The 57671-nt window shown below is 56.5% G+C and carries 52 protein-coding genes and 1 pseudogene (2 of these 53 only partly in view); 41 read left to right on the forward strand and 12 right to left on the reverse strand.

Annotated elements, in window-relative coordinates; genetic code table 11:
• From ACFSW5_RS05955 to ACFSW5_RS05965, 3 genes are all read left to right on the forward strand, one after another.
• A protein-coding gene (locus tag ACFSW5_RS05955) for a carbohydrate ABC transporter permease (RefSeq protein WP_379270491.1) crosses the window boundary here: on the forward strand, nt 1-572 show its 3' portion. 259 nt of this gene lie to the left of the window's left edge; 572 of the gene's 831 nt are visible here — the last part of the coding sequence; its start codon lies beyond the left edge, outside the window; it ends in the stop codon at nt 570-572.
• A 32-nt stretch (nt 573-604) separates the two neighbouring features.
• Entirely contained in the window at nt 605-1897 is a 1293-nt protein-coding gene (locus ACFSW5_RS05960) for an ABC transporter substrate-binding protein (protein ID WP_379270492.1), read from the forward strand.
• A gap of 63 nt (nt 1898-1960) precedes the next feature.
• Nucleotides 1961-2941: a mannonate dehydratase gene (locus ACFSW5_RS05965; protein WP_379271036.1), complete on the forward strand. Its 981-nt coding sequence runs from the start codon at nt 1961-1963 to the stop codon at nt 2939-2941.
• A 283-nt stretch (nt 2942-3224) separates the two neighbouring features.
• Here the strand turns inward: ACFSW5_RS05965 and ACFSW5_RS05970 are convergent, their stop codons facing one another.
• A complete protein-coding gene (locus ACFSW5_RS05970) occupies nt 3225-6530 on the reverse strand; it encodes an SNF2 helicase associated domain-containing protein (protein ID WP_379270493.1) in 3306 nt (1101 codons plus the stop codon).
• A gap of 101 nt (nt 6531-6631) precedes the next feature.
• Between ACFSW5_RS05970 and ACFSW5_RS05975 the strand changes: the two genes are divergently transcribed.
• Complete coding sequence (locus ACFSW5_RS05975; RefSeq protein ID WP_379270494.1) at nt 6632-6940, forward strand: DUF3889 domain-containing protein; 309 nt, start codon at nt 6632-6634, stop codon at nt 6938-6940.
• 146 nt (nt 6941-7086) lie between these two features.
• Here the strand turns inward: ACFSW5_RS05975 and ACFSW5_RS05980 are convergent, their stop codons facing one another.
• Genes ACFSW5_RS05980 through ACFSW5_RS05990 form a run of 3 tightly spaced genes read right to left on the reverse strand, consistent with a single transcriptional unit; the run spans nt 7087 to nt 10064 of the window.
• Nucleotides 7087-8475 carry a mandelate racemase/muconate lactonizing enzyme family protein gene (locus tag ACFSW5_RS05980; protein WP_379270495.1) on the reverse strand — a complete coding sequence of 463 codons (1389 nt, stop codon included), beginning with the start codon at nt 8473-8475 and terminating at the stop codon, nt 7087-7089.
• A 27-nt stretch (nt 8476-8502) separates the two neighbouring features.
• Nucleotides 8503-9270: an SDR family NAD(P)-dependent oxidoreductase gene (locus ACFSW5_RS05985; RefSeq protein ID WP_379270496.1), complete on the reverse strand. Its 768-nt coding sequence runs from the start codon at nt 9268-9270 to the stop codon at nt 8503-8505.
• The gene (locus ACFSW5_RS05990) at nt 9267-10064 is read right to left on the reverse strand and encodes an SDR family NAD(P)-dependent oxidoreductase (RefSeq protein ID WP_379270497.1); all 798 of its coding nucleotides are present in this window, start codon (nt 10062-10064) and stop codon (nt 9267-9269) included. The genes ACFSW5_RS05985 and ACFSW5_RS05990 overlap by 4 nt, the downstream gene beginning before the upstream one ends.
• Nucleotides 10065-10220: 156 nt before the next feature.
• On the opposite strand from ACFSW5_RS05990, the gene ACFSW5_RS05995 reads away from it, so the two are divergent.
• Both ACFSW5_RS05995 and ACFSW5_RS06000 read left to right on the forward strand, forming a co-directional pair.
• Nucleotides 10221-10538, forward strand: coding sequence for a hypothetical protein (locus tag ACFSW5_RS05995; RefSeq protein ID WP_379270498.1), 318 nt, complete (start codon nt 10221-10223; stop codon nt 10536-10538).
• Nucleotides 10539-10651: 113 nt separating this feature from the next.
• Nucleotides 10652-11659: a GNAT family N-acetyltransferase gene (locus ACFSW5_RS06000; RefSeq protein WP_379270499.1), complete on the forward strand. Its 1008-nt coding sequence runs from the start codon at nt 10652-10654 to the stop codon at nt 11657-11659.
• Nucleotides 11660-11684: 25 nt separating this feature from the next.
• On the opposite strand, the gene ACFSW5_RS06005 is transcribed toward ACFSW5_RS06000, so the two are convergent.
• The gene (locus ACFSW5_RS06005) at nt 11685-12506 is read right to left on the reverse strand and encodes a helix-turn-helix transcriptional regulator (RefSeq protein ID WP_379270500.1); all 822 of its coding nucleotides are present in this window, start codon (nt 12504-12506) and stop codon (nt 11685-11687) included.
• Between the two features lie 162 nt (nt 12507-12668).
• Between ACFSW5_RS06005 and ACFSW5_RS06010 the strand changes: the two genes are divergently transcribed.
• Nucleotides 12669-13511 (forward strand): SDR family oxidoreductase, encoded by an 843-nt coding sequence (locus tag ACFSW5_RS06010; RefSeq protein WP_379270501.1) that lies wholly within the window; start codon nt 12669-12671, stop codon nt 13509-13511.
• 45 nt (nt 13512-13556) lie between these two features.
• Nucleotides 13557-14411: an SDR family NAD(P)-dependent oxidoreductase gene (locus ACFSW5_RS06015; protein WP_379270502.1), complete on the forward strand. Its 855-nt coding sequence runs from the start codon at nt 13557-13559 to the stop codon at nt 14409-14411.
• 47 nt (nt 14412-14458) lie between these two features.
• Here ACFSW5_RS06015 and ACFSW5_RS06020 read toward each other — a convergent pair whose 3' ends face one another.
• The gene (locus ACFSW5_RS06020; protein ID WP_379270503.1) at nt 14459-15304 is read right to left on the reverse strand and encodes a sugar phosphate isomerase/epimerase family protein; all 846 of its coding nucleotides are present in this window, start codon (nt 15302-15304) and stop codon (nt 14459-14461) included.
• 600 nt (nt 15305-15904) lie between these two features.
• On the opposite strand from ACFSW5_RS06020, the gene ACFSW5_RS06025 reads away from it, so the two are divergent.
• From ACFSW5_RS06025 to ACFSW5_RS06050, 6 genes are all read left to right on the forward strand, one after another.
• Nucleotides 15905-16477 carry a DUF1273 domain-containing protein gene (locus ACFSW5_RS06025; RefSeq protein WP_379270504.1) on the forward strand — a complete coding sequence of 191 codons (573 nt, stop codon included), beginning with the start codon at nt 15905-15907 and terminating at the stop codon, nt 16475-16477.
• A gap of 110 nt (nt 16478-16587) precedes the next feature.
• Nucleotides 16588-18204, forward strand: a complete 1617-nt coding sequence (locus ACFSW5_RS06030) for a sensor domain-containing diguanylate cyclase (protein WP_379270505.1) — start codon at nt 16588-16590, stop codon at nt 18202-18204.
• A 30-nt stretch (nt 18205-18234) separates the two neighbouring features.
• The gene (locus tag ACFSW5_RS06035) at nt 18235-18603 is read left to right on the forward strand and encodes a DUF4180 domain-containing protein (RefSeq protein ID WP_379270506.1); all 369 of its coding nucleotides are present in this window, start codon (nt 18235-18237) and stop codon (nt 18601-18603) included.
• A gap of 164 nt (nt 18604-18767) precedes the next feature.
• A complete protein-coding gene (locus ACFSW5_RS06040) occupies nt 18768-20495 on the forward strand; it encodes an RNA polymerase sigma factor (RefSeq protein ID WP_379270507.1) in 1728 nt (575 codons plus the stop codon).
• A gap of 106 nt (nt 20496-20601) precedes the next feature.
• Nucleotides 20602-21147: an isochorismatase family protein gene (locus tag ACFSW5_RS06045; protein WP_379270508.1), complete on the forward strand. Its 546-nt coding sequence runs from the start codon at nt 20602-20604 to the stop codon at nt 21145-21147.
• 163 nt (nt 21148-21310) lie between these two features.
• Entirely contained in the window at nt 21311-21904 is a 594-nt protein-coding gene (locus tag ACFSW5_RS06050; RefSeq protein WP_379270509.1) for a YitT family protein, read from the forward strand.
• Between the two features lie 290 nt (nt 21905-22194).
• On the opposite strand, the gene shc is transcribed toward ACFSW5_RS06050, so the two are convergent.
• Nucleotides 22195-24111 (reverse strand): squalene--hopene cyclase, encoded by a 1917-nt coding sequence (shc, locus tag ACFSW5_RS06055; protein WP_379270510.1) that lies wholly within the window; start codon nt 24109-24111, stop codon nt 22195-22197.
• Nucleotides 24112-24324: 213 nt separating this feature from the next.
• Here shc and ACFSW5_RS06060 point away from each other — a divergent pair, with 213 nt between their 5' ends.
• From ACFSW5_RS06060 to ACFSW5_RS06095, 8 genes are all read left to right on the forward strand, one after another.
• Complete coding sequence (locus ACFSW5_RS06060) at nt 24325-24540, forward strand: hypothetical protein (RefSeq protein WP_379270511.1); 216 nt, start codon at nt 24325-24327, stop codon at nt 24538-24540.
• 19 nt (nt 24541-24559) lie between these two features.
• A complete protein-coding gene (locus ACFSW5_RS06065; RefSeq protein WP_379270512.1) occupies nt 24560-25267 on the forward strand; it encodes a hypothetical protein in 708 nt (235 codons plus the stop codon).
• Nucleotides 25264-26463 (forward strand): glutathionylspermidine synthase family protein, encoded by a 1200-nt coding sequence (locus ACFSW5_RS06070; protein ID WP_379270513.1) that lies wholly within the window; start codon nt 25264-25266, stop codon nt 26461-26463. Before ACFSW5_RS06065 ends, ACFSW5_RS06070 begins: the two co-directional genes overlap by 4 nt.
• The gene (locus ACFSW5_RS06075; protein WP_379270514.1) at nt 26463-27161 is read left to right on the forward strand and encodes a signal peptide protein; all 699 of its coding nucleotides are present in this window, start codon (nt 26463-26465) and stop codon (nt 27159-27161) included. The genes ACFSW5_RS06070 and ACFSW5_RS06075 overlap by 1 nt, the downstream gene beginning before the upstream one ends.
• Nucleotides 27158-27556 carry a DUF350 domain-containing protein gene (locus tag ACFSW5_RS06080; protein WP_379270515.1) on the forward strand — a complete coding sequence of 133 codons (399 nt, stop codon included), beginning with the start codon at nt 27158-27160 and terminating at the stop codon, nt 27554-27556. Before ACFSW5_RS06075 ends, ACFSW5_RS06080 begins: the two co-directional genes overlap by 4 nt.
• A 282-nt stretch (nt 27557-27838) precedes the next feature.
• The gene (locus ACFSW5_RS06085) at nt 27839-28141 is read left to right on the forward strand and encodes a DivIVA domain-containing protein (protein WP_379270516.1); all 303 of its coding nucleotides are present in this window, start codon (nt 27839-27841) and stop codon (nt 28139-28141) included.
• 138 nt (nt 28142-28279) lie between these two features.
• Nucleotides 28280-29098: a squalene/phytoene synthase family protein gene (locus ACFSW5_RS06090; protein ID WP_379270517.1), complete on the forward strand. Its 819-nt coding sequence runs from the start codon at nt 28280-28282 to the stop codon at nt 29096-29098.
• 351 nt (nt 29099-29449) lie between these two features.
• Nucleotides 29450-30535, forward strand: a complete 1086-nt coding sequence (locus tag ACFSW5_RS06095) for a glucosaminidase domain-containing protein (RefSeq protein ID WP_379270518.1) — start codon at nt 29450-29452, stop codon at nt 30533-30535.
• Nucleotides 30536-30640: 105 nt separating this feature from the next.
• Here ACFSW5_RS06095 and ACFSW5_RS06100 read toward each other — a convergent pair whose 3' ends face one another.
• Nucleotides 30641-31126: a hypothetical protein gene (locus ACFSW5_RS06100; protein ID WP_379270519.1), complete on the reverse strand. Its 486-nt coding sequence runs from the start codon at nt 31124-31126 to the stop codon at nt 30641-30643.
• 469 nt (nt 31127-31595) lie between these two features.
• On the opposite strand from ACFSW5_RS06100, the gene ACFSW5_RS06105 reads away from it, so the two are divergent.
• The 11 genes from ACFSW5_RS06105 (at nt 31596) to ACFSW5_RS06155 (ending at nt 44036) form a co-directional block, all read left to right on the forward strand.
• Nucleotides 31596-32636, forward strand: coding sequence for a sugar phosphate nucleotidyltransferase (locus tag ACFSW5_RS06105; protein WP_379270520.1), 1041 nt, complete (start codon nt 31596-31598; stop codon nt 32634-32636).
• Nucleotides 32633-33787, forward strand: a complete 1155-nt coding sequence (locus ACFSW5_RS06110) for a glycosyltransferase (protein WP_379270521.1) — start codon at nt 32633-32635, stop codon at nt 33785-33787. Before ACFSW5_RS06105 ends, ACFSW5_RS06110 begins: the two co-directional genes overlap by 4 nt.
• The gene (locus ACFSW5_RS06115; RefSeq protein ID WP_379270522.1) at nt 33768-34823 is read left to right on the forward strand and encodes a glycosyl transferase; all 1056 of its coding nucleotides are present in this window, start codon (nt 33768-33770) and stop codon (nt 34821-34823) included. Before ACFSW5_RS06110 ends, ACFSW5_RS06115 begins: the two co-directional genes overlap by 20 nt.
• A gap of 253 nt (nt 34824-35076) precedes the next feature.
• A complete protein-coding gene (locus tag ACFSW5_RS06120; protein ID WP_379270523.1) occupies nt 35077-36228 on the forward strand; it encodes an acyl-CoA dehydrogenase family protein in 1152 nt (383 codons plus the stop codon).
• Complete coding sequence (locus tag ACFSW5_RS06125; protein WP_379270524.1) at nt 36221-37390, forward strand: acetyl-CoA C-acetyltransferase; 1170 nt, start codon at nt 36221-36223, stop codon at nt 37388-37390. The genes ACFSW5_RS06120 and ACFSW5_RS06125 overlap by 8 nt, the downstream gene beginning before the upstream one ends.
• A gap of 37 nt (nt 37391-37427) precedes the next feature.
• Nucleotides 37428-38282 (forward strand): 3-hydroxybutyryl-CoA dehydrogenase, encoded by an 855-nt coding sequence (locus ACFSW5_RS06130; protein ID WP_379270525.1) that lies wholly within the window; start codon nt 37428-37430, stop codon nt 38280-38282.
• A gap of 45 nt (nt 38283-38327) precedes the next feature.
• Nucleotides 38328-39485 carry an acyl-CoA dehydrogenase family protein gene (locus tag ACFSW5_RS06135; RefSeq protein WP_379270526.1) on the forward strand — a complete coding sequence of 386 codons (1158 nt, stop codon included), beginning with the start codon at nt 38328-38330 and terminating at the stop codon, nt 39483-39485.
• On the forward strand, nt 39486-40379 hold the full coding sequence (gene prpB, locus ACFSW5_RS06140; protein ID WP_379270527.1) for a methylisocitrate lyase: 894 nt from the start codon (nt 39486-39488) through the stop codon (nt 40377-40379).
• Nucleotides 40376-41515, forward strand: coding sequence for a bifunctional 2-methylcitrate synthase/citrate synthase (gene prpC / locus ACFSW5_RS06145; protein ID WP_379270528.1), 1140 nt, complete (start codon nt 40376-40378; stop codon nt 41513-41515). Before prpB ends, prpC begins: the two co-directional genes overlap by 4 nt.
• A 195-nt stretch (nt 41516-41710) precedes the next feature.
• Nucleotides 41711-43159 (forward strand): bifunctional 2-methylcitrate dehydratase/aconitate hydratase, encoded by a 1449-nt coding sequence (locus tag ACFSW5_RS06150; RefSeq protein WP_379270529.1) that lies wholly within the window; start codon nt 41711-41713, stop codon nt 43157-43159.
• Nucleotides 43160-43268: 109 nt separating this feature from the next.
• Nucleotides 43269-44036 carry a YhcN/YlaJ family sporulation lipoprotein gene (locus ACFSW5_RS06155; RefSeq protein WP_379270530.1) on the forward strand — a complete coding sequence of 256 codons (768 nt, stop codon included), beginning with the start codon at nt 43269-43271 and terminating at the stop codon, nt 44034-44036.
• Between the two features lie 74 nt (nt 44037-44110).
• Here ACFSW5_RS06155 and ACFSW5_RS06160 read toward each other — a convergent pair whose 3' ends face one another.
• Nucleotides 44111-44326 (reverse strand): small, acid-soluble spore protein, alpha/beta type, encoded by a 216-nt coding sequence (locus ACFSW5_RS06160; protein WP_379270531.1) that lies wholly within the window; start codon nt 44324-44326, stop codon nt 44111-44113.
• Nucleotides 44327-44459: 133 nt separating this feature from the next.
• Between ACFSW5_RS06160 and ACFSW5_RS06165 the strand changes: the two genes are divergently transcribed.
• The 3 genes from ACFSW5_RS06165 to ACFSW5_RS06175 all read left to right on the forward strand — a co-directional run bounded on the left by ACFSW5_RS06165 (nt 44460) and on the right by ACFSW5_RS06175 (nt 47042).
• On the forward strand, nt 44460-45326 hold the full coding sequence (locus ACFSW5_RS06165) for an ATP-dependent DNA ligase (RefSeq protein WP_379270532.1): 867 nt from the start codon (nt 44460-44462) through the stop codon (nt 45324-45326).
• A gap of 115 nt (nt 45327-45441) precedes the next feature.
• Nucleotides 45442-45993, forward strand: coding sequence for a DUF402 domain-containing protein (locus ACFSW5_RS06170; protein WP_379270533.1), 552 nt, complete (start codon nt 45442-45444; stop codon nt 45991-45993).
• A gap of 110 nt (nt 45994-46103) precedes the next feature.
• Complete coding sequence (locus tag ACFSW5_RS06175; RefSeq protein ID WP_379270534.1) at nt 46104-47042, forward strand: methylenetetrahydrofolate reductase; 939 nt, start codon at nt 46104-46106, stop codon at nt 47040-47042.
• Nucleotides 47043-47112: 70 nt separating this feature from the next.
• Here ACFSW5_RS06175 and ACFSW5_RS06180 read toward each other — a convergent pair whose 3' ends face one another.
• Nucleotides 47113-48702, reverse strand: coding sequence for an acyl-CoA synthetase (locus ACFSW5_RS06180; protein ID WP_379270535.1), 1590 nt, complete (start codon nt 48700-48702; stop codon nt 47113-47115).
• Between the two features lie 160 nt (nt 48703-48862).
• Here ACFSW5_RS06180 and ACFSW5_RS06185 point away from each other — a divergent pair, with 160 nt between their 5' ends.
• Nucleotides 48863-49990: a DNA alkylation repair protein gene (locus tag ACFSW5_RS06185; RefSeq protein ID WP_379270536.1), complete on the forward strand. Its 1128-nt coding sequence runs from the start codon at nt 48863-48865 to the stop codon at nt 49988-49990.
• Nucleotides 49991-50106: 116 nt separating this feature from the next.
• Here the strand turns inward: ACFSW5_RS06185 and ACFSW5_RS06190 are convergent, their stop codons facing one another.
• Nucleotides 50107-50982, reverse strand: a complete 876-nt coding sequence (locus ACFSW5_RS06190) for a LysR family transcriptional regulator (protein WP_379270537.1) — start codon at nt 50980-50982, stop codon at nt 50107-50109.
• Between the two features lie 97 nt (nt 50983-51079).
• Between ACFSW5_RS06190 and ACFSW5_RS06195 the strand changes: the two genes are divergently transcribed.
• Both ACFSW5_RS06195 and ACFSW5_RS06200 read left to right on the forward strand, forming a co-directional pair.
• Nucleotides 51080-51973, forward strand: a complete 894-nt coding sequence (locus ACFSW5_RS06195) for a DMT family transporter (RefSeq protein ID WP_379270538.1) — start codon at nt 51080-51082, stop codon at nt 51971-51973.
• A gap of 407 nt (nt 51974-52380) precedes the next feature.
• Complete coding sequence (locus ACFSW5_RS06200; protein ID WP_379270539.1) at nt 52381-53937, forward strand: ABC-F family ATP-binding cassette domain-containing protein; 1557 nt, start codon at nt 52381-52383, stop codon at nt 53935-53937.
• 82 nt (nt 53938-54019) lie between these two features.
• On the opposite strand, the gene ACFSW5_RS06205 is transcribed toward ACFSW5_RS06200, so the two are convergent.
• Nucleotides 54020-54715, reverse strand: a complete 696-nt coding sequence (locus tag ACFSW5_RS06205; protein ID WP_379270540.1) for a hypothetical protein — start codon at nt 54713-54715, stop codon at nt 54020-54022.
• Nucleotides 54716-55220: 505 nt separating this feature from the next.
• On the opposite strand from ACFSW5_RS06205, the gene ACFSW5_RS06210 reads away from it, so the two are divergent.
• Entirely contained in the window at nt 55221-56162 is a 942-nt protein-coding gene (locus ACFSW5_RS06210; RefSeq protein ID WP_379270541.1) for an aldo/keto reductase, read from the forward strand.
• Nucleotides 56163-56497: 335 nt separating this feature from the next.
• A pseudogene (locus ACFSW5_RS06215) lies at nt 56498-57671 on the forward strand (glycine--tRNA ligase) (it continues 202 nt past the right edge of the window).

The following is a 57671-nucleotide window of genomic DNA, read 5'->3' on the forward strand; positions in this document are numbered from 1 at the left end:
CGGCGGCGATCGTCGCTTACGGCTTCGGCCGGCTTGAATTCAAGCTGCGCGGGTTCTGGTTTTCGATCCTGCTGCTGACGATGATGCTGCCGGGTCAAGTGACGGTCGTACCCCAATATATTTTGTTTAACAGTCTCGGCTTCGTCGACAGCTACGTGCCGCTCGTTCTGCCGCATTTTTTCGGGGGAGGCGCATTCTTTATCTTCCTGCTCGTGCAGTTCATTCGCGGCATCCCGCGCGATCTGGACGAAGCGGCGAAGATCGACGGAGCGTCGGTGTACGGCATCTTTGTTCGGATCGTCTTTCCGCTTATCAAGCCGGCTCTCGTCACGGTGGCGATCTTTACGTTCATTTGGAGCTGGGACGACTTTTTCGCCCAGGTGCTGTACATTAGCTCCATCGACAAATTTACGGTCGGGCTGGCGCTTCGGATGTTCATCGACCAGTTCGACATCGCCTGGGGGCAGCTGCTCGCCATGTCGCTCCTGTCCGTTATGCCTTCGGTGCTCATTTTTCTGTTCGCGCAAAAACATTTCGTGGAGGGGATCGCGACAACCGGCTTAAAAGGCTAAAGCAGTAAAAAACGATGAAAGGGGAGCTAGGTATGAAAAAAAGAGGTATCGTCGCTGTTGCGGCGGCATGGATGGCGTTAATGCTTGCTTTGACCGCCTGCAGCGGCGGCGGCAGCGGCGGAGGAGATCAGGGAGGAGGAAGCGGGACGACGCTCAGCATCATGTGGTGGGGGCCGGACGAACGGCATGAGGCGACGAAAAAAGCGCTCGACATTTACTCGCAGCAAAACCCCGGCGTCAAATTCAAGCCGGAGTATATGGCTTGGGAAGCGTATTGGCAGAAGCTGCCGACGCTTGCGGCGTCGAAAACGATAACGGACGTTCTGCAGATGGACGCCGCTTATATTCAGGAATACGTGTCCCGCGGCCAGCTGGAGGATCTGTCGGACATCGATCTGACGGGCATCGTCGATCCGAAGGTGATCGACAACCTGAAGATCGGCGGCAAGCTGTACGGCATTCCGCTCAGCCAGAACGCGCAAGGGATGGCCTATAACAAAGCCGAGCTGGAGCAGTACGGCATTCCGCTGCCGCACAAGGACTGGACATACGACGAATATTTCCAATGGGCTCGCGACGCGAAAGCGAAGCTTCCGGAAGGCAAATATCCGATCGGCGACACGACGACTTGGGATTTCTACAATTATTATCAGACGTCCATGGGCAAGCCTCCGATTATGGCCGACGGCGGCAAGACGTTTACGCTCGACAAGGAGTTGTTCATGAAATTCTACGGGATTTACGAAGAGTTCCGCAAAGAGGGGATCGTTCCGCCCGCCGAGAAAGCGGCGGCGTTTCTCGAGAACGACCCGCAGGCCGATCCGATGGCTTCCGGGACGGTTATGACCAGAGGAGCGACGACCGGCTCGGTCAGCGCGCTGGAGCAGCTGATGCCGGGCAAGGTCGGCGTCGTCAACATGCCGACGGGACCTGCCGGCGGCGGCTGGGCGCAGTCGACGATTTTCTTGAGCGTCAGCGCGAACTCCAAAAACAAGGAGGAAGCGAAAAAGTTCGTCAAATGGTTCATTACCGACAAGGAAGCGGGCAAAGCGCTTGGCTTGACGCGCGGCATTCCGATCAACCCCGAAATATACGCCGAGCTGGAGCCGACGCTGGAAGCCAAGGATAAGCTGGGCAAAGAGATTTACGACCAATCCGTCGACAAAGCGCTGCCGTTCTATTCGCCGGCGGCCGGATTCTCCGAGTGGGTGGACACGTACAAGAAGGAAATGGACGCGGTAACGTTCGGGCAGCAATCGATCGAGGACGCCTTCGAGAAAATCGACAAGCTGGGCAAGGAGCTGGCCGCGAAAGCGGGAGGCTGAGCGCCCCGGATTGCGGCAAGGAATATCGAAGCGATGATCAAACAAGGCGAAGGGTGATGGATGATGCAATTGGCGGAATTTTTTTCTTCGCGGCCGGACCGGCTGTGGGCGCTTGCGAAGCAAATGAATATCGGGCACGCGGTCTGCGGTCTGCCTTGGGAGGAAAAAAACGAAAAGCCGTGGGATCTAATGCCGCTCATTCGGATGAAGCAGCGGTTCGCGGACGCGGGGCTTACGCTGACCGTTATCGAATCGATGCCTCCCAGCAACCATATAAAGCTGGGCACGGAAGGGCGCGACGAGGAGATTGAAATTTTCAAGCAGTTCGTAACGAATACGGGCGCTGCCGGAATTCCGGTGCTATGTTACAACTTTATGGCCCAGTTCAACTGGTTCCGCACGTCCACGACGACGAGGACGCGCGGCGGCGCGCTCGTTTCGAGCTACGACCATAGTCTGATGAAAAACGCCCCCCTCACCGAAGCCGGCATCGTGACGGAGGAACGACTGTGGGAGAACCTGCAATATTTCATGGAGAGAATCGTTCCGGTCGCCGAGGCGGCGGGCGTCAAGCTGGCGCTTCACCCGGACGATCCGCCCATCACGCCGATCCGCGGCGTCTCCCGGATATTGCGCAGCGCGGCCGACCTGCAGCGCGCGATCGACTTGGTGCCGAGTCCCAACAACGGCATAACGTTATGCCAAGGAACGCTCGCGACGGCAGGCGAGGATATTCCGTCCGTCATCCGCGCGTTCGCGAAGCAGCGGAAGCTGTTCTTCGTCCACTTCCGCGACGTGAAAGGAACGCCGGAGAAATTCGAGGAAACGTTCCACGACGACGGCCAGACGGATATGCTCGAGGCGATGAAGACGTATTACGAGATGGGCTACGACGGACCGGCTCGACCGGACCACGTGCCCACGATGGAAGACGAGGACAATGCGAATCCCGGCTACGAGCTGCTCGGGCGATTGTTCGGCGTCGGGTACATTACCGGTCTGATGGAAGCGGCCCAAGCGGCGAAACGATCCGTACCGGTATAACAGGATGAGCGGCCGAGGGGCTAACGGCGGATCGCGTGTATTAACGGAGGGAGTGTAACGGCCCGTGGCACGACGGCCGTTCTTCCGGTGAACGTACGGCGGTCGTATTGCAGCCATCGTAACCGTTAGACCCGAGCGTTTGCTTCCGGGTACCCGCGCCATTGCCTGTTAGCCTAAGATCTGCCCGCCTATACAATTAACGAGAGTTCTCCGGACCGGAATGATTCCGATCGGAGAGCTCTCGTCATGATAGCGGCTCGAAGCCTTGCGGATCCTCTATGTGCTAGATTTGAAGAAGCTCGAGGATGTCCCGCTCCGTCCAGTTCTCCAGCTCCTCCCGGCCCGGTTTAATGACTTCCTCCACGAGATTTTTTTTCCTTTCCTGCAGCTCGATCATTTTATCCTCGACCGTTCCTTGGCTGACGAGCCGGATGACGTGCACGGCCTTGTTCTGGCCGATCCGGTGCGCGCGGTCGGCAGCCTGCTGCTCGACGGCCGGGTTCCACCACAGATCGTACAAGATGACCGTGTCCGCTCCCGTCAGATTAAGGCCCGTCCCGCCTGCCTTCGTCGAAGCGAGGAACAGGTCCCGCTCGCCCTCGTTGAACCGGGCGCACAACTCGACCCGCTCCGCCGGCGGCGTGCTTCCGTCCAAATAAAAGAAGGATTGCTCCCGTTCCGCCAGCGTCCGGCTGATCAATCCGAGCATCTTCGTAAATTGCGAGAAGACGATCATTCTTCTTCCGGCGGCAAGGCATTCCTCGATCAGCTCCAAGAGCTGCTCGAATTTCGCCGAGCTTCCGCCATAATCCTCGACGAACAGGCCGGGGTGGCAGCAAATTTGCCGGAGTCTCGTAATGCCGGCCAATATGCGGATTTTGTTCTTGTCGAACGTATCCTCGTCGAGATGCTTTAACGTCTCGTGCTTCAGCTTGGCCAAATACGCGGCGTACAGCTTGCGCTGCTCCGGAAGCAGATCGGACGAACGAACCGATTCGATCTTGTCCGGCAGTTCCCGAAGCACGTCCCCTTTGACGCGGCGGAGCAGGAAAGGGCGGCTTCGACGCGCGACGATGTCGCGCGGCAAATCGTTGAAAGCATCCCGCTTCGGGAAGAGCGCGGGGAATACGGCGCCGAATATCGACCAAAGCTCCTCAAGACGGTTTTCGACCGGCGTGCCGGTTAAGGCGAACCGGTATTTCGCTTGCAGCCGTTTGACGGCCCGGGCGGTTTGCGTCGCGTAATTTTTAATATATTGCGCCTCGTCCAAAAAAAGCGTATGAAAGCCGCGCTCCGAGTACCGCTCGATATCCCGCCTGAGCAGCGGATAAGAGGTAATGACGACGTCCGCCTCGTCCATCCGCTCCCAGGCTGCAGCCCGTTCCTCCGCGGTGCCGTCGGCGACGACGGCTTTCAGCTCCGGAGCGAACCTCGCGAACTCGCGGCTCCAGTTATACAGTAGAGACGCCGGCGCAACGACGAGCGCGGGCTGCCGATGCTCCCGGATTTCGGACACGACGGACGCCAGGAACGCGATCGCTTGCACCGTTTTGCCAAGACCCATATCGTCCGCCAAAATGCCTCCGAACCGGTAATGGGCCAGCGTCTTCATCCAATAAAAGCCGTCTTTCTGATAGTCGCGCAGCACAGGCGCCAAGCTGTCCGGCAGCCGGAAATCGAGATTGTCCGGATTGCGCAGATTGGCGAGCAGCTGTCGGAACGATCTTCCGAGCTTTAACGTCTTGTCGCCGTCGCCGGTTTCCATTAATGATAATCCGCGCAGAACGGGCACCCGGAAGCCTTCGTCGTGCAAGTCGCGCTTGACGATGCCAAGCTCGTTCATGACGCGGATGATTGTCCGCATCTCCTCGGTTTCAAGCGGCAGCAGCGCGCCGTCCGGCAGCCGGTGATACGTTCGCTTCTCTTCCAACGATTGCAGCAGCTTTCGGATTTCCGATTCGGGGATGCCGTCCATGCTGAATTTGAATTCCAGCCAATCGGTCCGTTCGTCCGTGTCTGCTTTCAGAATCGGCGTTCCTCCCGTAAAGATGCGCAGCTTAACCGCCGACGTCGCATAGATCTGCGCAAGCTTCTCGAGTTCGGGCAGCACATGGTACAGGAACCGGTACTCCTCGTCTTCTTCGCTCATGAAATAGCCGCCCTCGGTCTTGGCGAAGGAAACCTGATCCATCAGCTGCAAGATCCGGCGTTCCGCGTCTCCGTCGCGCATGACGATTTGGTTCGAATTGTGCGGCTTCACCGGATCGAGAGGATTAATGACAAGTTCGCCGTAATGAAATTCCAGGCTGGCGAGCAGCCGATCCCTGACCCGGTCCAAATACAGCTTCGCCTTAAACGGCTTATGGACGATTCGGTCCTGAACGTCCTGCGCAATCCGCACCTTACCGAGCTTCATCAGGCCGGGGACGACTTTGTCCATAAACGGCTCCATCTGCTCCTGCCGGATCGGAATAAGCGGCTCCTCCTGCCGCTCCAGCAGCCGCTGCAAGCCGGCAAGGCGCCCGCATTCCTCGCGGGGGAGCCGCACCAGCTTGCCTTCCAGCATCGCCATGCCGTATTCCTCCAGCACGGTAACGCCGGCAAGCCCTTCGATACGCAGCGAATAGCCGGCGGCCCTGCTGTTATCGAATTCGAAGCGGAGCGGGAGCGGACCGTTTACGACATGCAAGCCGTCGTTGCTTTCCCGGTCATGTTCAAGCTTCACGTTCGGGGCGGCTTCCAGAAGCGGCTGAAGGCGCGCCCATGACTCGGGCGGCAGCAGGAGGGTCCGGTCGTTCAGGCCGCCGATCGAACCGGACCGCCGCATGGCGCCCGCTTCCCGGTACAGCTCCTCGTTCCGCTGGACGCGAATCAACGCTTGGATGACGGCGTCGTCCTCTGCACGGAAGCAATGAAGCTCCGGCTCGTAAGTAAAATGCTTGGAGAACGTGTAAGGCTTGCGCGCGTCGATATGAGGCAGCAGATCGTGGATGCGCTGTACGACGTACAGGCGTTTCGGACCAAGCCGCATGGAGATGCCGAGCATTTGCTTGCCGATGCCGCAATCGACGGGGGCGCATGTAAATTCGACGTCAAGCGCGGTACGCGTCTCGAACAGCTCGCCTTGTCCCGTCCGGCGTTGCGGTTTGTAGCTGAACAGCTTCAGCATACGGTCGGCAGCCGCGCCTGCAGCGCCTTCGTCTGCCTGCGGGGGGAGGGGAGCCCGCCGCTCAACAAGACCGGCCGGCTCGGCGGCGGCAAGCAGCGGGGAATAGGAGCGGACGGGGGCTTGTCCGCCGTTCGACAGCTCATGAATGTTCAGCAGCAGCGCCGCGATATGCCGGCAATAGCTCTCTTTTCCCGGAGCGAAGAGGCAGCTGCAGCCGGCTTCCACGTCGCCGTTTCCGTCGATATGCGCTTTGGCGATATAATGCCGGCGTCCTTCGCCGATTGCCGCTTCGTACGATTGCGCTTCGGCGTCTTCGGCCGTTATCCGGACTCGTCCCTCGCGCAAGTCAGCTTCGCCTTGGGCAAAGGCTTCGGGTCCGCACAGCAGTTTAATGACTCTGCGGGTCAATTGGAAGCTCATGGTTAAATCCTTTCTCTCTTTCAGTACATACGTTCGATTCGATTCTAGTGTCTATGATAACAGAACGGGGAAAAAATAAAAACGAGGAGGTGAGCATTCGAATGTTCAAGAAGACGCTCCTTATGTTGGCGCTGCTGCTCGCCGTTACGGCGGCTTCGGCCGCCCCCGCTCCGAGCTACGCCAAGTGGGGAGCGATCGCGGTCAAAGAGACGATGAAAAAATACGGGGCCGAAATCGTGGATTATAAGCATATCGGCCGGAGGACCGTATCGGCCGATACGGCCGAGGAGCAGTTCAAGCTATGGATTCGTGCCCAAGGGGGCCGGGAGTTCGGCGTCTACGTTTATGTACGGTTCGATCCGAACAGCGAAACGTTACGGTCGGTGCGGTTCCGGGAGTCGGACCGGTAGCGCTTCTTGAAACGATGGAAACGGAATAGGGGCGGCAAGTCATCGCGGATGACTTGCCGCCCCTTCTGCCATAACTTTATTGAACGGTTCCGCGTCCGATCACGTCCAAGGGAGCGGGGGCGTCCCGTCCATGCGTTTCATCCGGTTCAGCTCCACAACCGGTCGTTGGAGTAATAATGGTTCCAGTTGTCCGTCGGCTCCCATAAGCCTTTAATTTGAGGGTGCATATGCTCCGCAAGCACTTCGTCGTTCAAGTCGTCGATACCGAGTCCCGGAGCGTCCGCGATCGCGATAAAGCCGTTTTGCACGAGCTTTTTCGGCAGCTTGCCCGCCACGATGATGTCATCCCACCAATCGACTTCGCAGGAGTGGTATTCGAGCGCCAGGAAATTCTCGGTCGCCGCCGCCACATGTGCGGCCGCCAGGCAGGCGATGGGGCTTTCCGCCATATGGATGGCCATCGCCACGCCGTAGTCCTGGGCCATGTCTCCGATTTTTTTCGTCTCCAATATGCCTCCAGCCGTGAGCACGTCAGGATGAATAACCGATACGCCCCCGGCCTCGAGCAGGGGCTTGAAGTTTTCTTTCAAATAGATGTCTTCGCCCGTGCAGATCGGCGTCGTTACCGAGCGGGAGAGCCGCGCGTATTGTTCGGTATATTGCCAAGGGATCATGTCTTCCATCCAGGCGAGATTGTATTTATCGACCCGGCGGCCGAGCTTGATGCAGTCTTCCAAGCCGATATGGCCGAAGTGGTCGATGGCAAGCGGCACCTGGTAGCCGATAACCGAACGGACGTCGGCCACATATTGCTCCAGCATGTCGAGACCCTTTTCCGTGACGTGAATGCCGGTGAACGGGTGGGGGATATTGTTGATGTCGTAATGGCGGTTGCGAATGTCCCGGATTTGATCCTCGGTCAGGTCGTCCGCCTGCCGGGCGTAACGCTGTCTGGACAGCTCCCGCATCTCTTCAAGGAAACCTAAAGGAGCGCTCAGCGTCCCGGGTTCGCCGATAATTTGTCCGATGCCGAGATCCATCTTCAGAAACGTAAAGCCGGCATCCATCCGCTTCTTCAGCGCTTCGCCCATCGCTTTGCCCGTATCTTTGCCGACGACTTCCGTATCGCAATACATGCGGATGCGGTCGCGGAATTTGCCGCCCAGCATCTGGTAGACCGGAATGCCGTACGCTTTGCCCGCAATATCCCATAGCGCGATCTCGATACCGCTGACGCCGCCGCCTTGCCGGGCGTGTCCGCCGAATTGCTTGATGCGCCGGAACAGCTTGTCGATCTGGCAAGGATTCTCGCCGATGAGCCGTCCTTTCAGCATCTGAGCATACACTTTGTCCGCGCCGTCGCGCACTTCGCCGAAGCCGACGATTCCCTGGTTCGTGTATACCTTGATCAAGCTGCTGTGGAACGGTCCGCCGACGATGTCGGCGAAACGAATGTCGGTAATGCGAAGCTGGGAAGGGCTCGAATGGGTCGATACGTGCGCCAATGTCTCTTCATACGTTTCTTTGTTCACCATGTGCAACGCTCCTCTAATCGGAATTTACTACAAGTGCATGCTGCCCCCGTCAAGCCGGATTGCGGCGCCGTTCAAATAGCCGTTCTCCTCCTCGGCGATAAAGCAAGCGAGCCGGGCCACGTCGTAGGGCTTTCCGACTCGTCCCGCGCGAAACTTGATGCGAAGCCTCCGCTCGCGGGCTTCCCGTTCTTCGGGCGACAGACGGTCCGGCTTCGGTCCTTTGCCGACGTCGACCGCGCCCGGCTCGATCGTATTGACGGTAATGCCGTAAGGCGCAAGCTCGATCGCAGCTTCCCGTCCAAGCATGCGGATGGCTCCTTTGGTCATCGCATACACCGGATCGAAATCGGTGGGGCGTTTGGCATGCACCGAGGAAATGTTGACGATACGGCCGTAACGGTTTTTTTTCATATAAGGGACGACAGCTTGAATGCATTGCCAATAACCTTTTACATTAATGGCCATCATGCGGTCGTAAGACAAATCGTCATATTGAAAAAAATCGTAATTCAACTGGAGCGCGGCATTATTGACGAGGATGTCGATCGTCCCGTAACGCTCGGCCACTTGTTCCGTCATCCGGTCGATATCCGCTTTCGCCGCGACGTCGGCCTGCACGACGAACGCTTCGCCTCCGGCCGCTTCAATGGCTTGCTTGGTGGCGAGAGCGCCCGCGGCGCTTTGATTGTAATGAACGGCGACCTTCGCGCCGCGGCGGGCGAGCTCGATGGCGACGCCTTGGCCGATGCCCGTGCCGGCTCCCGTTACCAATGCCGTTTTACCCGTTAGGGTCATGTTCCGTCACCCGACCTTGGACGTTTCATTTTATGATCCATGTAATGAAGCAGGAAGCCTCCGTCCAGCCGAATGTCCGCCCCGTTCAAGTATCGGGCTTCCTCCGAGACGAGGAAGCGGGCAATGGCCGCAGCGTCCCGGTAGCTGCCCAACTCGCCGGAAGGCACCTTATACCTGTAGTTGTCGTACAGGGTGGAGAACGGACTGCGGAAGCGGTCCGGGTCGCCTTCGACGGGGCCCATCTCGATCGTATTGACGCGGATGCCGAAGCGGCCGAGATATAAAGCGGCTTCCTTCGCCAGCATTTTGACGGCGCCTTTCGAGGCGCTGTAAGCAAAGGACGAGCCGGTCGGCTTCTCGGCATGGACGGATGTAAGAAAAACGATTGAACCGTGCTCAAGCTCGGCCATTTGCTTGCCGACGGCCTGCGCGCACAGAAACGCCGTTTTGGCGTTCGCTTCCATGACCGCGGCGAAATCCCGTTCTTCGCAGTCTTCCGTGAGCGCAGGGATGTAATGGTCGTTGTTATGAATCAGCACGTCGACCGGGCCGAGCTGGTGCCGGGCTTGTTCCAGCAGCAAGGCCACTTCCTCGCGCGACGTCAGGTCGGCGTTTGCTACCAGCGCTTTGGCCCCGGCCGCATCTACGATACGAAGTTCGGCTTCGATCTCCGAGCCGCCGGAAGGGCTGCCAAGCACCAATCCTGCACCGCTTCCGGCAAATTCCCGAATGAACGCTTTGCCGGAAGGGCTGTCGGCATCCGTGATCATCACGACAGAAGCGCAACGTTCCATAAATCACCTCCAGCACAAGTATCGAAAGCGTTTGAATCGTCCCCTTTATCATAAGGATTGCGGACGCCCAGGGGCGAGGCGTTAAACTTATGATTTTGTTTGTTTTTTCAAGACGGTCTGCTATCGCCCGAATCAACTTAAACAGGTATAATTCAGATGAATTTGCAAATGGAGGGTGAAGCGGTGCGGGCGGAAGAATATCAAATTTTATCTTTATTGAAACAAATAACGAGGGAGGAACAAGCCTGGGTGAAGGCCGTTTTCGAGCGGCGTTGCGGGAAGCCCGTCGGCTTCACGCCGGAGGAACTGTCAACCATGAGCTTGGAGCTGCTTATCCCGCTTCGCGATACGTTAAACGGATTCGTCCTGACTAAGCAGGCGGCTCCCACAATAAAAGAGGCGTACGAGCGGTTAAACACTAAAAAGCTGCCAAGAAAAGTGAGCTTTGGCAGAGCGGAGCGGCTCGAGGATTAATGCCGTCCGGATAAAACGGATTAAAGCCAATTTTCCCTATCCATAATAACGATTCACCGGAGATAATGGCGGTATGAGCAATGATTATGCTTACGAATGGGGGAGAAACGACGATGGCTATTTCCGTAAGGCCGTTAAAGCTGCCGGAAGATTACGAAGGAATCGCTGCCTTGCTCAACGCGTTATGGTCCAATCCGGTAACGGCGAAGAAGCTGGAAGAAGACGACAGGAAGCTGTACGAAACGGGGCGCACGTATTTCGACGATAACGGCCTGTTGGCAGGCTATGACCGATTGCGGCTTGTTGCCGTTACGGACGAAGATCGGGAACGGATTGTCGGTTATGTTTGGATATGGCGGGCGCCGTGGACGGAGCCGGGGCAGCTCAATCTGACCCTTACCGTGGAGGAGAAGCATCGCTCGCAAGGGGCGGGCCAACTGCTGCTGAACGAGGCGGTCGGCTGGGCGTTACAACGGGGAGCTTCCCGCATCGTGACCGAAATATGGGACGATGACGAGAGCTCGCTGCTTTTTGCCAAAAACAGAGGTTTTGTCGTCGAACGGCACGCCTATCAGTCGGAGCTTAAACTTGCGGATACGGGGCAAGCCGGCGTCATGGACGACACCTTGCTTCTTGATCTGGAGAAGCAAGGCATCGGCTTTAAGACGCTCTCGGAGCTGCCCGGCGAACAAAACGAGAGAAAGCTGTACGAGATTTACAAAGAAACGTTGGCCGATATACCCGGTTTTACGGGAGAAGTGCCCGGTATCGACGACTGGCGGCAATGGTATTTGAAAGTCGAAGGATACGATCCGGAATGCGTGCTGATTGCTGTCGATGGCGAACGGTTCGTCGGGGTGACCAACGTGTTGCATCATCCCGCTACAAACGGCATGTATCACGAGTATACCGCCGTAAGCGGGTCGTACCGGGGGCGGAAAATCGCTACCGGGCTCAAAATCAAGGCGATCCGTCTCGCGGCAAGCCGGGGGGCGGCTTACATTCGAACGGATAACGATTCGATGAACGAGCCCATATTGCGGATCAACCGAAGTCTTGGTTATAAGCCGCTGAGAGGATTGTACCGCGTGTACCGGGAATTGCCTCCAGCCGGCGATTGATACCGGAGAAGTCTGCACCGATTCCTTACTCCGATCCGACCGAGGGATGCGGCGTGAAGACGGTGAGCATCGAATACGGGTCTTCAGCCAGCACAAGGCAGTTATAATCGTACGGGACGATGCCTTCCGTCGGGTGCAGCACCCGCTTGAATCCTTCGGTCAGCCGGTATACGTTATGCTCGGGCCACCAGGCGGCGAACTCTTCGCTTTCCGAGCATAAGCGGGCAACCAGCCTCCGGTACCACGTGTAGTCCGAATGTTTGCCGTAGTAAGACCTGAACTGGGCCAGCAGCGCCCTGGCGACCGACGGCCAATCCGGAAAGAGCCGCCGGTATTTCGGGTTCACGAACATGCGCCAAAGCAGGTTCAGCTCGTATTCGTCCTCCGAATGCTCGAAGCCGAACAGATCCCCCGCAGCGCGGTTCCAATCGATAACGCTCCACTTTTTCCCCGTTATATAAGCCGGATAGCGCTCAATTTCATGCAAAATAAGCCGCACCGCAGGCGAAACCCGCTGTTCGTCCTCCGCCGCCGATTCCAGCGAGGCATCGTCTGGCAGCCATTGCCCTGCCAGTTCGTAAAGATAGGCTCGCTCGTCCTTATCGAGCTTTAACGTCCGGGCCAAGCTTTCCAGCACTTGATCGGAAACGCGAATGGGACGTCCTTGCTCCATATACGTATACCATGCGAGCGATACGCCGGATAAGGCGGCGACTTCCTCGCGGCGCAAGCCGGAAATCCGCCTATGGGTTGAGTCCGCAGGCAGCCCCGCTTCGAGAGGCGTCAGACGCTGCCGTCTTGTTTTCAGGAAATCGCCGAGTTCTTTATGCCTGGAATTTGAATTCAACGGATGCACACTCCCTTCTTTCAGCTTGACTGGTATTTATTATCCCACAATCGAGAGTGTCCCTGCTATCTCTACTAGCATGAACGATATACTTCCCCGCCTCCTCCGAACGGAATTAAACTGAAAGCGAATCGGCCGACTGGATGGAGGGAGGATGAATAGATGGAGCATGAATATAAGGTGTACATGGTCACCGGAGCGACAGACGGCATAGGGAAAGCGACTGCAGAGCTGCTGGCCCGAACGGGAGCCGCCGTACTGCTGCATGGAAGAGACCGGAATAAATGCGAAGCTGTCGCGCGCGAGCTGAGCAGACGGACAGGTAATCGGAAGCTCCGCTGCTACGTGGCCGATTACCGCTCCCTCGCGGAGGTAGAACGAGCGGCCGAGTCGATTGCTTCGTGCGAGCCTAGACTTGACGTGCTGATCAATAACGCCGGAATCGGCTCGGGCAAGCTTAGCGACAAGGTGCGGAAATTGAGCGGCGACGGTCATGAGCTCCGGCTGGCAGTCAATTATTTAGCGCCTTACTTGCTGACGCGCCGTCTTGTGCCGCTGCTGCGAAGCTCCGCGCCCGCCCGCATCGTCAACGTCGCTTCGGTAGGCCAGAAGCAGATCGCATTGGACAATCTTATGCTCGAGAACAAATATGATCCGTTCGAAGCCTACAAGCAGAGCAAGCTGGCTCTTATTTTGTTTACTTTCGAGCTTGCGGAACGTTTAAAGCCGGCTGGCGTCACGGTTAATTGTCTTCATCCGGGCTCATTGCTCAATGCGAAGATGGTTCGCGAGAGCTTGCCCTTCGCATTCGGCAGCGCCAAATCGGGGGCCGAATGCGTTGCCCATCTTGCGCTCTCCCCGGGACTGAGCGGGGTGACGGGCCGCTATTACGATCAGAAAACCGAAGCGAGGGCCCACCCCCAAGCGTACGACCGCCGGTTTCGCCAGCTGCTGTGGAGCGTTACGGCGAAGCTGACCGGGTTATCCGACGACGATGAAGCTTGAAGGTTAAGGTTTAAAATCTTTAAAAGAGAACGGGAGAGTGGAAGGATGAAGCAAAGCTATCGAGGCTCGGTGCTTATTACCGGTGCTGCGGGAGGGATCGGCCGTGCGGCCGTACAGCGATTGGCGAGCATGAACTACCGGGTTTTCGCCGGGGTAAGGGAGGTCGGGCAAGCGAAGCGGTTATCCGCAATCGGCAGTAACGTCGTTCCCGTCGTACTCGATATCACCGATTCGGGTTCGGTTGAGTCAGCGGCGTCTGCCGTAAAGGATGCGCTGGGTACAGAAGGATTGGACGGCCTCGTAAACAACGCCGGCAAGATCGTGCAGGGACCGCTCGAACTGCTTTCCATGGAGGAAATCAAACGGCAGTTTGACGTCAACGTCTTCGGCCAGATCGCCGTCACGCAAGCCTTTCTTCCGCTGCTTCGCAAGTCGGGCGGACGAATTGTGAACATCGGCGCGGTCACGGGCAAGACGGCAATGCCTTATATCGGCGCGTTGTCTGCATCGAAGCACGCGCTCGAAGCGGTGAGCGACGCGCTCCGCGTCGAACTGGAGCCGTGGCGCATCCATGTGTCGCACATCGATCCGGCGGCGCTCGGAACCGACATTTTCGCCAAAGCGGGGGCGGAGGCGCGGCATTCGCTGAACCGGGTGCCGGAAGAAAAGCGCAAGCTGTACGAGAAGGCGATTGCCGCGGTCAACGCTTCCTTCGCCAAGCAGCCCGTGTCATCGGCGGACGTTGCGGCGGTCGCGATCGTTCACGCGCTTTCATCCCCGCGTCCGCGGACTCGTTATGCGGTAGGCAAGGGTGCTCGCTTGGTCGTTATGCTTAGCCATTTGCCCGACCGGCTGAAGGACCGTCTGCTTAAGGGCTCGCTTGGATTAGCCAAGCTATAAGGAAGGCGCCCCGTTGTCAAAGGCGCCACATTCTTAGAAAGAGGCGATCAATGGGAAGTGCAATGGTTAATGTATGGATGAACCAGGCGTTTAACCCGCTCCAAGCCTTCCCACATATCGCCGGGGCCGTCATAGATCAGCACGAAGGATCCGTCGTATCCCTCCGCTTGCACGGCATCCAGACATCGTTTCAGCTCCCGCTCGTCCGGAATGCCGTTTGCGTCATATTGCGGTTTAACGTGGACGGAAGAGCTGAAAGGAACCGTCCGGGAGATTTCTTCGTATTTGGCCGATCCGGAGAAATTGCCGAAGTCGGTAATGAACCCGACTTTGCCGCCTGTCCGATCGAGCAGCTTCAAGCTGCTTGCTCCCGTTGACGTAAGAGGCTTGAAGTTTTCCGTAACGACGCGCACGCCTAACCCTTCCGCATATTCCGACAGTGCGGCAAGCGCATGTGCGGAGCGGTCGATAGCCTCGTTGTCGGAAGGCGGGGCTTCTCCCGCCACGAGCCGAATCCGCTTGGCCCCGCATCGGGAAGCGATGCCGATCCACCGGGCCATGAACGAACGGTCGGCTTCCGCCCTGTCGCGATTCTCCGCGGTTAGATCGCCGTAATCGAGCAGCAGCGTATCGAAGGAGACGCCGGCTTCCCGAAAGGCGAGATTAAGCCGTTCCAAATAGGCTTCGTCCGTGGAAGGGAAGTGGAAATGGCAGATTTCGACCGCTTGGTATCCCCGTTTGGCCGCTTCGGCCGGCAAGTCTAGCAGCTTCAGAAGCTCCGGCTGGTCTTCAATTTGCGTCTCGTGGGATAACGTCGCCGGATTCCAGCCCGTCCAGCGAAGCGGCCCGAGGATACGGTGCAAGCTCCAGGTGCTTAAGGATAAAGTTGGCATAAGATTCCGCCTTTCCTATAAAGAAAGTGTTTTCATCATCATACCAGCGGAATCGGTATTTGAAATTGTCGGGGTTTGCGTTCTTTTTCATCCGATTTGGTATCTGCGATTGGTCATCGCAGTATGCAGCAGCTTTCCGTTCCTAGCAAAAAGCAGGCGTGAAAGTTTAACTTTCAGCCTGCTCGTGTTCTTGCTTCGTATCGTTTTTTAGAATCTCTTGTTCCGGCTCGTCGAAAGGAACGCGGTCCTCGTCGTAGTACATCATACTGCCTCCTTCGTCTACTATTTTTTCAATTAGTATAAAATACCCGATTCAACTTATGATTAACTATATGTCAAAGCACGGTAAACGTTCGTGCCATTGCCCATCCCGATTGGCTGCTTTCATGCCGCATGCTACTATAAAGGAATAACAAAAAACATTATGGTCTTTAATGGATACTTTATTCGACACGCCCGGCGATTATGCCGGCTGGACAGCGCTTGGTGCGGCGAACTTAACCGGCCGGCTTGTCCAATCCAGGCTCGACGATGATTTGATCCGCATGAAGGGTCGCGTAAGACGCGCAACCGCATGAGACAGACAGGAGATCGACCGCAATGAAAAATTTGCTCGTCACGGGCTACAGAGCACATGAGCTCGGCATTTTCGACCAAAAGCACAAAGGTATTCCGATCATCAAGCAAGCCATCGAGGCGCGGCTCGTTCCGCTCGTCGAGGAAGGGCTGGAATGGGTCATTACGATGGGCCAATACGGCGTGGACTTATGGGCATGCGAGGTCGTAATAGAGCTGAAAAAGCGTTATCCGAACCTCAAGCTTTCGATATTGTCCGCCTACTTGAACCCAACCGCCAATTGGAAGGAAGAGAAGCAGCAATATTTCCGCGAGATATTGCAGCGCGTGGACTACTATGGCGTAGTCAGCAACCAGCCGTATAGCGGCGTATGGCAGCTAAGAGCAAGGGAGGAGCTGCTTTTTCGCAAGACGGACGGCATTTTGCTTTTTTACGACGAAGACTCCGGCGAAGCAAGTCCGAAGTTCTTGAAGGAGAAAGCGTGGAAGAAGCATGTGGAAGAAGGATACGGCTATATCGGCATATCGGCTCAGGATGTGCAGGATCTGGCGGACGAGATGCAATGGAATTACGGGGAGGACCCCGAGCTGCCGTAACAAATGTCGAATGATGAAGGGCGCGTCTTGTCTGAGCTCGCTATAAAAGGTATAGTAAGCAAGTAAGTTTTAACTGCTCTATATTTCCAACAAGCGAGTGATGAAAGTTCATGAAAGTGATTAGGCGTCGCGGGCAGGGCGTGAAGCTTTCCGTGACGATTTCGACGGCCGTTCTGCTTTCCGTGCTCCTTACGCTTCTTATTAACATGGCGCTTGGTTACCGCGCTCAACAAAATTCGCTTTACGAGACGACGCTGGAGTCGAACGCGATGAATGCGCGCGTCATGAGCCGGACCGCCAATTCGCTGCTTCTCTCTATGGCTAATAGTATCGAGACGATGGCGGAATTTATTACGTCCAATAGCTTTACTGAACAGTCGCTTCAGGACTATTTGGATTACAGCTTGAATGCCGGGTATTTTTTCAATTCGCTTATTCTCGTCAACAGCGACGGAGTCGTCGAAGCGACGTCTCCCGGCTCCTTGCATCTCAGCGGCCGAGTTTTGAAGCAGGGTGCGGCGAAGGAAGCTCTTGAATCGCGGCAGCCTTCGATCTCGAAGCCTTACACCGCGTCTACGGGAAGAATGATCGTATTCGTCAGCCATCCGATCTTCGGGGCTTCCGGCCAATATAAAGGGATGATAGCCGGCACGATCTATTTGCAGGAAGACAATCTGTTCAACAGCATACTCGGACAGCAGCTGAACAATGCGAACGGGACTTATTTCTATGTCGTCGACTCGTCCGGTTATTTGATCTACCACCCGAATAAGGACCGTATCGGAGAGAGCGTCGCCGGCAACTCCGTCGTAAAAAAGCTGCTTCGCGGCGAAAGCGGCTCGGAGGAAGTGATCAATACGAGCGGGAAACGGTATTTAAGCGGTTATGCCTCCATTCCGGCAACCGGCTGGGGCATCGTCACGCAGACGCCGGTTGCGGTCATTTCCGAAGCGGCAGGAACGTTGATGAAACAGATGCTGCTGTATTCGTCGCCGTTTATTTTGCTTCTCGTTTTGTTGACGTTTTTTCTGTTCAGGAAGTTTACCGACCCGCTCCGCCAATTGGCTCATTATGCGGGAAGCATGACGAATTCGGACCAAATGGCCGTCATGCCGCCTTCGATCAAGAAATGGAACTATGAAGCGAACGAACTCAGCAAGACGATAACGTTTGCCATTGAAGTGCTGAAGGAACGTTCCGACAAGCTGCATTACGAGGCGCATACCGATGCGTTAACCGGTCTGATGAACCGGCGAACGATCGACGAAATGATGGGCAGGTGGATGCGGGAGCGGCGGCCGTTTTCGCTTATTCTGATCGATATGGACCGTTTTAAGTCGGTCAATGACACCTACGGTCACCGGATGGGGGACGAAGTGATCAAATTTCTCGCCTCCGTGCTTGTCGATATGAAAGGAAAAGACGACTTATGCTGCCGATACGGCGGAGAAGAATTCGTTCTGCTGCTGCCGCTCGCCGATACCCGCCAGGCGTTCGCCAAGGCCGAGCGGATACGGATGCGCATGGAATCCGAGAACAGCCCGACCGGCATGCCGGTAACGTTGTCGCTGGGCGTTTCCTCCTATCCGTGCCAAGCGAGCAAGGCGGAGGAGTTGTTCCATCAGGCGGATGAAGCGCTATACCAAGCGAAGCGCCATGGCCGCAACCGGACGGTCGTCTACGGGGAAGCCGCTGTTGACGATAGCCGTTACGCAATCCCGAATTAACCGGAAACGGAATGGAAAGGAAGAGGGATCGTGAATATCGTAATCGATCAAAAGGGGAATTCGAAAATGGCGATTGTCGAAAGCCCGGACATCGTTATTCGCGATGTTCAGGACGCTCTTGATTTAATGGCTTCCGTGAACTATAACCACGACGTTTATAAAATGATCCTGCATCAATCGAATTTGACGGAACAATTTTTTGAGCTTAGAACCGGACTGGCCGGAGAAATATTGCAGAAATACGTCAACTACAGCATGAAGCTGGCTATCGTCGGAGATTTTGACGCGTATGACAGCAACAGCCTGAAGGATTTTATCTATGAATGCAATAAAGGCAAGCAGGCGTTTTTCTTGAAAGACAGAGAGGATGCGCTTCGCGCCCTGCATAGCATTAATTAAAATACGTATAGTCGATATTTCAAGCATCGGGTACAAACAATTGCCAACCGTCCTATGAACAGGGCGGTTTTTGCTATTAAACCAAAAAGCCGTGTTCGTTTGTCAGAAACGACGCTCGTTTAGAGTCTATAGATCAGGCCGACAAAACGCGAGGTGCTATACAAATGACGGAACGATGGGAAACGCCCCTGGAAAAAGCGGAAGAAACGGAGCTGGTCCGGCAAGCGAAAGCCGGAAGCCGCGAAGCGTTCGGCGAGCTGGTGCGCCGTCACCGGGCGAAGGTTTACGGATACGCCAAATCGATTGTCCAAGAGCCTGCCGCAGCGGAGGATATCGTGCAGGATGCGCTCATTCGCGCGTTTCTGCATGTCGGCAAGCTGGCGGATATCCGCCGTTTTTTGCCATGGCTGCATCGAATCGTCCGCAACCGGGCTTATTCCGCGCTGCAGAGCAAGCATTACGTCCGCGAACGGAATTTCGGACAGATTTCTTCGTCCGGCGGGAATGATTCGAACGGCACGGATTGGAGTTCTCTGGAGCATATTATGCAAAAGTTCGGCAGCCGAAGCGCGATAAACGAGCACGGAAGAACGCCCGAGGATGAACTGGTACGCGCGGAGCTTCTTGCAATGATCGATAAGCTGCTGGGATGCTTGAACGAGAGGGAGAGGCTCGTATTCGAAGCCCATTTCTTCGAGCAGCTGCCGCCGCAGGAAATCGCCAGGCTTACGGCGATGTCGTCCGCCAACGTCTATCAGCTCATTTCCCGTTCCCGCAAAAAGCTAGCCGCCGAAAGAGCCCGCGTCATGGTCGACCAATACTTGAAAACGAGAAAGGATTTGATCGGCTTGAAAAAGAAAGTTTTGGAGCAACCGGAAAAGCTGGCGGGAACCGCATGGTCGTCGGCCGGCGCATCGCTGCACGGCATCATCAATTATGACGAAGAACGGTACAGCTTGCCTAAGGTGATGGGCTTTACAGGGCTTGCTTTCCGCATCGGCATCGGAGAAGGAGACGTGCATATCGCGGGGCCTACAGGTTTCGACTTCAAATCGATATTACAAAGGGGAGCGGCGAACATGGGGCTGCATGCCGTCGCCGTATCCGAAATGAGCCCGGATATCGGCCCGAACTCCAATCTGATCGATCCGTATTTGCTGACGAGCGAGGCGAAAAACAAACGCCCGATCTCGGATGCGCTGCCCAAAGCGCTCGAGCTTATTCAACAATCGATCGATCGCGGAAAACCGGTTATGGCATGGGATCTGTTTATTCCGGAGTTCGGCATCGTCTACGGCTACGACGACGAATCCCAAACGTTAAGCGCAGTCGAATGCGGCCGGTTCGGCGAGCTTCCATACGATCGTTTGGGACGCGGCTATTTGAAGGACTTGTTCGTGCTTGCGATCGCCGATGAGCGGGAACTCGGGCAACGCGACAGGCTTCGCGGCGCGTTGGAAACGATTATCGACCATTATGACGGACGGGAACAACGCGTCGGCAATATCGTGACGGGGCTTGAGGCTTATGACGCATGGATGGAAGCGTTCAGCGGCGGAAACATCGAACCTAACGGCAACGCTTATAACGCCGCTGTCGTGCACGAAGCGCGGCAATTCGCCGCCGCGTTCCTTGAAGAGCTAGCCGCAAGCTGGCAGGGGACGGATGAGGCCGACGTCCGCATACGCCGCTTGTGCACAGGAGCTTCCGCTTTGTACCGGCAGTTGGCGGAACCGCTGCGAGAGCTTACGTCGATGTTTCCGTTTCCCGAAGGCGGACAACCGAACGACAAAGCGAACGCTTTGGCAGCCGACCGGATTTTGGAGCAAGCGAAGGCTCTTGAGCTGCAAGCAGTCGGCTTGTTGAGACAGATCTACAAAGAACTGAATTAATGGCTATTGACCGAGCGCCCCTAGGGGCGTTTTTTTTAGTGCGGGCAGGCGAGAGCGGGGGCGGCGTTGAATTGTTATACCTATATGGGAAAAAGGAGTGCTGCCGATGAAGGCGTTATTAGTAATCGATGTGCAGAACGGTATCGTGGACCTTGGGGATTTCAACAAAGAGCTTTCTTTGACCGAAAGCGTGATTAAAGATTTTAAACGAAGCGGAAGTCCCGTCATCTTTATGAGGCATTTCGACGATAGGGAAGAAAGCCCGCTGCACGAAAGCTCGGCCGGCTCGGAACTGCACGGTTCGTTAAAGGATTACGCCGACTATGTGCTGGCGAAGCGAACGCCGAATTCCTTTTACAATACGGAGCTGTCCGCTACGTTGGAACGATTGGGCGCCGCTCACCTGTTCGTCGCCGGCTTCGAGACGGAGTTTTGCTGCCTGTTTACCGCGATCGCGGCATTTGACAGAGGGTATAAAGTTACTTTTATCAAGGACGCGACCGGAACCGGCAACACGGGCGAAACATACGGAATGCAAGGATTGGACATTCGAAATTTTGTAGGAAAAGTGCTGGATTGGTCGAATGTCATCGAAGTGCTGGACTATGAGCAATACGACGAGAAGTACAATTCCGAAACGTTTCCGGGATGAACCGCAAGCGGGTAGAGGCATATGCCATCGGCCGGAGAGCCCCGGACAACAACCGGATTGGGCAATAGCGCCGGACAGCGTAATCATCGCTTGCGGCCGCAGGACAAGTTTGGACTCCGGCTGCATATATATGGGAACATATCCGTGCCAGGAGGCATCCTTTATGTTCTCGGTTCGCAAAGTGATAGCTGTCGTCATAGGGAGCGTGTTATGCTCCGTGGGAATCAATTTTTTTCTGACGCCGCTGCGCGTGCTTGACGGCGGGCTTATCGGCATCGCGCTAATATGCAATTATCTGTTCAAAATGAAGGTCGGACTGGTCATGCTGCTGTGCAGCCTGCCGATTTTCGTCCTCGCCTGGCGCAGAAGCAAGGATCTCGTGCTTAACAGCATTAACGGATTGCTGCTGTCCAGTTATGCGATCGATATTTTGGCCCCTTACCAATATCATTTTCTTTATTACATCGAATGGACGCCTTATACAAGAGCGGTGCTGGGCGGCGCGATCATCGGGACCGGAATCGGCATTATGGCCAGGTACGGAACTTCAACCGGCGGCACCGACCTGCTGGCGCATATCATCGCCCGATACGTGCCGCTCAATATCGGCGTCATTATTCTTCTTACGGATGCCTTCGTCGTAGGAATCGGCAGCTTATTGCTGGAGGAGGAAACCTTGCTGATGTCGATGCTGACCATTACGGCTGGCGGCGTGGCGACGAGCTTATGCACGCTATCGTCCGGAAACCGGCATTAAAGCAAGCTTCTCGCCGCAGCCGCAGGGCAAAAAAAATAGCCCGTCGCCGCGGGCAAAATAGGATAGGTGTTCAATGTCGAATAAGAACGATTCTATTATGCGGCAATAACCTTAAAATGAAATGAATAGAAGCTTAAAGACTAGAATTTTTTACTTAAGTTTCTACTATTCGAAGGCCAATTCCATGAAAAAAACTTAAAACCAGATGTCTGAAGCTTCAAGGGAATCCCTTTCGGAATGAAATGGCCGTCAAAGTTTAGTTCAGCTTATACAGCACCCCTCAGAGGACTTCAGCGGAAAAACTTCTCGTAATGGGCGAGAGTAAGCAGCGGCCATATCGTTTTGTAGCTGTAATAATCGGAATAGAACAGGCCGGGCAGCCCGGCTCCCGTCGGATAATGATGCGTCCAATTCGGTTCGGCTTGCAATTGGTCCAATAGCGACCTTATGCCCCGGTCGATTTCGGCGGAAGGCTTCGCATGCGCCGCGATAAGCGCATCCAGCGCCCACGCGGTTTGCGAAGGCGTGCCGGCTCTCAGAGGCACATATTCCCCGGCCACGTCGCTTCTGCACGATTCCCCCCACCCTCCGTCCGCGTTCTGGACGTTCAATAGAAAGCGAACGCCCCGCCGCACGGCGCCGTTATCCGTTCCCGTACCGGTTGCCAGAAGCCCCGTTAACGCGGACCAAGTCCCGTACAGGTAACAGATCCCCCATCTTCCGTACCAGGAACCGTCCTTCTCCTGATGCTGGAACAGCCACTCGGAACCGTGAAGGATGTAGTCCAACCGGACATCCAAGCCGGCCGAGCCCAAAAACTCCAGCGTTCTTCCGGTCAAGTCCGCCGTAGACGGGTCAATCGCAACCGATTTGGCTCCGTCGACCGGCAGCCAGGTAAGCCATTCTTTGTCCGTATCCTTCTCGAAAGCCGCCCAACCCCCGTCCCGGTTCTGCATCGACAATACCCAGTTCAAGCCGCGGTTCCATGCGTCCAGATGCCTCTCGTCCTTTGTTCGGAGCCGGGCGATTGCGCGCAGGGCCGCCGTCGTGTCGTCGACGTCCGGGTTGATCGCGTTCGAATCGGAGAAGCCCCAGCCGCCGGGCACCGGGTTCGGATTGCGAAGGCTCCAATCCGCAAGGCTGCGATGCTGCTTGCCGAGCAAATAATTTGCGGCGCGTCCGATAGCCGGATGACGGGCGGGCAGCCCCGCTTCCTGAAGCGCGTGGGACAGCAGCGCCGTATCCCAGACGGCGGAAGGGGTATTCTGGAGAAAAACATGCTTGCCGTCCTCGGTTTGACCAAGCATCGAGGCAAGCCCTTCGATCGCCCGGACGATGACCGGATGGCGTTTGCCGTACCCTAACGACAGCAGCGCCATAATCATCAGCAGCGTGCTTGTGCCGTAGCTGTACAGCGTCCCGTCGGCTTCGATCCGATCGAGCATAAACCGCTCCGCCTTGCGCCGGGCTTGCTCCCGCAGCTCGGCCGGAAAGCCGGCCAGCTTGGAGACGGCCTGTTTGACGGCATCGAGCATCGCGTCAAGTCCACGGTTCGTTCCGGACGGGCCGGGTTCCGTCTCATCCGGAGCATCGCCGTCGCCGTCGCGGTTGCCGATCAGCATAAACAAGTCCGGCGAAACGGGCGTCTTTATCGCATACCGCCGGTCGGCAAGCAGCATGATCGGGACGAAATGAACGCGGCCGTAAGCGGAGAAATCGAACAGGTTGACGGGAAAATGGGGAGGAAACAGCAGAAGCTCGATGGGCAATATGAGCTTTGTCGGCCAAGGGTACTGCCCCGTTGCGGCCAGAAACGTTTTGGTCAAGACGCTGTTCACCTTGCGCAAGCCGCCCCGAGAGGCAATAAACCGGCGGGCGAGCTGCATGGACTCGTCCGCCTCGCTGCTGTAGCCGCTGTAAAGCAGCGCGTAATACGCGTCCACGGAAGCGGACAGATTGCCTTTCGGCTCGTCCTTGTATACTTTCCAGGAGCCGTCCGGCTGCTGAACCGACTTGATGCGGTCGTGCAGCTTGCGGATCAGCTCTTCGTCCGGATGCTCCAACGTCCGGAGCACGATAATGAAATAGGCGTCCGGCGATGTGCCTCCGTCGAACGGGAAGCGCCAGCTTCCGTCCGGCTGCTGCCTCTGCAGCAGCTCGCCGCTTATTTGACGGATCGCTTCCGTAACGTCCAGGTTGAGCGTCATTGCGGTTCTCCTTCCTATACGGGCAAAAATAAGCTATTGTATAGCCTATGAGCGAAAAGAAGTGAGATGAACCTTAAAACCTTTCTTTAAAGCGGTATCCCGTTTTCCAAGATTATTCGACAGGATTTTTTTTAATTGCAGTATGAAACAAAATCGCGGGTGAACGCGTATGTATTACGTCTCCCGTTTTTTTCCGGGAAAGGAGTGATATAGGTGGATACGGCAATCAAGGTTAACGTTATGGAAAAATTGGCAAGCGGAGAATTGCGCGAAATTGACGAGCGAGAGTGGACGGCGGCGATGATCGAAAGCCTGAACCATGTCAATTACATCATGATCGGCGGAGTCGAATACGAAACGATCGAAGGCCGGTTAAACGTCGACACGGGTGCGCTCGAGCTGCTTGTCGCGAAAGTGATGCATCGATAACGGACGGAGGGGTTCATGGATGACAGAGAAAGACAAGCGGCAGAAGGAATTGCATCTTCGTTTTTTTACGAAGGACGGAATGCCGCTGAAGGTATTGTCGACATCGCTTGGAATCGCGCTCATTGCGCATGCGATGGGTTCCGCGGCGCCTGCCGGCAACGTTTATGCCGAGGCTGCGGGAGAGGCGGCGGCGTCGCCTGACGGGGCGCCGAAGCTCGTCGAATGGTCGACGGAGGAAGTAAAAGCGTATTACGACGCTTATCTCGATTGGAACATTCCGATGCTGCAGGAGGAGGAAGAAGAAGGGCAAACGACGGGCTCCGGCTCCGCGTCTGGCGGCGGAACAGCTCTCGGAGGCGGAACGGCCACCGGAGGCGGAACGACGGTCATCCATTCCGGCTTCGGATGGGATGACTTGATGCTGTACCATCTTATCTTTAATCAAGGCAACGCTTATTCGTCTTCGGCTTGGCACGGGTCGCATACGGCTTACGACTATCGGACGGGGAAAGTCTACAAGCCGGCGACTTACAGCTCGGGAACGTTCCAGAACAAGCCGGTCACAGGCTCGGCCGTCAAGCCTAAGACGTCGAACACGACCGGCTCCATTACGCGCCGCTCAACCTCGTCCTCCCCTGGCGGCATCGGCGGCAACTCCAGCGGCTACACCTCTTCGAGCTCCGGCTCAAGCTCGTCGAAGTCGACCGGATCGAGTTTCGGCGGATGACGCGCGTATTCGAAACGGTCGGCAAGCCGCATCCCGACCGGGCGGAGCAGGTAAGGCTGCTGAGCGAGCTTGGGTTCGGCTGGGCGGATCTGGACGACGAGCCGTATTGGATCGACCAGGCGATCGCAATGCGGGAAGACGTTTACCGCGAACTTATGGATGCTTCGGCCACGTTATGGAGTCTGTTCGACCGGACGGTCAGGCACTTCGTGATCGGCCGGCGCGAATTGTACGCGATGCTGGGGGTTCCTCCCGTCTTATGGGAAGCGCTGGATAAGCTCCCGATCAACGGAAAGGGGCTCATCAGCCGGTATGCGAGATTCGATTTCGCCATATCCGACGAAGGCGACATTAAGCTGCTCGAGTTGAACGCGGATACGCCGACCGGGTATGTGGAGGCTGCGGAGGCTACGCCTTGGGTATGCGCAAAGCACGGGATTGGCACGCGGAACGGCCGGATGAAGGAGCTTATCGCGCAAGCTTGGGCGGAAGAGCGGCCGGATACGGCGGCGTGCGTGGCTTACGGCTCGCATGCGGAAGATTCTGGCACGATCGATATGCTGATCAAGCATAGCGGACTTGGCGTCAAAGCGGCGGATTGTCTCGAGCTGTGGGTGGACAACGGAGTGCTGAAGGACGGCAGGGGAGAGCCGATCCGCCGGATGTTCGCGTTGTATCCGAAGGAGTGGATGCATGTCGACGACGGAGGCGATGCGCTCGCTTACGCTCTGGAGACCGGCAATTTGACCTTGTTTAATCCGGTTCACGCAATCTTGCTCCAGTCCAAGGGACTGCAGGCGCTCATCTGGGGATTGTACGAGCTTGGCATGTTCTATGACGAGGAGGAGCGGGAAACGATATCCCGATATATGCTGCCGACTTACAATAAAGCCGTCTTCGACGGAAGCTATGTGTCCAAGTCGATGTTCGGCAGAGAGGGCGGCTCCGTCACGATTTACAATGAAGCCGGAGAGCTGGAAGCGAAGGATACGGACGGCTTCGACACGAGCAGCCTGTTCCCGCGCGTTTACCAGAAAAGAGCCGAGCTTGCGAGCGTGCGTCTCGAAGCGGGCGGCTTCCGTCTGCTCACCGGCGTGTTCGTCCTTAACGGCGAGCCGTGCGGCTTGCTCGGAAGAGCCGGCGGTTTGATTACCGGCAATACCAGCCATTTTGTCGCGATAGGAGTGGGGGATTGATGAATCATTACGGTTACAGGAAGCCGGACGGGCCTAGCGGCTCGGGCCGCTTTCTTTCGCTCGCGTTTGGCGCCATCGTGTTCATTATTATCATGAGCGTCCTGTTTAACGCTTGCTCCAGCAGCAACTACGGCGGTTCGTCCGTATCGTGGTCGTCGTCGGATAACGCCGGCACGGCCGGGCAGGCGAAGCAGGAGACGACGGTTCCGTGGGATTACCGGATTGCGGAAGCGGAAGTCGGCGATTTGATCGGCCAGGACATGACCGTCCTGCCGGACAACGAGCTGATGCCGAACGACGGGAATTACGGCACCGGGGACAAAATTTGGGCGCTGCAGTATATGGATGCGGAAATGACGACGGACAGCGACGGGAAAAACGAGATTAAGCTTAGCGCCTGGAGAACGATCAAAACGTTCAAGACGAAGGAAGAAGCCGAAGCGGATATGAACAAGCTGAAGGTCCGGATCAAAACGGAAACGAAGCTCGTCGGCGTTTACAAAACGGAATACAACGGCGAAACCCGGCAATTCGCCGTGCTGGAGCTTCCTTCCGGCAACCGGGTGAAGCAGCCGATCGACGCGGAGCGTTACGGCGCGCTGAAGTCGGCGGACAAAGCGAATATTATTTTGGAAGAAGTGCACGATTTTGCGGATTATGATTTGACGTATGCCAAATTTCGGGGGTGGGCTTCGTGAGTTTTGCGGACTTGATCGATTTGATCGTAGGAATAGCCGTTATTATTGTTCTTCAATTGCTTGGTATGCTGGTGTTCAGCTGGATGACGCCGTATAACGATCTGGAGGAGCTGAAGCGGGGCAATACCGCCGCCGGTCTCGCGATGGGAGGCAAGTTTCTCGGAACGGCTATCGTGCTGGGCGTCTCGGCCTATACGAATACTTCGATCTGGCATATGGCGCTTTGGTTCGCCATCGGCTACGTTTGCCTCGTTCTCGTATATTGGGTATTCGAATGGGTAACGCCGGGCATCAAGCTGTCCGAGCATCTGAAGAACGGCAACGTTGCCATCGGTACGCTGCTATGCCTCGTATACGTCGGAATGAGCTTTGCGATCAGCAGCTTGATCGTTTGAACGGACGTTCGGGCAGGCTTATCCTGCCCGCATGTGGAAGCAATGGTAAAGTCACAGGAGCTCTTCGAGCCTCTGTGACTTTTTGCTGCTTCGCGGCGTTCGGCCCGTTCCAAGCGGTTCCGTCCGGGACGGCTTTAATTAACGCCGGAACGGTTCGTTCTTTGACGGGGACAGAAGAAAAGTTTCGGCTTGTTTTGCAGAAAGTCGAAATAAGTCGTATATTATAGGGTAGGTAATGGGATTACGGCCCATTTATCGATCTGGTTCGAGGGGAGTTTGAAGATGGGGAACATGGCTCAATACGGCATCCAGCTGGATGCGCAGTCCGTTCACGACAAGCAGTTCAAAAGAAAAACAAGAGGATACAGCATGGAGGAGGTTGACGAATACCTCGATGAAATTATAAAAGACTACACGAGAATGCAGGAGATTATCGCACGCTTCGAAGCGGATCTTGCGGACATCCATGCCGAGTTGATGAAAAACAAAGAGTCCTACGATCAGTTTATGATCAAAAGAAGGCTCGAAGACCTTGAAATCAAGGTGTTCGGCGAAAGAAGAGAGTATTTGCGTCCTCGCGTTTAACGCGAAGGGGATAGCGGCCCGGAAAGGCTTGGCGGCGCGGACAATCGCGTCTCGCCGGGCCTTTTTTTGCGGCGCCGGTCCGAAATTTGGTCTGCCTTTGAACGTATGGTATCATAGTAGTACAAGATGCTGATTGATTTGGAGGGACCACCGATTACGAACTTCGTTACGAATGACGCAATGACCATGCTGCAGCAAACGAGCCGCACCTTCTTCATTCCGATCAGCCGCCTGGAACAGGGGCTTAAAGAAGCTGTAAGCGCTGCCTACCTATGCATGCGGGCGATTGACGAAATCGAAGACCATGAACAGTTGCCCGATTCCTTGAAAACAAGCCTGCTGCACGGCGTTCACGATGCGGTAAAGAAGCCTTACTTATTGGATGAAGTCCGCAAGCTGCTGGGGCCTCATCAAGACGTTTTGCCCGCGGTAAGCTTCCGCCTTCCCGATTGGGTTCAGCTTTGCCCTCCATCAATCGTCGGCACCGTTCTGGAGTATACGTCCCGAATGGCCAAGCAAATGGCGGAATGGGTGGAGAACAAGTGGCAAATCCATACCGAAGACGATTTGGACCGGTATACATACAGCGTCGCCGGCATGGTGGGCGAGATGCTATCGGATTTGTGGCGGTGGTATGACGACACCGATTCGGACCGCGCGAAAGCCGTTGCGTTCGGCCGGGGACTGCAGGCGGTTAACATCATGCGCAACCGGAAAGAAGATCTGGAACGTGGCGTCGATTTCTACCCGACGGGATGGGGAAACAAAGAAATGTTGGCGTATACGCGCCGCAATTTGCGGCTTGCCGACGAGTACACGAAGGAGCTTAAGAAAGGGCCGGCCAAAGAATTTTGCAAAATTCCGCTGGCGCTGGCTCATGCGACGGCAAACCTGATTGCGGTAGGCGGCAATAAGCTGACGCGCGAGATGGTCCATAAAATCGTCGGCAAAGCGTAACCGAAACGAATAGTATGGCACGACCGGCCGGATTCATGGAGAATCCGGCTTTTTGGCGTTGCATGGCTGCACGTTAAGACGAGCTGCCGACAGGTTCCGGGGATGTTGGTCCCAAAGCGGGGATGAAGCGTTTACATCGAATGCGGCCTATGCGGCGAACAGCCCGTCTAGAACTACCCGCCGGCATAAAATTATTCGGCTCCGTTCGCCCCTTTTTCCGTAACCTGTAAGAGGTCGACAAAGAAACAGGAAAAACACGCTCATCGTTTGACACGTTTTTCCTTGCCGCGTGTGTACAATCTAACCTATATCGTGACGAGTTACCTTATCAAAATGGGAAGAGGTGTAGTCATGCGAAAAGGGAACAAGCAATTATGGATCTATCTGCTGAGCATGGTTTTGCTTGTCATCGTTGAGGTGCGTTTCCAGACGACGATCAAAGCGGCTATGGTGAAAGCCCATGAGCCGAACATAGCGATATTGAACGGTATACATAACTGGCATGCGATTGGATTGGAGAAGCCGGTGCTGCTCGAATGGTCCGGGAAGCGTCCGGCCGCGGCCGCGTTATCAGAGCCGGCGAGTCAACCGTCCGCGGAACGATCGGCCGGCGAGCAGGCGACGGCGGCAAAACAGCTGTCGGGCGCCGCAGCCAGCGTTACCAAAGCATCCGGCCAGGAACCCGCAAAGCTCTATCAGGTTACCGCTTATCACTTGAACGTACGGTCCGGTCCCGATGCGGAAACGAAGATCGTAAAAGTCGTCGACCGCGGGATGGAGCTTGCAGTCAAGCAGCAGCTGCCAAGCGGCTGGCTGGAACTGCAGGACGGAGGTTATGTTAACGGCAAATACGCAAAGGCCGTCTCCGCGATCGAGCTTGCCGCGGTTAAGCAAACAACGCCGCCTCTTCATCTGCAGACGTTAGCGGGCGATGCGCAGCCGGGGCAGGAAGCGGCGAAGCTGACGCTTCAGCAGGACGATACCGAGCGGCAGCCGGCCAAGCCGGCCAAACCGACATCAAAGGTCGAAACGGCGTCGGATCTTACCGAAGCGGATATTTCGGAGCTGTTTGAAGGGACGGAGCTGGAAGGACACGGCATCGAAGAGGTTGTATTGGAAGTCGAAGAGGAATACGGCATTAATGCGCTGTTTACGATCGCCGTCATGAAGCTGGAAAGCGGAAACGGCAAAAGCAAGCTCGCCAAAAACAAAAACAATTTGTTCGGACTGAATGCGACGGGCGGAGGAAATCATAAGGCGTTTAGTTTTGAGACCAAAGGGGACAGCGTCCGAAAATTCGGCCAGCTGCTGTCGAAGCATTATGTAGGCAAAGGGCTTACGACGATCGAAAAGATCGCCAAAAAATATTGTCCGGCCAACCCGAAATGGGCAAGCCTCGTCATGAATATTATGAAAAGGGATTATAAAAAACTTTGACCATAGATCGAAGACCGTCTTCGATTTGCCATAGATAAACGTGAAAGGTCTGGATCGGACGATAATGTCCGTCCAGACCTTTTAGCCTTATAGCGGGCCTTCGTCTCAGGAAGAACGAGAGGGGCCGAAGCCTTCCTCCTCCAAATATTGTACGGCCTCCTCGTAGCTTTCAAAAGCCATGTCCAGGTTGTTTCCGGAGTAAACATACCACAACCCGTCTTCTATTTTTACCGTTAGAACGCTGCCGTCCGGTCCTGTCCAGCGTTCCTCCGTTTCCTTGTTTCCGGCGGCCGCCTGCGAGCTGCCGGAAGGCGGTTCCGAAAGCGCGTCGATAGACGATCGAATCAAGGAACGAAGCTCCTCCTCGGTGAAATCGCGAATATTGACAAGCCCTTTCGCATCCTTCGCATAGCCTTGAATCTTCCCCGCGTAAACAAAGCCGTTGCCGTTCGGATGAAGATGGTAAACGACGTTTTTGCGGTCATAAACGCTTTCGGGAAATTGAAAATTGACGCGCCCGAGCGAGACGTCGCTGCGCTCAAGCTCCGGGAAGGAGGCGCAGATCGCAACCTTTTGTTCGAACGATAGCATGAATGGAATCCTCCGTTTGCATTCTTTCTTCAGCGAAGTGATTATACCATAGGTTCGTTCCGTCCGCTAAAAAAGGCAATGCGGGAAGAAAAAAACGGTAGAAATTCGGTGCAAGCGCCGTGAAAAAAAGGAACAATAAAAAAAAATACGGATATTCGGCCGAAATCGAATCGCAACGGATATTGAAATGCCGGTTTGATTCGCCATACACTATTGTTAGCACTAAATGCTGATGAGTGCTAACAGCCAATCGTAACCTTTTCAAATGGGAAAAATCGAGAAGGATTTTTCAAATCGAAGATTTTTGCTGGACGTTTGCTTAAATTTCGGCATGCTCCACAAATGATTTCTAATGCGTGGTTGCTATTAAAGGGGACGCGTATTTCGAATTGTTTGGCCGCAAGGCGTGAAGGTCCCCGGTGTGAAAAGTTCTTTTTTTTCTAACTTTTGATAAGGAGCGTGATGTGCGATGAACGCATTACTGCTGGCGGGAGGAATGGGGACGAGGCTAAGGCCTCTCACGGACCATATGCCGAAGCCGATGGCTCTGGTCGGCAACCGGCCGTGGCTGGAGCATCTGGTCTTGCAGTTGAAGAATCAGGGCTTTAGCGACTTCGTTATGGCGGTTCAATATTATTCCGAGCAAATCCGCAATTATTTCGGCGACGGAAGCAAATGGGGAGTCCGCATCCGATACGCCGTCGAACATACGCTGCGCGGAACGGCCGGAGCGATCAAAAACGCGGAGCCGTATCTCGACGACCGCTTCGTCGTCGTCAACGCGGATATTGTCCAGGAAGCCGATCTGGCGGACTTGCTGGAATTTCACCGGATGCGCGGCGGGCTTGTTACGATCGGCTTGACGGAGGTCGAAGATCCGTCGCATTACGGCGTAATCGAGCAGGACGGAGAGGATCGCATTATCCGGTTCGTGGAGAAACCGCGCCGGGATGAGGCGCCGTCGAACCGGATCAACGCCGGCATCTATGTCATGGAGAAACAATCGCTGCAATATATCCCGGATCATCGCGAGGTATCGATCGAACGCGAGACGTTCCCGCTGCTTATCAAGGAAAATGCCGGCGTGTACGGCAAAGTCATTTCCGGATATTGGATGGATATGGGGACGAAAGAGCGGTACCGCGCCATCCATTGGGATCTGTTGAACCGCGTTTGCCGGCTTCCGCTTGACGGCGAAGAGAGAGGCAGCGGCATATGGATTGGCGATCGCTCTGAAATTGCCCCGGGCGCGCTGCTGATTCCTCCCGTTCTGATCGGAAACGGCTGCAAGATCGGGGAACGCTCCATCGTCGGGCCGTTCGCCGTCCTTGGTGACAACTGCGAGATCGGTAAAGGCGTGCGCTGCTCGGAGACGATCATGTGGGACAACTGCACGGCTCACGACGCCGTGCATTTGAACAATTGTATTCTCGGATACGGGCTTGAGGTCGGTTCAAGACAAATCATGCACGAAGCGGTCATGAATCGAATGGAGGCGAAGGAAGCATGACGAAGATTGCGTATGTCAGTACATATGTGCCCAAAAAATGCGGGCTTGCGACGTATACGTTTCATTTAAGGCAAGCGGTGAACGGCGCGAAGGGAAGAAGGGACAAGGACCCGGTCATTGCGCTTTCCGACTGGAAGGAAGAGAGGGATGTCGATCCGCTTCTATGGCCGCTGCAGCGCGACGACGAGGCGGCTTATGCGAAGATGGCGCGGAAGGTGAACCATTCGGACGTCGACGTCGTTTCTCTCCAGCATGAATTCGGCATCTTCGGCGGGGAGGCGGGTGCGCATATTCTTGCGTTTATCCGGCAATTGGAGAAGCCGCTGATCACGACTTTTCATACCGTCTTTGAGCAGCCGAAGCCGCCGTACGCGCCGATTCAGAAGGAAATTGCCGACCGCAGCAGCAAAATCATCGTCATGAACCGGAAGGCGATCGATTATTTGCATAAGGCGTTTGGCGTTTCCAAAGACAAGATCTATTTCATTCCGCACGGCGCCCCCGAACCGAATCTCGAGAGCAGGCAAAAGCTGAGAGAGAGGCTCGGCTGGCAAAACCGGAAGGTGCTGATGACTTTCGGCTTGCTTAGCCGGGGCAAAGGGATCGAGCTTCTGTTGAAAGCTCTTCCCGAAGTGGCTGCGGAAGTGCCCGACGTGCTGTACGCCATCGTCGGCCAGATCCATCCCGAGGTCAAGAGGCGAGAAGGCGAGCGATACCGCGAAGAGCTTATGGAATGGATTCGAGCGGGCGGCATCGAGCGGAACGTCGTCATGATCGACCGTTATATGGAAGAAAACGATCTGGTGAATCATCTTTCGGCCTGCGACATATACGTGACCCCTTACCCGGGCATGCAGCAGATCACAAGCGGAACGCTTGCCTATGCGGTCGGTCTCGGCCGGCCGGTTCTGACGACGCCGTACAGCTACGCGCAAGACTTGCTGGCGGATTACCCGGAGCTGCTCCTGCCGCACGACGACGCCAAGGCGTGGTCGGCGAAGATCGTCTCGCTGCTGCAGAACGACGTCCTGCTCAAAGGCTGGGGCAAAAAAATCGAGACGATCGGAAACGGCATGCATTGGCCCACCGTCGGCAAGAAGCATGAACGTTTATTTTCCGAGGTGAGCAGGCTTGCCTTCGTTACCCGTTAGTTTGAAGCATATCCGCCGGATGACGGACGATACGGGCATTGCCGAGCACGCGCTCGGCATCATCCCGCGGCGCAAGGAAGGATACAGCACCGACGATCAGGCGCGCGCGCTATGGGCGTGTCTCGCCTGGCTGGACGTTGCCGAAGGGGACGAGAAAGAGGAGCTGCACCGGCTGATCGATACTTATTTGTCCTTTATGTTATGGGTGCAGCGGGAAGACGGGCATTTTCATAACAATATCGCTTTCGACCGAACGCCGGAAGACGAGACGCCATCGGACGATTGTCTCGGGCGCTGCATATGGGCTTCGGCGTTAACCTTAACGACGCTTCAAGACGAGGACCGTAAACTCGCCGCCAAGCAGATGCTCGAGAAGGCGCTGCCGCTTGCGGAGGAAATGGCGTTTCCGCGCGGGCGGGCTTATGCGCTCGCGGCCGTCAGTTTGCTGCTGCGCTCCGGCTGCCCGTTCGATTTCGATTTGCGGGAAGCGGCGGAACGCTGGGCCGACCGGCTGATCGGCAGCTACCGTACCCATGCCCGCCCGGAGACCGGATGGCATTGGTACGAGCCGGCGCTTACGTACAGCAACGGCGTCCTTCCGTGGGGGCTTCTGTCCGCTTATGAAGCGACCGGGCGGCCGGAGCTGTTGGACGTTGCCGAACAAAGCCTTCGTTTCCTCATACGGCTGTCCGCGGATGAAGAGGGACGGATACGGCCGGTCGGCAACCGCGGCTGGTGTACCCCCGGGCATCGGGCTATGTGGGATCAGCAGCCGATCGACGTCATGAAATTGATGCTGGCGGTCTCCAAAGCTTACGAAATAACCCGGGACAAGGATTACGCCGACGTCGCGAAACGGTGCCGGAATTGGTTCCATGGCGACAACGACGCCGGGATGCCGATTGCCGACGTCAAGGAAGGAGCGGCCTGCGACGGCCTGGAAGAAAACGGATTGAATCGGAATAAAGGAGCCGAAGCGACAATCGCTTATTTGCTGACCGAATCGCTGTATCATTCATTGGTCGGCACAACGTAACGGTGTAGAGGAATTCGTCCCGATCTTCTCGTTAATTTCTAGTTATGCAACAAAAAAGAAGCCATCCTTGGAAATGGTTGCACGAAGCTTCCCGTTTTCCGAGGGAGGCTTCTTTTTTGTCGTTTCAAAAAAGTTCTTCCATGGAGACCCTTCTTTTGCCAGGAGGTCATGATCGGCATCCGCCCGCTCATATACATCATCGTAGAATCGTTTCCCGCCCGAGTTTTCTACCTTGATCTAGGAGGGGGATTGCTTGCATTTCAGACTGCCGGAGGAGACGGAACTGATGCGGTCGGCGATTCGGACCTTTGCGGAAGAGGTGGTTGGGCCCGGCGCCGTCCGCCGCGACCAGGAAGGGCGAATCGAACCGAAGCTGCTGCGGCAGATGGCCGAGCTTGGTTTATGGGGAGTTCCGATTCCCGAGGCGTACGGCGGAGCCGGCGGCGACGCGCTTGCTTTTGCGGTCGTGCTGGAAGAACTGTCCCGCTGTTGCGCTTCGACGGCGATGGCGGTCGCCGCGCACACGTCTCAGCTGGCATGGCCGTTGTACCGGATGGGCAGCGACGCGCAAAAGCGGGAGCTGCTTCCGGCCCTTGCGGGCGGCAGGAGGCTGGGAGCGGGATATTTTGGGGAAGGCATGACGTACCGTAAGACGGATAAAGCGTATTCGATTTCCGGCAGTGGGCCGATCAAGGCGAACGCCGGCGCTGCGGACCGGCTGCTTGTTACGGCTTGCGAGGAAACGGTTTCCGGCAAACGCAGATCTATGGCGAGCAGCGCGTTCATCGTGCAATGCGCGGATTCAGCGGCGTCCGAAACAGGTTCGCTGTCGCTGCAAAAAGAATCGGCTGCGCTTGGACTCCGCGCTGCAGCGCCGGGCGCGTTAGCGATGGACGGGGCCAAGGCGGCGAAGGCGGACAGATTGGGGAAGAAAGGGCAGGGAGAGGAAGCGGCGCGCCATGCAGCCGTCTTGGAATCGATTGGAGAAGCGGCGATTGCCGCCGGCATCGCGCAAGGAGCGATGGAAGCGGCCATAAGCTACGCGAAGCAGCGAAAGCAATTCGGAACGCCGATTGAAAAGCAGCAGGCGATCGCCTTTAAGCTGGCGGATATGGCCGTGCGCACGGACGCCTCCAGATGGCTGGCTTACCAGGCGGCATGGCGGCTGCAGGAAGGGCTGCCGTGCGCGAAGGAGGCGTCCGCTGCAGGCAATTATGCCGTAAGAGCGGCTGTTGCGGTCTGCTTGGACGCGGTTCAAATTTTCGGCGGCAACGGGTATATGCAAGAATACGGAGTCGAGCGGATGCTCCGCGATGCGAAAAGCTTGGAAGCGGCCCGCGAAGTCCGTGCGGCGGGCAATATACGCGATATGATCTGCGGCCATGGAGGGGATAAGGATGCATGAAACGGTTATTCTCGGCGGGGCGAGAACGGCATTCGCCAAGCTGGGCGGGATGTTGAAGGAGGAGCCGGCGGTCCGGCTCGGCGGCGCGGCGATTCGCGGGGCGCTGCAAATAAGCGGCGCCGCGCCGGAGCATGTCGACGGCGTTCTGATGGGCATGGTGCTGCAGGCGGGGGCCGGCCAGCTTCCCGCGCGCCAAGCGGCGCGCCGGGCGGGACTGCCGGACGGCGTTCCGGCGGAGACGATCAACAAAGTATGCGCCTCCGGCATGCGGGCCATTACGATTGCCGACCAGATGATTCGCGCCGGCGACGCCGAAGGGCTCGTCGCGGGAGGCATGGAAAGCATGAGCAACGCACCTTACGCGGTGCCGGCGGCCAGATGGGGCGCGCGGATGGGATCCGCGGCATTGACGGACCTGATGATCCAGGACGGACTGTTCTGCGCGGAAGGCCAAGTCCATATGGGCGTTTACGGCGAACGCACCGCCGACGCTTACGGCATTACGCGGGAAGAGCAGGACGAATGGGCGCTGCGCAGCCACGAACGGGCGCTTGCCGCGCGAAAGACCGGGTACTGGGACGGCGAGATCGTTCCGTACGAAACGAAGAACGGTACCGTTGCCGAAGACGAAGGACCGAGGCCCGATACCGGCCTGGCGAAGCTTGCGGCTTTAAAGCCGATATTCGCCGATGGCGGCACCGTGACGGCGGGCAATGCGCCCGGCGTGAACGACGGCGCGGCCGCGCTCGTCGTCATGTCCCGCGACCGCGCGCTCAGGTTCGGATACAATCCCGCCGCAACGATCATCGGGCATGCGACGGTCGGCGTCGAGCCTTCCGGGCTTGCCAAAGCGCCTGCGCTCGCCATCACCAAGCTGCTGGGGCAAACCGGTTACCGTTTGGAGGATATCGACCTTTTTGAAGTGAACGAAGCGTTCGCTTCGGTCGTGTTGTGCTGCGGAAGGCTGCTTGGCTGGAACGCCGAGAAGGTGAACGTCAACGGAGGAGCGATTGCGCTGGGCCACCCGATCGGGGCGAGCGGCGCGCGTATCGTGCTTACGCTTGTTCGCCAGCTTGCGCTTCGCGGCGGCGGACTTGGAATTGCCGCTATATGCAGCGGCGGCGGACAAGGGGACGCGATTCTTGTGCGCGTGGACGGTTAGTTATTATTAGCGGAAATCGGGCGGGAGGAGGCTTATTATGCTCGGTTTGCAGAAAGCGGCCGTGCTCGGGGCCGGGCAGATGGGCAGCGGCATCGCCCAGGTGCTGGCGGCAAGCGGACTTACCGTTGCGCTTTACGACACGGAGCCAGGCGCGTTGAAGCGGGGACTCGCGGTCATCGGCGATTCGCTTGCCCGATTCGTTGCCAAAGGGAAGATGACGGAGCGCGAGCGCGAAGAAACGGTGGCGCGAATCGTTCCGGTAACGGAGCTGGACCGCATCGGGGATGCCCGGCTGGTCGTCGAGGCCGTTCCCGAAAGGCTTGCGCTCAAGCGGCAATTATTCGCGGAGCTGGACCGCCAATGCGGGCCGGACACGATTATGGCAACCAATACGTCGTCTCTTTCTATCACGGCAATCGCGGCTTCGACGAGACGTCCGGACAAGGTGATCGGCATGCATTTCATGAATCCGGTGCCCGTCATGGCGCTCGTCGAGCTCGTTCGCGGGCTCGCTACGTCGGACGAAACGTTCGCGGCGGTCAAGGAGCTTGCCCGGAAGCTGGGCAAGACGCCGGTCGAAGCGCGCGATTACCCCGGCTTCGTGTCCAACCGGCTGCTAATGCCGATGATTAACGAAGCGGTTTACGCGCTTTATGAAGGGGTGGCTTCGCCGGAAGATATCGACGCCGTCATGAGGCTCGGGATGAATCATCCGATGGGGCCGCTTGCCCTTGCCGACTTGATCGGCCTTGATTCGTGCCTCGCGATTATGGAGACGCTTCACGACGGCTTCGGCGATTCGAAGTACCGGCCTTGCCCCCTTCTGCGCAATTATGTGCAGGCCGGATTCCTGGGACGGAAGTCGGGCCGCGGTTTTTACGTTTACGCTTAATGAACGGCCGAGCCGGGGGACCGGCTGAGGCGGGAGGCGGATTCGATGGAGCTTCGCCCTACGAAGGAGCAGGAGGCGATACGCGACCTGGCGAGGCGGTTTGCGGCGACCGAGGTGAGACAGGCGGTTGCGGCGATGGAGCGGGATAAGCGGTTTCCCCAAGAACTTTTCGCCAGGCTGAAGGAGCTTGGCCTGACGGGCATTCCGGTCCCGCAAGCCTGGGGCGGCAGAGGAGCGGATTTCGTGTCGTATACGATGGCCGTGCACGAGCTTTCCAAAGAAAGCGCAGCGCTTGGCGTCATTTTGTCCGTTCACACTTCCGTGGCCACGCTGCCCATTCTGCGGTACGGCACGGACGAGCAGCGGGAGCGGTTTGTCCGTCCGCTAGCCGGGGGCGCGCTGCTGGGCGCTTTTGCGCTGACCGAGCCCTGGGCCGGCTCGGATGCCGGTTCGATCCGGACTTCTGCCGTCCGGAACGGCGATGAGTATGTGCTGAACGGGACGAAAACGTTCATCACGAACGCCGGAGCGGCGGATTTGTACGTCGTGTTCGCGGTAACCGATCCTTCACGCGGGACGCGAGGCATTACGGCATTCGTGGTGGGGAAGGATGCGGAAGGCTTCAAGATCGGCCCCAACGAGAAAAAAATGGGGCTGCACGGCTCGCAAACATGCTGCATCGTATTGGACAACGTGAGGCTTCCGGCCGAACAAAGGCTCGGGGAAGAAGGGCAAGGCTTCTCCATTGCGATGGGCTCGCTGGACGGCGGCCGGATCGGCATTGCGGCCCAGTCGCTCGGAATCGCGGAAGCGGCGCTTGGCTTAATGTGCGAAGCGGCGTTGCCGAAAGCGGACGGCAGCAAGGCACGGAGAGCCGTGCCGGTCGGCGCTCCGCAAGCGGAGCTTGCTTATTGGATAGAGCACGTCGAAGCGGCAAGGCTGTTCGTTTATCGCGCGGCAGCGCTGCGGCAGGAAGGGAAGCCCTGCACGAAGGAAGCGTCGATGGTGAAGCTGCTGGCATCGGATACGGCTGTCGGAGCGGCGGGAGCGGCCGTTCGCACGCTGGGAGGCTCAACCCGCCCCGCCGGGCAGACGGCGGCCAGGTTGTTCCGCGACGCAAAAGTCACTCAGATCTATGAAGGGACCAACGAAATTCACCGCATTGTGATCAGCGGACAATTGATGAAAAAAGGAGGCGTATGAATGATGGGCGGATCACCCGGCCGGAAGTTCCGCGATGCGCTGCAGGCGGAGCGGCCGCTCCAGATCGCCGGAGCGGTCAATGCCTATGCGGCGATGCTTGCCGAAAGCGCCGGATTTCGGGCGTTGTACGTATCGGGGGCAGGCGTCGCCAATGCGTCGCATGGTCTGCCGGACTTGGGCGTGACGACGCTGCACGACCATGTGGAGGAAGTGCGGCGGATTACGTCCGCGGTGGGGCTGCCGGTGCTTGCGGACGTCGATACCGGCTTCGGCGGGGCGTTTAACATCGGCCGTACGGTGCGGGAGATGATCGCGGCCGGAGCGGCGGCGATCCATATCGAGGATCAGGTTGCGGCGAAGCGGTGCGGCCATCGCCCCGGTAAAGCGATCGTGAGCGTGTCCGAGATGGCGGACCGGATCAAAGCGGCCGCGGACGCCCGAACCGATCCGGATTTTGTCATTATGGCGCGCACGGACGCCATTGCGGTGGAAGGCATGGATGCCGCTATCGAGCGGGCGTGCGCCTTCGTGGAAGCGGGAGCGGATATGATCTTTCCCGAGGCGGTGACTACGCTGGACGACTATCGCCGATTCGCAAGCGCCGTCCGGGTTCCGGTGCTGGCCAACCTGACCGAATTCGGCAAGACGCCCTTATTTACGGCCGAAGAACTTGCCGCAGCCGGCGTGCAGCTCGCGCTGTACCCGCTGTCGGCCTTTCGCGCGATGAGTGCGGCCGCCTTGCGGGTATACCGGGCGATCCGGGAGGAGGGTACGCAGCGTAGCGTTGTCGGTCTGATGCAAACGCGGGCGGAGCTTTACGACATTTTGAAATACGAGGAGTACGAGCGGAAGCTGGACTTGTTGTTTGAAGCGGAGAGGAGCGAGCCTTCATGACAACGAAAAAAAGCGGCGGTCTCGCCGAGGTCATCGCCGGCCAAACGGCGATATCCACCGTGGGAAAGACGGGCAAAGGATTAACGTACCGCGGTTATTCGATACACGACTTGGCGGAATACGGCACGTTTGAGGAAACGGCTTATTTGCTCATACGCGGCAAGCTGCCGGATGCCGGCGAGCTGGCCGCCTACAAGCGGAAGCTGGCCGCCGGCCGGACCATCCCGCCCGGTCTTCGGACGCTGCTGGAATGCTTGCCGGCGTCCTCGCATCCGATGGACGTGTTGCGCACGGGGCTTTCGGCGCTTGCATCCTTCGAGCCGGAAACGGAAGCGACGGACCCCCGGGAGCTGGCGGACCGGCTGCTGGCGATAAGCCCGTCCGTTCTTCTTTATTGGCATCATTTTCATCAAAGCGGAGACAGGATCGACACCGAAACGGAAAGCGATTCCGTCGCCGGCCATTTCCTTGAATTGCTGCACCGCCGGCCTCCGGCCGAATTGCACGAGCGGGTCATGGACGTTTCGCTTATTTTGTACGCGGAGCATGAGTATAACGCCTCGACATTTGCCGCTCGCGTCACGGCCTCGACGCTGTCGGATTTCTACTCCGCGGTTACGACCGGCATCGGCACCCTCCGGGGACCGCTGCACGGAGGGGCCAACGAAGCGGCGATGGAGCTGATCGGCCGGTATGAAAACCCCGAACAAGCGGAAGCCGGCGTCATGCGGCTGCTGGGGGGCAAAAAGCTGGTCATGGGCTTCGGCCACCGCGTATACACCGTATCGGACCCGAGGTCGGACATCATTAAAGCTTTATCGAGAACGCTTTCGGAGCAGAACGGCGACTGGCGCCTGTTTACCGTATCCGAGCGGATCGAGGAAGTGATGAGAAGAGAGAAGGGATTGTTTCCGAACCTTGATTTTTACAGCGCGTCGGCATATACGCTTATGCAAATACCGGTTTCGTTCTTTACGCCCGTATTTGTCTTTTCGCGCATAAGCGGGTGGGCCGCCCATATCATCGAGCAGCGCGAGTCAAACCGGCTTATTCGTCCCAGCGCCGAATATACAGGACCCGAGCCGCTGCCCTGGTTTCGGCTTGAGGATCGAGGACAAGGGGCGGTTACGCCGTAAAGGCGGTACCGGCCTGCCAAGTGTATGGCCAAGAACAGCCGACGCAAGCCGGCTTACGTGAGCAAGACGCTCGGGCTTACGAAGAAAAACCATCCGCGCGGGGCAAAAGCTGGCTCAACGGCAATCATTCAAGCAACCGGCGTAAAAAATGCGGCCTAATGCGCAAGTAAATCAAATGCGGGAGGAGGCGTGTCTATGACAACCAGCTTCGAACACGGCCGGCAGCAGCCCGACGAGCTGCTTTCCATTTTAACCGACTATGTTTGGAATGGCGTCATCGACAGCAAGGAGGCGTACGAGACGGCTCGGCTATGCCTGATGGACACGATCGGCTGCGGCTTGCTGGCGCTTCGGTTTCCGGAATGCGCCAAGCTGCTGGGGCCTGTCGTACCCGGAACGGTCGTGCCCGGCGGCGCGCGAGTTCCCGGTACCGATTACGAGCTTGATCCGGTGGCGGCGGCCTTCAACATCGGCACGATGAACCGCTGGCTCGATTATAACGATACTTGGCTGGCGGCCGAGTGGGGCCATCCTTCGGACAATCTCGGGGCCATTCTGGCCGTTTCCGACTATGTCAGCCGAAAGCGCATCGCGGAGGGAGACGCGCCTCTTCTTGTACGCGACATGCTGGAGGCAATGATCAAGGCGCATGAAATTCAAGGCGTGCTTGCGCTGAACAACAGCTTTAACCGGGTTGGGCTGGACCACGTCATTCTCGTCAAAATCGCTTCGACAGCCGTTTCCGCCCGGCTTCTCGGCTGCTCGCGCGAGCAGATCGCTGCGGCATTGTCGCAAGCTTGGCTGGACGGACACCCGCTGCGGACGTACCGGCATGCGCCGAATACGGGCAGCCGCAAGTCGTGGGCGGCGGGGGACGCGGCGAGCCGGGCCGTCTTTCTTGCCTTGCTGGCTTATAAGGGAGAGATGGGATACCCGACGGCGATCAGCGCCCCTACGTGGGGATTCTCCGAAGTATTGTTCCGGGGAAAGCCGGTTACGCTAAGCCGCGATCTTGGAAGCTACGTCATGGAGCATATATTGTTCAAGATCAAATATCCGGCCGAGTTTCACGGCCAGACGGCCGTAGAATGCGCCGTCAAGCTGCATTCCGAAGCGATAGGCAGACTCGAGGACATCGGCCGGATCGAGCTGACGACGCATGAGTCGGCCATGCGGATCATCGATAAGACGGGGCCGCTGCGCAATCCGGCGGACCGCGATCACTGCTTGCAATACATGGTAGCGATCGGCTTGCTGCATGGGGATTTGAAAGCGGAAGACTACGAGGACGAAGCGGCCTCCGACCCTCGCATCGACCGTTTAAGAAGCTTGATGACGGTGAAGGAGGACAAACGTTATTCGCGGGATTACATGGACGCGTCCAAGCGGTCTATCGCAAACGCGGTGCAACTATTTTATAAGGACGGAACTTGTTCCGGCAAAGTCGAAATCGAGTATCCGATCGGGCATCGCAACAGAAGGGCGGAAGCCATCCCGCTTCTGGAGCGCAAATTCCGGCACAATGCCGGAAGCCGTTTTCCCGCGAGCCAAGCGGATTCGATTTACGACATATTCCAGGATTCCTCCAGGCTGGCTGCGCTGCCGGTCCACGAATTTACGGAGATGCTGCGGCTCCGCCGATAGCGGCCAGAAGGCTAAAGCGGCGTAAGCATCGGGAAATCAAGGCAGTTTTCGTCTTGCATGAGCGACATTCGCCCCGGGCATATTAGTTGTCGGGAGGCGATAATCAACTATGCGTAAAATTTATAGCGCAATTGTACTTTCCGCAGCGATTGCCATGACAATGTCTGGCTGCGCGACTTACGACCGCGATAACAACCGCGACAACAACGGCGTAAGAACGAATCAATACCGGTATAATGCCAACAACTTCAATCCAAACGGCTTTACCCGCAACGGGATGAACAATCTCGCTACGGATAACATCCGTAACAACGGGCTGAACCAGTACAACAACAATTACGGCACGAACCGCACTTATTCCGGCAACGGTCCTTTCACGGGGATGCGCGATCTCGGCGTCAATGACAACGACATGAGAAACGGCAACGGCAACCGGAATGCGTACGACAAAACCGTCTCCAAAAAAATCGCGAAGCACGTCTCCGCCATTAAAGGCGTGAACAGCGCGACGGTTGTCGTTTACGGCAAGGACGCCATCATCGGTCTGGATGTGAACGACAACGGTAACGGTAACGGTAACGGTAACGGTCACGGGCATGCCATGGGCAATGGCAACGGCAGCACGAATACGTCCAATCTCGTGAACAAGGTGAAGCGTTCGGTGCAGGACGCTCACCCGGGGTACAATGTTTACGTTACGTCGGACCGGAACTTGAATACGCGCATCCGCGGATTGAATCCGGATATGACGCCTGACGGCAACGGCAACGGCAACGGCATGGCTCCGCTGAACGGCCGCCCTGTCCGCAATTTCGCCGACGACGTAGCCGATTTGATCAACGATATCGGCCGTACCGTAACCGAGCCTTTCCGTTAAGCACATTTTCTCCTAGCGTAAAGCCGCGAAAAATCCGGTCTGACGGAATTGTCGCGGCTTTACGGCATTTGGTTTCAGATCCGGACACCGATCTGCTGCTCGGCAATTTGCACGAGGCGCCGCGTAATGTTGCCGCCGATCAGTCCCATGTCCCGAGTGGTCATGTTGCCGTAGTATCCGTCTGCCGGAAGCTGAATGCCAAGCTGCGTCGCAACCTCGAATTTCATTTGCTCCAAAACCGCCCTTGCTTCGGGAACAAGCAACTGATTGCGGGAACGTCCTCTAGCCAAAAGATATCCACTCCTTTTATTGGATTTGAAGTTATTATGTTATCGGCTTGGAAAAGTTATGCGATCGGCGTGAAAATTACCGATCTCGCGCCCGCCTCCTTCCGTGATAGAATGGTAGCATGGAGGGATCGGCATGTTTATAGCCCCAATGCTGCCCGTGGCGTGTCCGGAACCGTTCGACGACGAACGGTACATATTCGAACCGAAGCTGGACGGAAGGCGGCTTATTTTATCGTTTCATGACCGGAAGGCGTCATTGTATAATCGGTATGGGCATGATGTGACGCGACAATATCCCGAGCTGTGCAGAGTGCCGCTTGCGGAGCCGGCCGACGTTGCATTGGACGGGGAAGCGGTCTACGTCAATCCGGAAACGGGGCTGATGGAGCCGGAGACCGTCGCCGAACGTTTTCGGTTGTCGCGGGAGACGCGTATTCGGGAAGCGGCGCTTGAGCGTCCGCTGCATTATTTTGTTTTTGACATCGTGTATTACAACGGCCGCGATTTAAGAGGGCGGCCGCTTCTTGAACGAAAAAGGCTGCTCGCCAAGCTGCTGGCCGGAAACGAGCATATTCATCTGTTGCGCCATCAAGATACGTTCGGCATGCGCGCTTACGCCGCGGCGAGACGGCTAAAGCTTGTCGGCATCATGGCGAAGCGGAAAGACAGCGAATATGCCCCCGAGCGTAGCGCGGACTGGCTGACCATTCCGCATTACGAATATAAGGATGCCGTTGTATACGGATACCGGAAGGACGGCTTCGGCTGGCTGCTGGAGGCCAGCGGCGAACCGGCCGGAATGCTTGAGCGGGCGGTCGATCCGGGAGTCCGCCTTGCTTTCGAGAAAGAGGCCCGGACGATGATTACGGGCGAGGACCGCAGCTTCGTCTATTTGAACCCCGGCATCGGCATACGCATAAAGTTTCGCGGCCTTACGAGAGACGGGCTGCCGCGAAAGCCCGAATTCGCCGCATTTACATCGTCGTTGCCGGTATATTGACCTTGTTGGTAGGATATGCGGCTCTCGCGGCGCTCTGCGTCGCCCTATGAGGGGCCGGGGACGTTATTTTGAACAATTAAATTCGGCTATTCGATAAATGAAAGGAAGAAGGCGCTTGGGCGGAACGATGCAAATCCGGGCCATGAAATACGGCGACAAACCGCATTACGAATGGGAGGCCGGGGTGCTGGAGCAGAAGGACGATTACGTTTTTTTGCTCGCCGAATACGGCCGCCGGCTTCGTCATTATACGAAGAACAGCGTATTTACGCTCAATAACTGGACGATTGAATTTATGTCTTCGTCGCTATGGTTTACGGTAGCGGCTGACGTGAAAGACGGGCGAATCTCCCAATACTATTGCAATATTAACCAGCCTGCCCGGATTGAAGGCGGCCGGATTACGTTCGTCGATCTCGATCTGGATTACGTCTGCGAGAACGGAGAATGGAAGGTCGTGGACGAGGAAGAATTCGAGCATCATCAAAGGACGTTCGGGTATCCGGATTGGCTTGTCCGCAAGGCGAGAGCGGAGCTCGAACAGTTGAAAAAGCGAGTCCGCGAGCAGGCTTTTCCGTTTGACGGTTCGATCGAACGGTTTATCGGCCGTATTCCGGCGGAAGCGGCTTTGAATGAATTCCGACTTGACAGCAGGGAATTAAAATAGTACAACTAAATAAATAAGCGGGTTCCGCGAATATCCAACAATGCCTTTATGCGTAAATGAAAGCGTTAGTAAACTGCCGTATAAATCATGGAGAGCAATGAGGGAGAAACATGCTAAAGGATAAAATTTTAAACCGCGAGCCGGGAATTATAACATACGGAATTACGCCTCCCAAATCGACGTACGAGCCCGAAAAAATTGCCGAAATCGCCCAGAAGCAATACGAAAGGCTGCAAGGGCTGGAAATCGACGGGCTTGTCCTTTACGACGTGCAGGACGAGACGGACCGCACGGACGAAACGAGGCCTTTTCCTTATTTGACGACGCTCGATCCGGGCTTTTACAGCGAACAGTACTTAAGCCATTGGGACGTTCCCAAAATTATTTACCGCTGCGTCGGCAATAATACCGAAGAGGAGCTGTCGCGCTGGCTTGAGAAGGATCCCGGCCAGGACCGTTATTCCGTATTCGTCGGATCATCCTCCAGCAAGCAGCAGGTAACGATGAAGCTGCCTGCGGCATACGAGCTAAGCCGAAGGCTGAACGACAAGCTGATGCTCGGCGGCGTCGTGATCCCCGAAAGACATTTGAAGAAAAACGACGAGCATCTTCGCATCACGGAGAAGGTAAACGGCGGCTGCAGCTTCTTTATATCCCAGGCGGCTTACAATATCGAAGCGTCGAAGAACATGCTGTCCGACTATTATTACTACAGCAAGGAACAAGGGAACGAGCTCGTTCCGATCTTGTTCAACCTTGCGCCGTGCGGTTCCCAGAAAACGCTGGAATTCATGAAGTGGCTGGGCATCAGCATTCCGAAATGGCTGGAGAACGATCTGCGCAACTGCGAGGACATCTTGGACAAGTCCATTGTTCTTTCCCTGAAAATATTCGAGGAGCTGTTCGAATTCGGATTGGACAAGGGTATTCCGATCGGCTGCAGCATCGAAAGCGTCTCGACTCGCAAGGTGGAGATCGAAGCTTCCGTGCAATTGGCAAAGGATATTAAAGCGATGATCAACCGCAAGCTTGCCGTAGGCATCCGCTAAAAATTCAAACAGGCTGACGAAAGTCGTGGAAGACTTTCGTCAGCCTGTTTCATTAGGGGAACCGGCGGGTTTACGCTTCCGGCAAACGGCGTTCTTGCTCCCGCAGCACGACGCGCCGGATTTTGCCGGAGCTCGTTTTCGGAAGGTCGCTCACAAACTCGATCCTGCGCGGATATTTGTACGGAGCGGTAATCGTTTTGACGTGATTTTGCAGCTCCTTCGCAAGCTCCGGCGTTCCTTCGAAGCCTTCCTTCAGCACGATGAACGCTTTGACCACATGCCCCCGCACCTCGTCCGGCGAAGCGACCGCCGCGCATTCCTTGACCGCGGCATGCCGCAGCAGCGCTTCCTCTACCTCGAACGGACCGATCGTATAGCCGGAGCTGATAATGATGTCGTCGCCCCGCCCTTCAAACCAGAAGTAGCCGTCTTCGTCCTTGCGGGCTCTGTCTCCGGTTACGAAATAATCGCCGTGCATGCCGGCCGCTTTCCGCTCCGGATCTTTATAGTAGGTCCGGAACAATGCCGGCATCGAGCCGTGAACGGCGATGTCTCCCACTTCTCCGGGCGGCAGAGGCGTGCCGTCTTCGTCGATGATTTCGACGAGACCCGGCGCGATCGACTTGCCCATCGAGCCGATTTTAAACGGCGAATCCTTCAGATTGCCGATCAGAAGCGTGTTCTCGGTCTGGCCGTAGCCGTCGCGGATCGTAAAGCCGAACAAGCTCCGGAACTTCTCGATAACCGCCTGGTTCAGCGGCTCCCCGGCCGATACGGCGCTGCGGATCGAAGAGAGATCGAAAGCCCCCAGCGAATCCGTCTTCGCCATAATCCGGTATTCGGTCGGCGTGCAGCACAACACATCGATCCGGTATTGCTGCAGCAGTTCCAAGTAACGCTCGGCTTTGAAAGGCCCGGCGTAAACAAATCCCGTCGCTCCGTGGCCGAGAACGGACAGAAACGGCGTCCATATCCATTTCGCCCAGCCCGGAGCGGCCGTCGCCCACACCGTGTCGGACTCCCGGATGTCCAGCCAGGGAGACGTAATACGGAGATGCGCATAACCCCAGCCGTGGCTGTGCACGACGCCTTTCGGATTGCCGGTCGTCCCGGACGTATAAGAGAGCATCGCCATGTCGTCCCGGAGCGTGTCGGCGCTTTCGCGTTCCTCCGGCTGGCCTTCCGTCAGCTGCCGCAGCGGGATCCAGCCCGGCTCGGCGGCAGCTGACGCACCGCCCGCGACGATCCGGAAGCGAAGCGCGGGAAGCTCCTCCTCGATGGCGTTCACTTCGGAGGTGACGGTCGTCCATGCGATGACGGCTTTCGCTTCGGAATGAGCCAGGCGGTAGGACAAGTCCTTCGCTCGCAGCATGTCGGAGGAAGGAATGACGACAAGGCCCAGCTTCAAGCAGGCAATATAAACGACGTAGGCCGTAACCCGGCGGGGTACCATGATCAGAATCCGGTCGCCTTTAGCCAATCCGAGTCCGCTTAGGCCGCCGGCCAGCCGGTTCGCTTCCCGCAGCAGTTCGCCATATGTAATTTGTTCCATGCTTCCGTGCTCGTCCAGCACTTTAAGCGCGATTTTGTCCGGAGCATGTCCTTCGATATCGGAAACGATATTATAATGTTCGGGCGCAACCCATTGATCGAATTTCAAGTTGACCTTCTCCTTTGGAAAAATAAATGATGTTTATTATAGCATATCTTAATACCTGGTATTAAGACGTATGACTCAATGAAGCGTCGCATTCGGGGCGAGGATATGGTAAACTCCAAGAGGGGAACATCAGTTTGCGTTGAAAGGGGCCTTATTCGAAATGGCGGAGCCTTTAAAAAATATGTATCATGAATCGTTTCTGCGGGAATTCGGCATGAAAGTGCAAGGCGCGTACAGCCGTTTTCAAACCGAAAGCTTTGTCTCCGGCGTGCTGGGAGAAGGATGGGACACGTTGGAGCTGAAAGGACGCATTCGCCGGATTGCGTCCGTGCTGGGAGCGCATTTGCCGGAGCGGTATGCCGATGCGCTGGACGTCCTTTTCCGGATTGACGGGGAGTGCGTCGGATTTCCTTATTTGTTTTTCCCGGATTTCGTCGAGGTATACGGACAGGCGGAAGGCGACTGGGATTTGTCCATGCGGGCGCTTGAACGATTCACAGCCCGTTCGTCGGCCGAATTCGCGATACGCGCCTTCATTCTGCGCGACCCGGAACGGGCGATGACGCGGATGAGGCAATGGGCATCGCATTCGAACGAGCATATAAGGCGGCTGGCCAGCGAAGGATGCAGGCCGCGGCTGCCGTGGGGGCAATCGCTGCCGATCTTCAAGCGCGACCCGGCTCCCGTATTGCAAGTATTGGAGCTGCTGAAAGCCGATTCGGCGCTCTACGTCCGCAAGAGCGTGGCGAACAACTTGAACGATATCGCGAAAGATCATCCGCAGCTTGTGCTTCGTACGGCCAAAAGCTGGATCGGCACCCATCCGGACACCGATTGGATCGTTCGCCACGCCTGCAGGACGATGATCCGCAAGGCCGATCCGGAAGCGCTCGCCTTGTTCGGCTATGCCGAAGGGGAAGAGGGCGATCCGGTCGCCGTGTCCGGGTCTATTAAGGCAAGCCCGTCCAAGCTCGCCGTCGGCGACAGCTGCCGGCTTACCTACGAGCTGCGCGTCCGCGACGGCGGACCCTCCCGCGTTCGCGTCGAATACGGCATCGATTTCGTGAAAGCGAAGGGGCAGACGTCGCGCAAGCTGTTTTTGCTGTCGGACAAGACGGTGCCCGGCGGGAGCGTCGTTTCGGGAACGCGGGCGCATCGTTTCGCCGACTTGACGACCCGCAAGCATTATCCGGGCGAGCACCGGATCGTGCTTCTCGTAAACGGCAAGGAAGCGGCCGGAACGGCGATATACCTAAGCGGAGCGGAAGAGGCGGTTAAAGCGGACTAAGGATAAGCACGGCATTGACCGTGCGTTTCCTTCGCCGCTTGAAGCGTGCGCCCGGCAATCGTTTCGTCAGCGGAAGCGGCTTCAAACGCAGGATGGATAAGAATCGGGCGCTTTGCTCAAGCTTGATCGCCGAATAGATGAATAGCGGTGTCGACGAACAGCTTAACCGCATGGGAAGCTTCTTCGAGAGAAGGGAGCGCGATGACGATATCCCGGTACGAGTCGGGCGACAGCTCGCGTTTGACGATGCCGGGGGGCAGCGCTTGCACCGACAGCTCCGAGAGAACGGGAAGGCCGAGCCCTTCCTGCGCCATGCCGATTGCCGTGTTGACGTTATGGACGACGTATCGAATGTTCGGCTCCGTATGGACCCTCTCGAACATGTCGAGGATAGGGGGCTCGAACCCCGCCTTGCAGGCGACGAGCGGCTCGCCGCCGAGCATCCGGATCGGCACGGCGGGAAGCTTGGCGAACGGGTGCTCCTCCGGGACGACGACGTACATTTTTTCCCTGTATAACGGGATCGCTTGCCATTCGTCCGCTGGAGGAAGGATGAAGCCGACGTCGATTTTGCGGTCGTGCAGCCATGTTTTCAGTTCGTCGATCGTGCCTTCGTACAATTCGAAGACGATGCCCGGATGCCGGTCGGTAATATGCTTGACGATTCGGGGCAAGAAACGGGCCGATGCAACCGGAAAGGCCCCGACGCGGATCGTCCCGACTTCCAGTCCTCTTTCGCGGGCGGCGATTTGCTCGATTTTTTCGAAGTTGTGCAAGATGTCCTGACAGCGGGCCAATATTTGCTTGCCGACGTCCGTCAGCATAATGCCTTTGCCCTTGTCCCGGATCAGCAGCACGATGCCAAGCTCGTCTTCGAGCGAGGAGATGGCCCGGCTTACGGCCGGCTGCGTCATGTTCAGCTCGATGCCCGCTTTGGTGAAGCTGCCGGTCTGGGCGATTTTGACGAATAGTTTGAGTTGTGTATACGTCATATCGTTTTGGATATGCCTCCTATGCCAAACATTCATTTTATTTATAAGATAATGTATTGTATCATTCCGTTAGACAGATAAACAAGGAGTGAGAGAGATGACCGGACTGACACGCAAGCAAACGGCCGCTTATTTAATGTTCTTGATCCTGATGTGGGGGATTAACTGGCCTTTGTCCAAATACGCGCTGAATTTTACGCCCCCGGTGCTGTTTGCCGGGCTGCGCACGCTGATCGGCGGGCTGCTGCTGATCGCGATCGCTTTGCCGCGCTGGAGGAAGCTGCGCTTCAAGGAAAACTGGTTGATTTACGTTGTTTCCGCTCTACTAAGCATCGTTTTTTATTACGGCTTTCAGACGGTCGGACTGCAATATATGCCGGCCGGCATTTTTTCGGCCATCGTGTTTCTGCAGCCCGTCCTGCTTGGATTATTCGCTTGGCTGTGGCTCGGCGAAGGGATGAACGGCTTGAAGCTGGTCGGCCTGCTGCTCGGATTCGCGGGCGTGGCGGCGATGAGCGTCGGCGGCCTGGAGGGCGGAATGTCCGCAGCCGGTATCGTCCTTGCGCTGCTTAGCGCGCTCAGTTGGGCGCTTGGGACGGTTTACAACAAAAAGATGGCGCCCAAAGTCGACATGTTATGGATGACGGCCATGCAAATTACGATCGGCGGAGTGGTCATGCTCGTATACGGTTCGTTTGCGGAAAGCTGGTCCGCGATCGATTGGGCGGCGCCGTTTATATGGGATACGGCGTTTATTTCCGTGTTCGTCATTGCGCTCGGGTGGTCCGTCTATTTCAAGCTGAACGGCTCCGGAGAAGCGTCGAAAGTCGCTTCGTACACGTTCCTTATTCCGGTCGTGTCCGTCATCGTCAGCGTGTTGTTTATGAATGAGCATATTACCGCCAATCTGGTCGTCGGCTTTGCGCTGATTGTGGCGAGCATCCTGCTCGTCAACGCCAAGACCGGAAAGCTGAAGGAAGCGGCATCGTAACCCGATGTCCGAAGGGCCGCGCGAGAGCGCGGCTTTTTGTCTATCCGCATGTCGTTCCGCGGACGGTTATAAACAGTTTCCGTGCAGGAAAGGCGTTCTGCCAAGGCGAATACGACCCGGAATAAAACGCCGAATCCGGACACGGTGAGGGAGGCAGGCGTAATTAACGGGAAGGGCGGAGAGGCCGAGGGAGGACAATCGATCGCGGTGCGAACGAATGCCCATCGAATTTGTTCGACGATATTGAGTTAGCGCGGCTCTGCCGTTATAATAAAACGGATTAAGCAGAATCGACGGCGTCGTCCTTTTATAAGGGCGACCATTTCAGCGTCGAAAGATAAGTCTAATAGATAGAGCAAAACCTCATTCTTATCTTTGGATAAAGACTACAGAAAAAGGTGTCATTCATGAGCATATTAAACGTTGAACGGCTGAGCCATGGCTTCGGAGACCGAGCCATTTTTAACGATGTGTCCTTCCGGCTGCTGAAAGGCGAGCATATCGGCCTGATCGGCGCGAACGGCGAAGGCAAGTCGACCTTTATGAACATTATTACGGGCAAGCTGCAGCCGGACGAAGGCAAGGTGGAATGGTCGAAGCGCGTGCGCGTCGGCTATCTCGACCAGCATGCCGTGCTGAGCAAAGGGCTGACGATCCGCGACGTGCTGCGGAGCGCTTTCCAATACTTGTTCGACATGGAACAAGAGATGAACGAGATGTATGCGAGAATGGGCGAGGTGTCCCCCGAGGAGCTTGAGAAGCTGCTGGAGGAAGTCGGCACCATTCAAGATACGCTGACGAACCAGGACTTTTATATGATCGACGCGAAGGTGGAAGAAACGGCCCGCGGCCTCGGCTTGACCGATATCGGTCTGGACAAGGACGTAACCGACTTAAGCGGCGGACAGCGCACGAAGGTGCTGCTGGCCAAGCTTTTGCTGGAGAAGCCGGACATTCTGCTCCTCGACGAGCCTACCAACTACCTCGACGAGCAGCATATCGAATGGCTGAAGCGTTACTTGCAAGAGTACGAGAATGCGTTTATTCTGATCTCCCACGATATCCCGTTTCTGAACAGCGTCATCAACCTGATCTATCATATGGAAAATCAGGAGCTGACCCGTTATGCCGGGGATTATTACCATTTCCAGGAAGTCTACGAAATGAAAAAGCAGCAGCTTGAAGCGGCTTACAAGCGACAGCAGCAGGAAATCGCGGACTTGAAAGATTTCGTCGCCCGCAACAAGGCAAGCGTTGCGACGCGGAACATGGCCATGTCGCGCCAGAAGAAGCTCGACAAGATGGAAGTGATCGAGCTGGCGAAGGAGAAGCCGAAGCCGCAGTTTAACTTTAAGGAAGCGCGGACGTCCGGCCGGATGATCTTCGAGACGAACGGTCTCGTCATCGGCTATGACAGCCCGTTGTCCAAGCCGCTTGATTTGAAGATGGAACGCGGCCAGAAAATTGCGCTCGTCGGTTCGAACGGCATCGGGAAAACGACGCTGCTTCGCAGCATTTTGGGCGAAATTCCGGCCCTATCCGGCCAGGTTACGCGAGGCGACTACCTGGAGATCGGCTATTTCGAGCAGGAGATGAAGGAAACGAACTACAACACCTGCATTGAAGAAATATGGCAGGAGTTCCCGTCGTATACGCAATTCGAAGTGCGCGCGGCACTGGCGAAATGCGGGCTGACGACCAAGCATATCGAAAGCAAAATCGCGGTGCTGAGCGGCGGCGAAAAAGCGAAGGTCCGCTTATGCAAGCTGATTAACAAAGATACGAATTTGCTCGTGCTCGACGAACCGACGAACCACTTGGACGTCGACGCGAAAGATGAGCTTAAGCGCGCCTTGAAAGCATACAAGGGCAGCATTCTGCTCATTTCCCACGAACCCGAGTTTTACCGGGATGTCGTGACCGACATTTGGAACTGCGAGTCGTGGACGACAAAAGTGTTCTAAACGGCCGCTACGTTACGGAATATCAAGCGCAAAAGCCGCTCCGAAGAGCCTAATGGCTCCGGAGCGGCTTTTTTCATATGAATCAATGTGCTGAAGAGTTGCGAGTGGGGGAAATGGTCCGCAGTAAAGCTTCCAGCTTGTTGCCCAACGTCAGCAACGGATGGCCGATCCGAACGCCTGTCTCTTGTTCGAGCCTCCGCGCCGCATTGACCATGGACAATTGGGCGACCGATACGGTGACGCCCGGCCGGGAAGCGAGGATCTGCCGAATCCGGTCCGTTAACTTCTCCAAATACGCCTCCTGATTGCCTTGCATCAACAGTTGAAAAGTTCCGTCGATGATTACTGGCTCCACGTCCGTTATGTTCCCGCCGTTGGCGGCCGCATGTTCGGCTAACCGACGCATCGTGCCGTCGACGGTCGACGGGTTGGAAAACAATAATACATGCGGACCATCGACGCCGCATACGTATTCGAATAACGGCTCGTCTACTTTGACGACCGGAATTGCAGATTGAAGCATCTTCTCGTCCAGAAGCGCGATATAATTGGTGCATGTGATGAGAATAGCGAAAGCGCCCGTGCTTGCGATCCATTCAACCTGCTGGGCGACTTTGTTGCGGGCCGCGTCCGCATCAAACCCTGGGTCGCCGGCGATCCTTGCCATTAAGCCGGGGTCTACGAAATGAATCCATTCCGTACCGGGAAGGTTTACGGCGTCGTTTATGTATTCGATATTCGAATGATGGGCGTGGAGACAAGCGATTTTGGTTTTCATCGGGTTGCCTCCGTTTTCCGTGTCTTCGTTGTGCAGCTTTCCGGCGTGCCGGTTAAATAGGATTCTGGCCGTAATAACGCCACAAATCGTTCCCCTCTCATAATTTCCATCGTATGAAACATTGTTTCGAAACCTTTCTTCCATTATATAAGAATTTTGGCCGCTCATCACAATTCGATATAAAAAGGTGAAACATTGTTTGCGGCGACTCGTACGACAGGAAGGGAAAGGATGGAACATTAGGAGAGAATACACGATGGATGGCCGTTCGCCGATAGACCGTTTCACGAGCTTGCGGGATGGCTCCATCTTGAGCTTATGAAAAACGCTGCCGAAATCGGGTATTGCAGGTTTTTTGTTCGGCTCGCGAAACGTTTGAACGCCGCTCACGCATTTTCGTCAAAACAAGATATAAAAGAGCCAAAAAAACGGACATACACGGAAAGTTGAAAGCGTTATACTTGAAATGGGCAGAAGCAAAACATTGCCGGAAGGGGAGAAGCCAATGAACCGCATTGCCATTCGAGGAGCGAAGGCGCCGGTTAGCGCGCTGGTGATGGGATCGGATTATTTTGCGCCGGAAAAAATGGAGCTTGTCAGCGAAAACTTGGATGCTTATGAAGCGATCGGCGGCAACACGATCGACACGGCTTACATATACGCCGGGGGCAAAAGCGAGGAAGCGATCGGCTTATGGCTCGAAGCGCGGAAAAACCGCGACCGCATACTCATTCTGACTAAAGGAGCGCATCCCGATCGCAACGGCTCGCGGATGAACCGCCAGGCGATTCGCGAGGAGCTCGCCGTCAGTCTGGAGCGGCTGCGGACGGACTATACCGATCTGTACGCGCTTCATCGCGACGACCCCGACGTCCCGGTCGCCGAAATTATGACCATCTTGAACGAGCTCGTTCAAGAGAAACGAATCCATGCGCTGGGCGCTTCCAACTGGACCTGGCAAAGACTCGAAGAAGCGAACGAGTACGCGAAAGCGAACGGCATGGTCGGCTTTACGTTCAGCAGCCCGAATTTCAGCTTAGCCAAAGCGCAGGAGCCCTATTGGAAAGGCTGCGTAAGCGTCGACGAGGAGACGCTCGCTTGGCATGAACGGACGGGCTTGCCGGTATTCTCCTGGTCTTCCCAGGCCAGAGGCTTTTTTACGGGCAGATTTACGCCGGAGGACCGGTCGAATGCGGATTTGGTGCGCGTATTTTACAATGACGACAATTGGGAGCGGTACCGGAGAGCGGAGCTGCTTGCACGGGAAAAAGGCGTGGAAACGATCCAAATTTCCCTGGCCTATGTGCTGAATCAGAAGTTTCCGACGGCAGCGATCATCGGACCGCAAAACGCGGCCGAATTGCGGTCTTGCCACGCCGCGGCGTCGATCCGTTTAACCGAACAGGAAGTTCAGTGGCTCGATCTTCGTTTAAGCGAGCGGCCATGAGGGCGGAAATGACGCTGCCGCTTGACTCTGACGCATGAAACAATTACCATGGTAGGCAAAACCGCATAATCGTGACGAAGAAGGATCATAGTACGCGGCGCAGCCTGCCACAGCGACCCGGGGACGGTGCAAGCCCGGGGCAGAACGCGGCGGAAAAGGCAATCCGGAGTCGATTCATAGAAGCGGGCATGTCCGCGGGGCATGCCAACTGGGGTGGAACCGCGGGACATAAGCTCTCGTCCCCGGATAAGCGTTGCTGCTTGTCCGGAGGCGGGAGCTTTTTGTTTTGAGCTAAAAGAACGAAAAAAGGAGAAACGTTTATGAGCAAAGTGACGATGGACCAGATCGTGGCAATCGCCAAAAGCAGAGGATTTATTTTTCCGGGGTCCGACATTTACGGCGGACTTGCCAATACATGGGATTATGGTCCGCTGGGCGTCGAATTCAAAAACAACATTAAACGTGCGTGGTGGAAGGCGTTCATTCAGCGCTCCCCCTATAACGTCGGGCTCGACGCCGCCATCTTGATGAACCGTGAAACATGGGTCGCTTCCGGGCATGTCGTCAATTTCAGCGACCCGATGATCGATTGCAAGCAGTGCAAAGCCCGTCACCGGGCGGACAAAATGATCGAGGCCTCGCTTGAGGCGAAAGGGGAGGAGCTGATCGTCGACGGCCTAAGCTTCGCGCAAATGGAGGAGCTTATCCGCCAGCACGACATCCGGTGCCCGAGCTGCGGCGCCTTTGACTATACGGACATCCGGCAGTTTAATTTGATGTTCAAGACGCACCAAGGGGTAACCGCGACAAACGCCAGCGAAATTTATTTGCGTCCCGAAACGGCGCAAGGCATCTTCGTCAACTTCAAGCATGTGCAGCGGACGATGCGGAAGAAGCTGCCTTTCGGAATCGGGCAAATCGGCAAAAGCTTCCGGAACGAGATTACGCCGGGCAACTTTACGTTCCGGACAAGAGAATTCGAGCAGATGGAGCTGGAGTTTTTTTGCAAGCCCGGCGAAGATATGGAGTGGTTTGCCTATTGGCGAGGCTTCTGCCGCGAATGGCTGCTTGCGCATGGGATGAAGGAGGAAAGCATTCGGCTGCGCGACCATTCCGAGGACGAATTGTCGCACTACAGCAACGCGACGACCGATATCGAATACCGTTTCCCGTTCGGCTGGGGCGAGCTGTGGGGCATCGCCAACCGGACGGATTACGACTTGAAGCAGCATATGGCCCACTCGGGCGAAGATTTCCATGTCGTAGACCCGGATACGAACGAACGGTACGTTCCGTATTGCATCGAGCCTTCGCTCGGAGCGGACCGCGTGGCGCTGGCGTTTCTGGTGGACGCATACGACGAGGAGGAGCTGGAAGGCGCGAGACGCGGCATCTGTTCCGCTTTCATCCGGCGCTTGCGCCATACAAGGCTGCGGTGCTCCCGCTTTCCAAAAAGCTGTCGGACAAGGCGAGGGAAATATTCGCGGACTTGTCGGAGCGCTTTATGGT

Origin of the sequence: Paenibacillus thailandensis, assembly GCF_042685365.1 — a bacterium.
In the GTDB taxonomy this organism is placed as follows: domain Bacteria; phylum Bacillota; class Bacilli; order Paenibacillales; family Paenibacillaceae; genus Paenibacillus_AP; species Paenibacillus_AP thailandensis.

Coding starts and splice junctions, on each gene's coding strand:
- ACFSW5_RS05960 (WP_379270492.1), top strand. CDS start 605: ATGAAAAAAAGAGGTATCGTCGCTGTTGCGGCGGCATGGATGGCGTTA.
- ACFSW5_RS05965 (WP_379271036.1), top strand. CDS start 1,961: ATGCAATTGGCGGAATTTTTTTCTTCGCGGCCGGACCGGCTGTGGGCG.
- ACFSW5_RS05970 (WP_379270493.1), bottom strand. CDS start 6,530: ATGAGCTTCCAATTGACCCGCAGAGTCATTAAACTGCTGTGCGGACCC.
- ACFSW5_RS05975 (WP_379270494.1), top strand. CDS start 6,632: ATGTTCAAGAAGACGCTCCTTATGTTGGCGCTGCTGCTCGCCGTTACG.
- ACFSW5_RS05980 (WP_379270495.1), bottom strand. CDS start 8,475: ATGGTGAACAAAGAAACGTATGAAGAGACATTGGCGCACGTATCGACC.
- ACFSW5_RS05985 (WP_379270496.1), bottom strand. CDS start 9,270: ATGACCCTAACGGGTAAAACGGCATTGGTAACGGGAGCCGGCACGGGC.
- ACFSW5_RS05990 (WP_379270497.1), bottom strand. CDS start 10,064: ATGGAACGTTGCGCTTCTGTCGTGATGATCACGGATGCCGACAGCCCT.
- ACFSW5_RS05995 (WP_379270498.1), top strand. CDS start 10,221: ATGAATTTGCAAATGGAGGGTGAAGCGGTGCGGGCGGAAGAATATCAA.
- ACFSW5_RS06000 (WP_379270499.1), top strand. CDS start 10,652: ATGGCTATTTCCGTAAGGCCGTTAAAGCTGCCGGAAGATTACGAAGGA.
- ACFSW5_RS06010 (WP_379270501.1), top strand. CDS start 12,669: ATGGAGCATGAATATAAGGTGTACATGGTCACCGGAGCGACAGACGGC.
- ACFSW5_RS06015 (WP_379270502.1), top strand. CDS start 13,557: ATGAAGCAAAGCTATCGAGGCTCGGTGCTTATTACCGGTGCTGCGGGA.
- ACFSW5_RS06020 (WP_379270503.1), bottom strand. CDS start 15,304: ATGCCAACTTTATCCTTAAGCACCTGGAGCTTGCACCGTATCCTCGGG.
- ACFSW5_RS06025 (WP_379270504.1), top strand. CDS start 15,905: ATGAAAAATTTGCTCGTCACGGGCTACAGAGCACATGAGCTCGGCATT.
- ACFSW5_RS06030 (WP_379270505.1), top strand. CDS start 16,588: ATGAAAGTGATTAGGCGTCGCGGGCAGGGCGTGAAGCTTTCCGTGACG.
- ACFSW5_RS06040 (WP_379270507.1), top strand. CDS start 18,768: ATGACGGAACGATGGGAAACGCCCCTGGAAAAAGCGGAAGAAACGGAG.
- ACFSW5_RS06045 (WP_379270508.1), top strand. CDS start 20,602: ATGAAGGCGTTATTAGTAATCGATGTGCAGAACGGTATCGTGGACCTT.
- ACFSW5_RS06050 (WP_379270509.1), top strand. CDS start 21,311: ATGTTCTCGGTTCGCAAAGTGATAGCTGTCGTCATAGGGAGCGTGTTA.
- shc (WP_379270510.1), bottom strand. CDS start 24,111: ATGACGCTCAACCTGGACGTTACGGAAGCGATCCGTCAAATAAGCGGC.
- ACFSW5_RS06065 (WP_379270512.1), top strand. CDS start 24,560: ATGACAGAGAAAGACAAGCGGCAGAAGGAATTGCATCTTCGTTTTTTT.
- ACFSW5_RS06070 (WP_379270513.1), top strand. CDS start 25,264: ATGACGCGCGTATTCGAAACGGTCGGCAAGCCGCATCCCGACCGGGCG.
- ACFSW5_RS06075 (WP_379270514.1), top strand. CDS start 26,463: ATGAATCATTACGGTTACAGGAAGCCGGACGGGCCTAGCGGCTCGGGC.
- ACFSW5_RS06085 (WP_379270516.1), top strand. CDS start 27,839: ATGGGGAACATGGCTCAATACGGCATCCAGCTGGATGCGCAGTCCGTT.
- ACFSW5_RS06095 (WP_379270518.1), top strand. CDS start 29,450: ATGCGAAAAGGGAACAAGCAATTATGGATCTATCTGCTGAGCATGGTT.
- ACFSW5_RS06100 (WP_379270519.1), bottom strand. CDS start 31,126: ATGCTATCGTTCGAACAAAAGGTTGCGATCTGCGCCTCCTTCCCGGAG.
- ACFSW5_RS06105 (WP_379270520.1), top strand. CDS start 31,596: ATGAACGCATTACTGCTGGCGGGAGGAATGGGGACGAGGCTAAGGCCT.
- ACFSW5_RS06110 (WP_379270521.1), top strand. CDS start 32,633: ATGACGAAGATTGCGTATGTCAGTACATATGTGCCCAAAAAATGCGGG.
- ACFSW5_RS06125 (WP_379270524.1), top strand. CDS start 36,221: ATGCATGAAACGGTTATTCTCGGCGGGGCGAGAACGGCATTCGCCAAG.
- ACFSW5_RS06130 (WP_379270525.1), top strand. CDS start 37,428: ATGCTCGGTTTGCAGAAAGCGGCCGTGCTCGGGGCCGGGCAGATGGGC.
- ACFSW5_RS06135 (WP_379270526.1), top strand. CDS start 38,328: ATGGAGCTTCGCCCTACGAAGGAGCAGGAGGCGATACGCGACCTGGCG.
- prpB (WP_379270527.1), top strand. CDS start 39,486: ATGATGGGCGGATCACCCGGCCGGAAGTTCCGCGATGCGCTGCAGGCG.
- prpC (WP_379270528.1), top strand. CDS start 40,376: ATGACAACGAAAAAAAGCGGCGGTCTCGCCGAGGTCATCGCCGGCCAA.
- ACFSW5_RS06150 (WP_379270529.1), top strand. CDS start 41,711: ATGACAACCAGCTTCGAACACGGCCGGCAGCAGCCCGACGAGCTGCTT.
- ACFSW5_RS06155 (WP_379270530.1), top strand. CDS start 43,269: ATGCGTAAAATTTATAGCGCAATTGTACTTTCCGCAGCGATTGCCATG.
- ACFSW5_RS06165 (WP_379270532.1), top strand. CDS start 44,460: ATGTTTATAGCCCCAATGCTGCCCGTGGCGTGTCCGGAACCGTTCGAC.
- ACFSW5_RS06175 (WP_379270534.1), top strand. CDS start 46,104: ATGCTAAAGGATAAAATTTTAAACCGCGAGCCGGGAATTATAACATAC.
- ACFSW5_RS06185 (WP_379270536.1), top strand. CDS start 48,863: ATGGCGGAGCCTTTAAAAAATATGTATCATGAATCGTTTCTGCGGGAA.
- ACFSW5_RS06190 (WP_379270537.1), bottom strand. CDS start 50,982: ATGACGTATACACAACTCAAACTATTCGTCAAAATCGCCCAGACCGGC.
- ACFSW5_RS06195 (WP_379270538.1), top strand. CDS start 51,080: ATGACCGGACTGACACGCAAGCAAACGGCCGCTTATTTAATGTTCTTG.
- ACFSW5_RS06200 (WP_379270539.1), top strand. CDS start 52,381: ATGAGCATATTAAACGTTGAACGGCTGAGCCATGGCTTCGGAGACCGA.
- ACFSW5_RS06205 (WP_379270540.1), bottom strand. CDS start 54,715: ATGAAAACCAAAATCGCTTGTCTCCACGCCCATCATTCGAATATCGAA.
- ACFSW5_RS06210 (WP_379270541.1), top strand. CDS start 55,221: ATGAACCGCATTGCCATTCGAGGAGCGAAGGCGCCGGTTAGCGCGCTG.